Origin of the sequence: Corynebacterium sp. (assembly GCF_030152825.1) — a bacterium.
In the GTDB taxonomy this organism is placed as follows: domain Bacteria; phylum Actinomycetota; class Actinomycetes; order Mycobacteriales; family Mycobacteriaceae; genus Corynebacterium.
The window spans coordinates 1-56,671 of the sequence record NZ_JASLIP010000028.1; the positions used below are offsets into that span (position 1 = coordinate 1).

The window sequence follows — 56,671 nt, forward strand, 5'->3', positions numbered from 1 at the left end:
GTGACCGGGGACGGCGCCACCGGATTCGCAGACGCGTCCTCGATCCCACGGCCCTTCAGCCAGGAACGGTGCAGCTCTGCCTCGCCCTCGATGCAGCCGGCCGCGGAGTTCGCCCACATCACCTGGCCCGCGGAATCCGGGGCCTTGGTGGATAGCTCCGCCAGCGCGCGCGAGTAGCGGTTCAGATAGAGGGCATCCTGGGCGAGGTAGAAGTTGAAATCATCCTCCGCCAGCCGCCCGGAAGCCAGGCCACGAATGAACGGCAGCTCCATGATCTCCTGCCACACCTGGCCCGTCAGGTCCCACAGGCGGCGGGTGTGCGGGCCCGCGGGTGCCAGGTGCGGGGTCGGGGCGGCGGCGTAGCCCTGACCTTCCGGCAGCTCGCCGCGCAGGTGCGGCCAGATCTCGCTGCTGGCGGCCTGCTCCAGCCGGCGGGTACGGTGGCTGTGGTCGACCGGGCCGAAGCCGGTGCCGTCGCCGACCTGTAGCTTCTCGCCGTTCTCGATCGCCTCGTGCAGCCAGCGGGTGGACCAGCGCACCGCGGTCCCGGCGTCCTCGCCGAGCCCCATGCGGGTGGCCAGCGCCGAGGAGAGGCTGCAGCCAGTGCCGTGGGTATTACGCGTATCGATGCGGTAGGTCGACACGCGCTCGACCCGCCCGTCCGGGTGCACGACGGCGTTGTCCGCCCGCTCCCCGCTCAAGTGGCCGCCCTTGACGATGACGATGGTGTCGTTCTCCCGCGCGAGCGGCTGCGCCTGGGCGACGGCGGCGTCGTAGTCGGTCGCGGCGTCATTCCCAGTCAGGACGGCGAGCTCGGGGACGTTCGGGGTGATGACGTCCACGTCCGCGACCAGGCCGCGCACCGCGTCCTCCGCGTCCTCCTCCAGCAGGCGGTGCCCCGAGCTGGAGACCATGACCGGGTCGAGGACAACGACGGGCGCGGGGTTGTCGCGCAGCGCCTCGCGGACGAGGGCGACGGTCGCGGCGTCGCCGAGCATGCCGATCTTGATGGCGTCGACGGTGACGTCCCCGAAGACGGAGTCGAACTGCTTGCGGACGAAGCCGTGGTCGATCTCCTCGATGGCCTGCACGCCCTGGGTGTTCTGGGAGACGAGGGCGGTGATGACGGACATGCCGTAGCCGCCGGCCGCCGCAATGGACTTCAGGTCCGCGGTCTGGCCCGCACCACCTGAGGGGTCGGTGCCCGCGATGGAGAGCACGCGCGGGATCGCGGGGGTTGGGTTGGTTTCGGGCAGATTCGAGTTGTGCATTGTGCAAGCATCCCTTCGCTAGTACGAACTAGATCAGGTTCTTAGGGTGTGTTCTCAGCGGCCTCGTGGCTGGTGGTGAGTATCTGCCACCTGCTCATTTGCGCGGATTGCGCGCGGTCGGGCCGCACCCCTTGCGTTATTTTTGACCTGTGGCTCCACAGCCTAGCAACTGCCAGGCAGCGGTTGGGCTACGGCCAAGCCGGATTGCTCCTCCACCCCGGGCTGGCTCCCGCCTCCGCCCGCAACCGTGCCCCATCGCCACCGCAACGACAACCGCAACCGCTCCCCCCCCAGAAACGCCGAAACCCCGCTCGGCCGAAAGCCGATGCGGGGGTTTGGGGCAATAAAACCGGTGAAGGTTTAGCGCTTGGAGTACTGCGGGGCACGACGTGCACCGTGCAGACCTGCCTTCTTACGCTCGACAGCACGAGCGTCGCGGGTCAGGAAGCCAGCCTTCTTCAGCTGGGTGCGCTCCTCCGGGTTGTACTTGTTCAGGGCGCGGGCGATAGCCAGACGCATCGCACCAGCCTGGCCGGACGGGCCACCGCCGGTCAGGGTTGCCTGGATGTCGAACTGGTTCTCGCGCTCCAGCAGGACCAGCGGGTCCTTGATGAGCTGCTCGTGGAGCTTGTTCGGGAAGTAGTCCTCCAGTGCGCGGCCGTTGCAGGTGATCTGGCCGGAGCCCTCAACCATGCGGACGCGGACGATGGCGCGCTTACGGCGACCAACGGTCTGGATCGGCCCCTCGTACAGCGGAGCAGCCGGTGCGACCTCTTCGGCCTCCTGGCCCTCAACGTTGAGGGAGTCACCGATGGATGCCACGAACTCCTCGTTGGCAGCGTCGGTGGAGGTGTACTGTGCGGCCTCGTTCTCGAAGGCCTCGGTGTTGTCGAAGTTCTCAGCCATTACTGTGCCACCTGCTTGATCTCGTAGGTCTCTGGCTTCTGAGCAGCGTACGGGTGCTCGGAGCCGGCGAAGACGCGAAGCTTCTTAACGGAAGCGTTGGACAGCTTGTTCTGCGGCATCATGCCACGAACAGCCTCTTCGATGACGCGCTCTGGGTTCAGCTCCAGGGAACGGCCCAGGGTCATGGACTTCAGGCCACCTGGGTAGCCAGAGTGGCGGTAGCGCATCTCGCGGTCACGCTTGTTGGAGGAGATGTGAACCTTGTCGGCGTTGATGATGATGACGTTGTCGCCGCAGTCAACGTTCGGTGCGAAGGTCGGCTTGCCCTTGCCGCGCAGCAGGTCAGCTGCGGTGACGGCCAGGCGACCCAGCACCACGTCAGTGGCGTCGATGACGTACCACTTACGGGTAATGTCACCGCTCTTCGGGTGGAAAGTAGTCACGTTGGACTCCTGTAGGTCGAATCGGAACTGCCAGCCAGAGCTGCGCTCGAGCGGGGAAGGCACTGCTCAGGGGCAGTTTCTTCCGCTGCTCAAGGATCCTCGGCGGCCGGTGGAGACCCGAGGACACGTTATGCAACCTTTAACACCCTAGCTATCCGCAGCTCATCCGCCAAATTTTAGGACGTCGCTACGCCCGCCTCCTGGCTCGCCGGCGGAGCGCTTCATGACCACGCACGGTGCGATTCGTGGGGACACTGGGCACGGCGACGTCTTCCTCTTGAACGACCCTTGCCCGGGAAACGGTGGCGTCCTACCCCTTGCCCACGCGCTCTTCACTGCACCCCACGCACGGCAACACCCCGCGGGGAGTTCCCCACGGGGTGTTGCGTTCGACCGTTCAGGCTCTCAAGCTATTCGGTCCGTTCAGGTGATTGGACCTCTAGTCCGCTACGCCCAGCTGCGGGCCGCCGAGGTGTTGATCTGGCTCATGCGATCGTTGGCCTGGCGAACCGTGACGCTGATCTGGCCGAGCACCTCGTTGAGCTCAGCGGCCGCGCGATCCCAGCGCAGCTGCGCCTGCTGGTAGGCCTCCGAGGACTCGCCTTCCCAGTCCGCGACGAGCGGCTGCAGCTGCTGTTTGAGGTCCTCCAGATTGCCGTTGATCCGCCCCCGGGTCTGGTTAATATCGTCGGCTGTCTGCGCGATCATGCCAAAGTTGTACTTGATCATTGTGTTTCAATCCCCCCTGGATTTTCTGTGTGCCGCGCGGCCCCTGTTGTGGCGGCCGCATCAAGCGCTGGTTTAGCGGAATGCCTGCATGTTCTCGAGCTCGGTGTCGTCGAAGGAGCGCGCGTTGGCCCGGATGTTCTCAGAGATGCTGTTCAGCGCTTCGCTGAGCTCCCGGGCGCTGGTGTTCCAGCGCTCCATCAGGTTCTGGAATGCTCCCTGCGCCTGGCCGCGCCACACGCCGGAGGTCTCCGCGACGATGCCCTGCAGTCGGGACAGCTCCCCCTGGATGCTTGCGTTGACCTGGTCAACGTTGCTGGCCGCCCCGGTCATCGTTGCGACATCTGTCCTAAAACTCATGTTCCCTCCCCATGTTTTCGCGAACCGGTTATCGGTCCGTCAGAAGTATTAGACAACTAACGGGCCCAGAAGGTTCCCGGTTTCCCAAAATTCCTTCAAACTCAGCGCTTCCCCGTGCCCCCCTCCGCGTTTTGCAGAGTTTGATGTCGCTTTTGGCCCGATTTCCGACATCAAACTCTGCAAAACACAAAGGTGGGGTGCGAAACGTGCCGGGTGGGGTGGAAAACTTACGGATGGCGCGCGAAACACAGCGGGTGCGGGCCGAACGCAAGGGGTGGCGCAACGTATACGGGGGTTGAATGCACAGCGCGGGCACAGGGAGCGCTCGACCGACACGGGGCGGGATGGCCCGCAACTCCCCGTACCTGTCGCTGGTCTTTTCAGGACGTCCGGCTAAACTGCAGTTCATGACGCCTTCCCCACCCCTGGATGCGCCACCGGCAGCCCCCGCCACACCCCTGCGAACGGGCATCGCCGAGTTCCTCGTAGACCGCCCTTCCGGCGCGGACGAGGACGTCCACATGTGCACCGCGATCGTGGACCACGTGATCCGTGCTTATTCCGCCCCTGGCGACCTGGTTTTTGACCCCTTCGCGGGTTTCGGGACCACGCTTGCCCGTGCCGTGCGACTCGGCCGGCGGGCCGGGGGCATCGAGCTGCTGCCGGAACGGGTCGCTCAGATTCGCGTGGCGGCACCGGGGGCGAGCGTGGTCGCTGGGGACGCGCGCCGGATCCTGCCGATGTTGGCGTCGTCGTCGGAAAGAACGGACGAAGACGAGCCGCAACCTGCGGTGGACCTGGTGCTCACGTCCCCGCCATACATGGCCGCGACGGAGGACGAGGCCGATCCGCTGGAGGCTTATGAGTGCGGCGGCGGGGACTATCGGCGTTACCTCACGGAGCTGGGCGGGGTGGCGGCCGAGTGCGCGCGGCTAGTGGTCCCCGGTGGGCACGTGGTGTGGAATGTGGGCGATATTCAGCCTGCCGGAGTGCTGACCCCGCTGATCGCAGACTGCGCCGGGTTGCTGGCCGAGCACCTGGAGCAGGTCGCCGTGGTGGAGATCGAGTGGGATGAATATCCGCACGACATCGTCCGCGACGCGCTGCTCGTCTTCCGGCGCAGGGCGTAGCTGGGCGCCGGGGGGCTGGCTGGAGGGACGGAGCTGGGATCACCGGGCGGGCTGGGCTGCGTGGCCGAACCCGTGTTGGTGGTCCCCCAGCTTCTAGCGCCCACGCTGTCGAGGTCGGTCTACTGGGCCGACGAAAAGCGGAAGAACTGGTCCGTGCTCGGCACCCGGAGACCGGCTTCGGCCGCGGTGAGCTGGCGAAGTTCCGGCGGGCTGAGCTCGTCGAGTGCACGGATGTAGTCCGGGACGATGGCCCGGGGAAGGCGCAGCCCCATCGTCAGGTGCGGGATCCAGCGCGGGCCGCGCCCCTCCGGGTTGGCGGTGCTGATCGCGCGCGCCGCGGTTTCGAGCTCGTCGCTGGCTTCCAGCAGCCACGCGACGGTCTGCTTGCGCCGGGTGCCGAACACGACCGTGCCCATCCGCTGAAGGGTGGCGGGCATGAGGGGCGCGAGGAGTTCTTCGGCCAGGTCCACGACGGGCTGTTCCATGCGCGGGGCGAAGGTGATGGTGATGTGCGGGGTTTGGTGCTGGGTGGGAAAGCCCCGCTGTTCGAGCGCGGCGAAGATCTCCCGGACCTGCGCTTCTTGTTCTTCCGCGAGGTGCAGCAGGATGTTTTCCGGGGACGTCACCGCGTTCACCTCCGCTCTTCCCAGCCGTTCCTGTGGCGCTGTAACTGCGCACCACTTCTGCCTGCACCCTACCGAAGCCACTGCGCGCCCCGAAGCGGCCCGCGCGTGGCGTCGGCCCGGCGCCGACTCGGCTATGGCATCGTTCCGGCGTGGCGAATTGGTCGAGGCGGATTGGGCGCGAGCACCTCACCCCGGCATGGCGCCGGCACCACAGCACCTACTTCTCCGGCCGGGCCGAGTCCACCACCTGCTCACACACCCGGGAACGCACCGGGTTGGGCTCCCGGTATTGGCAGCCGATAGACACCTGGTGGCCATCCACGAGCCGGACGTACCAGAGCGTTTCGGAGTCCGGGTACTTCTCCCGGTAGCTGACCGGGGATTCGCTGGCGACCTTCGTGCCCGGCGCGTCCCGCAGTGCCTTGAGCACGGCTATATCCAATTCCGCCTGACTCTTCAGCGGAGCGGGTTTTGCGGCCAGCAGCACGCGCATGCCGGCGTCCTTCTCAGACTGGTAGGTCTCCCGCTGCGGGGTGGCTTCGGCGAGGTTCCACCCCTTCGGCCAGTCCGCCGTCACGGGGACGTCAGCACGGTCGGCGGCGCGGTGGTCTGCATCTTTGCCGTTGATCTTCGGTTCCTGCATGCCCGGCCTGTTCGGCGGCGGGGTGAATGGTGGCGGGGTCTCTGGCTGGCGGTTGCGATCCGCGTCCTCCTTCCCGGGGCCTTCCCCGTCTCCGCTCTCCCCAGCACCGGGCCCGACCTGCCCGGCAGCACCGTCACCATCCTCGGCGTTCGCAACTGCCTGGGTGTCTTCCCCGGCACCACCTGCAGCGTCGAGCGCGAGCCCGGCTGCCATTGCTCCGGCAACGATGATGATCGCGACAAAGGCCGCAGCCACCGGGCTGGCTCCCAGCGGGAGCTTCCGCGGCGCCACAGCACCCGCTCCCCCACTGTTCACCGCAGACCGTGCTGGCTCGGCCTTGTCCCGTGAGCCCGAAAGATCCCCCGATAGAACCCGGTTGGGTCTCGTCCGGGCCTCCTCCACAGAAGGCACACCCGGCGCGGAAGCACCCTGCCCAGCACCTGCCGTATGCGTGAGGTTCCCGGCATCCACTCCACCTCGGGCGCTGCCCCTGGCCCCGGCACCAGCACTCACCGGCCCCTCCGGGCTCAGGGCCAGCAGCTCCTGTTGTGCGACCGCGAGGCTGCTGGCTAGCGTCATCGCGTACTGGGTGTCTACCACCCGCGCTCGGAACCCAGCGGCGCGCAGGTAGGTGGCGATCGGGGCAGCCTGCCCACCAGTGACCAGCACGTCCGGCTCGGATTCGCCTACTCCGTAGGGAAAGTGGTCCCGCGGGATTCCGGAGTCCAAGCCCGCGGCGTGTGGGCTGTTCATCCGCTGCTGCATCACCTGGGTAACCAGTTCGGCGAGGTCATCCAGCTCCTGCAGGTCAATCCCGCTGCCGCGGAACGCAAGTGTGCTGGCCGTGTCGGGCCCGGTGATGGGAGGCATCGTGAGGCTGAACCCGGTCAGCAGGTCCGTGACCTGATCACCGTGGACCAGCAGTCCTGACTCGTAGCGGGCCACAGCCTCCGCGAGCAGCCCCATCGCGGGAATCGGGGGTTTGGTTGCGCTCGGATTCATCGCTTCTCCTCCGTCTGTTCCTTCTTGGACGCACCCGTGGCGCCGGCACTGGTTTGTTGACGCGCTTCGGCGGGTTCAGATGATGCCGATTGGTCCGTCTCTGCGACCTGGACCAGCCAGGATTCCGCGTGGACGTACACTCCGCGCCCGGGTTGGCGTCGGCACAGTTTCTGGCCCGCGATCGGCCCGTCCTCACGCGGCGCGGAGAGCAGCAACCACGCGCTGTGGTCGCGCATGGCCTGCATGAGCGGTTGGAAGGCAGAGCGGGCGAACTGCCCCGAACGCCGGGCGAGCACCAGGTGCAGGCCAATGTCCGCCGCGTAGGGCAGCAACGGCACCAGCGCGTCGAGGCCAGGGTCGTTGTCTGAATCGTCGACGATCACGAACAACTCCGGGCCGGACCACCAGGAACGGTCCCGTAGTTGCTCGACGGAGACGTCTTTCGGCACGCGGGCCTGCAGCACCTCGACCCATTCAGCGAGCCGCTGACGGAACTGCTCTGCGCCCAGGTAGCCGGGGCTGCCGAGCAGGCCGCGGCGGGTGTCGGTGGCCAACACTTTCGCGCGCCCCTCGGGCAGCTGGTCGATGCTGGCAGCCACCGTGCGCAGCGTGCTGGTCGCACCCGCCCCGGCCTGGCCGATGACGACCAGGTGCGGGAACTCCCCGCTGTCCCAGGTCACCGCATCCAGGCGCGGCCCACCCAGCGCGAAGGGCACCACCGGGGCCTGCGCGAACGCTTGCCCGTGCGTCGATGCTCCCACCGTTTCGGACCCCACACCCGGCATGCCGTCCAGCAGCTCCGCCAGCCCGATCCGGTCCGGCAGCACCCGCATCGCAACGTCCTTCTCACCCCGGGCCACGCTGACTTTGCGCACGTGCTCCACGTCCTGGGCTGCACAAAACGCCACCTGGATGTGCTTGCCGTTATGCGACACGCCCCGCCCCGGAACGTCCGGCAGGGACTTCTGCGCGTCCCGAAACTCAGCATCCAGCGCGGTCATCTTCATCTCCACGTGCCCGGTGAGCACGTCACGCAGCGAGGGGCGGAAATTCCAGCGCAGCGCGGTGACCACCACGTGCAGGCCACGCTCCAGCCCGCTGGTCGCCAGCTGGATGAGCCGCTGCTCCTCCTCCCCAATCGCGGTGAGCTGGTCCAGCCCATCCACGATCAGCACGCGCGGGCCTTCCACCAGGTCCACCTCATCCAGCAGGCGCCCCGCGTGCTCCTGGCCAACCACCGCCGCGACCTGTGGCAGCCGTGCTAGGTCTCGCAGCGAGCCACCGGGATCGAAGATATAGATCGGCACGCCCGGACTGCTCAGCCCGAGTGCGAGCACGAGCGCACGCACCGTCATCGTCTTACCCGTCCGTGGTTGGCCGACGATCGCCCAGTGCCGCCGGTTCAGGCCCATCCGGTAGGTCCGCTGCACCCCTTCGAACGGCAGGTCCTCCAGCCCGATCGCTGCCGTCAGCGGTTCCATCTTTACCGACGACGACGTCGTTGCCGCCTTGCTCGTCGCGGTAGCTGCACCGTTGTTGTTAGTTCCAGCCTCCGGTGTGCCAACACCGGCATCCGCCAGCACCTCGTGCGCCGGCAACATCGTGGGCAGCGGCGGCAGCCAGATCGGGTTCTTATTCGGCCCCTGCAGCCGGTCCACCACCAGCTGCAGGGTGGTGGTCGTGGACTCCACCTCGCTGCCGAGCTCCTGGATCAGCCGCTGGTCACGGGGCAGCTCCGGGCCGGAGACATAGGCGCTGTGGAAACGCACCGTGTCATGGGCAGAAAGGATGGCTGCGCCCGGGTTCGCGGGTAGCTCAAACGCCGCGGTGGAGCCGATCAGCGCCCGCGACTCCGCCGCCGAAAATGTCCGCAGCGCAATCCGGTAACTCAGGTGGGATTCCAGGCCCCGCAACCTGCCCTCCTCAAAGCGCTGGCTGGCCAGCAGCAGGTGCATCCGCAGGCTGCGGCCCAAACGCCCGATCGCGGCGAAGACCTCCGCGAACTCCGGCCGGTTCTGCAGCAGCTCGGAGAACTCATCCACGACGATGAACAGCGCCGGCATCTGGCCCGGGAAGGCCTCGTTGAACTCCAGGGCCGTGGACATGCCAGCCGCCCGCAGCCGCTCCTGCCTCCGGTGCATCTCACCGAGCAGCGAGTCCTGCATGCGATCCACCAGGCCTGCCTCGTCCACCAGGTTGGTGATCACCGCGGAGGTGTGCGGCAGCTTGTCCAACCCCAGGAACGCCGCGCCACCCTTGAAGTCCACCAGGATGAAGTTCAGCTCCTCCGGGCTGTGGTTATGCGCGAAGCTGACCACCACGGACTTCAGCAGCTCAGATTTACCCGAGCCCGTCGCCCCGATGCACAACCCGTGCGGGCCGATCCCGCCCAGCGCGGATTCCTTGATGTCCAGGTACACCGGCGCGCCAGAGAACCCAATCGGGGCGCGCAGGTCCCCACCCGGCAGCTCCAGCAGGCTCGTCCCCGAAGTCACTTGGGAGCGCGCCCGGCACACCATCGCCAGCTCCACGTCGCTGAGCTGGTCCGCCAGCCCGAACGGCGCCCAGCCGTCCACGGTCCACGCGCTCATCGCGAAGCCTTCCTCGGCCCCGGCGACGTACAGATACAACCCCTGGCTCTGCGCGGCATCCACCCACTCGCTGCTGGGCTCCACCACCACCGAGTTCAACGTCACCGGGTCCGCGCCCGTGCAGAAATTCACCCGCACCGACCCATCGTGGGGCAGCCACTGATCATGCGGCCCGCGCACGCCGACGTCCTCCGAGGGCTGGGCGACCAGCTGCGCCTGCATCGCGCGCGCCAACCCCGCCGCCCCCTCGCCAACGATCGCGACATACGGGAATGCACGCACGTCCACCGCCACCGGCGCCTCGATCGTCGCGGTGCGCAACGCCAGGTCACGCAAGCTCATCGCGCTCACCGGCTCTAGGTCTTCCGGTGGGGCGTTGACCGGGATCTCCAGCGGATCATCCGGCGCCTGCACCGCCACCCCGATGCGCACCACCCCGGGTGCTGCGCTCGGCAGCTCGCCAGCATGGATGTGATTCCACAGCGTGCCCGGATGCGGATGCTCCCGGTTCATACGAACCAGCTGCTCGCGCCGGGCTTTCTTGACCGAATCGGACAGCGCGTCCAGATGCCGGTGGAACCCCCTACGGACCTCGTTGACGTCCGTGCTGGACTGGAACATCATCGCCATCGAACCCAGCATCATGAGCGGAAAGATGAACGTCATGGGCGAACGCCCTGCCCCGGACATCACCATCGCCGCGACCATCCCCAGCACCGCGACCAGCATGATCGCGGGCATGAGTATGCGGACGAAGGGCTGTTTTTCCTTCGGCAAAGTTGGTGGTGATTGCGCTTTCACCGCGGTTTTCCCCCTTGTGTTGAACCCCTCAACCGGCCAATCGCGCCCCTGCCCCCGCAGGTTGCTGGCACTCCCCCTACCCCGTGTGCCCAGCGCGAATGCGCCGCACGAGGTAGCTCAATGGCCGTGTGCGCCTAAACATAGACCCCGGTGGAGACATCGCGTGGCGAAATCCCCCAATTTTCTACCCCCGTGTCCGCCCTACCCGCTATTGTTCTGTTCAGTCCCGGCTGGGGTACACGGGTCGGGGCGAAAAATTGGGGGAAAATTTGAGGGGGATTTCTTGATTGCCATCAGCATTTTTGTGCCCAGCACGGGCAAGGTGATTAACGCCGCGGTGGCGGATCACGTGCCGGTCGCTGAGCTGATTCCGCATCTCGTGGACCCGGAACCGGGCCAGTTGTGGGAGCTGCGCCGCGCGGTCGGGGTGGTCGCGCCGGAGCAGTCGCTCGCAGAGGCCGGCATCCACGCGGGCGAGGCCTTGGCTTTGCACTGTCGCAAACCCGCCGAGCCACCCGCCCCGCCGCTGGAGGCGGCGGATGAGTTATCCGGGGACGTCGGCACCAATTACGCGGCCTGGATCGTCGCTGCTGCCGTGGTGTTTCTCGCCTTCCGCGCGGCCCCGTTGTGGCATCCGTTGGATTTCCACGGTGCGTCCCATTTTGGTTTTTCCGACGCCGCCGCGGGCGGTGGGGTCGACCTCTCGGTGTTGTTGCCGTTGGTGTTTAGTGCTTTCGCTGCGGTGGCGGTGGCCGCGTTGAGCTTGTTTGATCGGCGCTTTGCGCCCGTGGCAGCGGCCCTGGGTTTTGCTGCCGGGTTGAATGTGAACGTGCTGGTTGGCTGCGTGGTCGCGGCGCTGTTGGTGTGGCGGCCAGGCCCGGTGCGGGTCGGCACGATCGCGGCTGCGGTATTGGCGGCGATCAACTTCTGGCCGCCGATCACTGCGCTGGCCGCGGTGGTGCTGCTGATCTATTCCGGCCAGGTGGCGCTGGCGATCGCAAAGGTCGTGATCCCGCGCGTTCCGGCTGCGGGTGTGTTCCGCGATCCGGTGGCCAACGAGGCCGGCCCGGTGGTGCAGGTGCACTCCGCCCTGGTGGCGGCGGCGTGCGCTTGGTTGTTCGCCTCCGTGGTTCAGCTGGTGCCGTGGGGTGGGCCCGCGCCGTCAGTGTGGACGGTGCTGCTGGTGGTCTCGCTGGTCGTGGCCGCGCTGTCTGCCCGTGGTACTCGCCCCTTCCACGCCAATGCGCTGGCCGTGATGGCGGGTTGTTCGATCGTGTGGCTGGGCCATCAGGTGCCGTGGGGCGTGCTCGCATTGGTGCTGGTCGCCCTGCCGCTGGTGCAGATCTCCTCGCCCCGGGTGGGCCGGATCGTCGACGCCCTGGAGGCCGTGGCATTCTGCGCCGCAGTGCCGCTAACCCTGCATGGGGCGGGCGTGTTTGAGCTGATCAGGGGGCTCGGATGACTCCCCCACCAGCAGCTCCCGCACGCGGGAATATCAACCTCAACTGCCAAGAGCAGTCCCGCGACCCGGATGTGCATCTGCCTGCACCGGCATACCCGCACGACCTGGCCACCGGCCACGGCAGCACCATCATCGTGGTGGACACCGGCGTGGTCCTGCCGGGGGCGACCGGGGAACGGGATTCGTGCATTCTGCACGGCACCGCGGTGGCCACGACCGCCGCGCAGGCCGCGCCCGGCGCGCACATCCACAGCCTCCGGCACGCCTCTAGGCCCGACGCGGTGGAGGGCACCGTCGCGGAGCTGGTCACGGCTCTCGAGCAGGCGCGGAAGGTCAAGGCCAACCACAAGATCGTCAACGTTTCGATGGTCACCTGCGAACCCGCCCCGGCGCTGAAGAAGGCGGTGCGCGAGCTCGTCGCCGACAACGCTCTGGTGGTCGCTCCCATCGGAAACATTGGGCAGTGCGACGCCGGGACCCCAACGTTCCCGGCCTCCCTGCCAGGGGTGCTGTCCGTCGGGGCCGTGGAGAGCGAGACCGCGATGGGCGGTGGTGCGGGATCTGCCGGAGGCCCCACGGGGACGAGCACCGCTGGAGCCGGTACAGGACACGCTGCCGCGGGCGGGGGTTCTCCGGGCGACCAGCCTGCTCCGGCCGTGCTCAACAGCGGCCGGGTGCCTGCCGCCTACGGGCTGGCCGGGGTGCCCGCGGACATCTACGCGCCGGGAGGTCCGGTGGTCGCGCAGGTCGGCGATGCCCCGCCGGTGGTGGGCTCGCCGGAGCCCTTTATCGGCACGAGTTTCGCCGCCCCCGTGGTCAGCGGGGTGGCGGCGATGGTCTGGCAGCTGCGCCCGGAGCTCACCGCGGCAGAGGTGATGGGACTGCTGCAAAATACCGCCCAGCCGGGTGGTGCCGTCGAGGGCGCGGAGGGGCTGCAGACCGCGCAGGTCGTGGATCCTTCCGCTGCCCTGAGCCTGGCTCGTGAGCAGCAACGGGACCTCGCGGCACGCACAGAGGGGCAGAACGAGCATGGCGGCGCCGTGGAGCGCGCCCAGGTAGGCCTCCCCGGTAATCCCCATGCCAAAGGCCCCGGCCACGAGGCCGGGGCCCACGACGCGGCCGCTTCCGGCGCCCTCAATGCACCCGGCGGCGCCGCAGCCGACGTTCCCGTGGCCGTCACCGCCGCGCCCGTCGCCGAGCAGGTGACGGACTACAGGGTGCCGTTGGTGCTTTCTGCGGTGTTGGCGGTCGCGTTGGTGCTCGTGCTGGTCGCACGGGCATTCGCCTCGGAGAGCACCCCGCCCTCCGGCAGCCCGGAGATCACCCGCCAGGGCACCTGAGTGTGCTCGGTGAAGCCGAGGGCCGTGAGGTCCTCGGCTTTGCCCACCGTGAAGCGGGTGCCGGTGGCGTCGACAAGGAAGAAGCCACGCTCGGTGAGCAGGGCGCTGGTGCCCGCAGGTCCCGCGTAAGCCGCCCGGGGGCCCTGCGCCGCGGCCTCATTCGCGCCATCACCCGCGCCTTCATCCTTGCCGTCAGCACCGGTCCCATCAGCAGAACCGTCACCCGCTCCATCACCGGCCCCGGCATGCTTCCCATCGCCTGCCCCGTCGCCGTCACCCGCCGGCTCCGCCAAGCCTTTCTCCCCCAGGCAGGTCTGTGCCGGGTGCGCCCAGGAGGCCTCCCGATCCGGCACGTTCGGCAGCAGGTCAATCGTCGGTTGCGCCATGACCGCGCCCAGCTCCGCGTCGAAGCTACCACCCGGCGCCAGGGCCTCCACGTACTCCCGGCGCGGGCCGGTCACCTCCGAGACCCCTCCGCGCCCGACCAGGAACGCCCGGTCGCCGGCGTGCGCCACCGTCCCCGCCCGGTGGAAGGGCTCCTGCAACCCGGAAAGCCCACGCGGGATCAAGCTATCGGCCTGCTCATCGAAGCGGTTCAGCAGCTCCGGGGCCATCGGGATCTCCACCGCCCCGAGGGCACGCGCGGCCCCACCCTCAGCGAGGCTGCGCTTCGTGCCATCAATCAGCCACACCGCCTTGCCGGAGCGCACTACGCCCCGCTGGTAACTCTCCGCCTCACCGACGGCCCTGACCTGCAGCGTATCCGGCTTCCCCGCAGCCTCCGAGGTATCGCACACCAGCCACTGGCGCACCGGCGCCGGGTTCAGCCCCGGCACGTGCCCAATACCTACCGCGGGGCCCATCGGCGCTCCCCCATTGCCCTCCTGGATCAGCGCCGCGGTGGAGTTCTTCACTTCCACCGGCTGGCGCAAGACCAGCCGCGCGCTCGCCACGTTGCTGACCGGGTGGAAACCGTCCTCCAGACGAACATGAAGGCTGCCCTGCTCGTCGGCGACGAGGGCGGCGTCGTCAATGGAAGGAGCCGGCCGCAACAGCGAGAGCATCACCGCACCACCCGCGATCAGCGCGCTGAGCAGCAGCCCGACCCCGATGCTGCGGCGTTGGGCCCGCAGCGGGTCGTGGGCCATGCGCGGGTCGCCGATGACCAGCGCGAGCTCCAGCCTCCGGAGCAGAAAACGGTAGCCCGATACTTGCAGACTTGTGGTGCGCACGATGTCCCCCTGAATTCTGTGCGTTGTCCCTGGTGTGCGGTGCCTAACGTGCGTTCCCCGCAGTCCTGCCACAGGAGCCACACCGCTGCCCTCCCCCGAGGGCGATTTCTTCAATCTAATGCGCGCGCGTATCCGCTGTGACAGAATTCGGGAGAATCAACAAGGGATGTGGGGCATCCCGGGGGATACGCAGGGGGAATTCGCGTGTTTGTGGTGCATGTTTTGCTCATCGGGATCGTCGCCGCGCTGGCTACCGCGGGTGGTTGGTGGCTGTGGCGCGCTCGGGTCCGTCCGGAGGATCAGGCGCGGCAGGTGTGGCGGATCGCGCCCGCCCCGCACGACTTCTTCACCGCCCCGGAGCCGGTCACCGTGGGTGCTTCGCGCCTGGTCGCTGGCATGGGCGCGTCCGGCTCCGAGGTTTCTGGGGACGGCGCCAACGCCGCCCGCTTCGGCACCGTTTCTCACGCTTCCTCTTCTTCCATTGGGGACGTCAGCACGAGCGCCAGCGCGGTGGCCGGCCCACCGCTGCTGGTACACCAGCAGGACCTGGGCGGGGAGCTGCCCGCCCTGCTCACCGGGAATGTGGGCGCGACCTTCGCCTCGATCCCGGCGGAGTTCAGCGGGCGGGTGCCGTTCGCGGCTGCCGGCGCCGGGGTGGTGGCCTGGCCGGTCGATAGTGCCGCACCGTCCAGCACATCAGGGCCCGAAGACGGTGCGCATTCCCTCAGCAGGGGCAGCGGTGCCAGCGATACCAACGCACAGCAGGAGTTCACCGACCCGGGGCCAACGTTCCGGGCGCTGCCTGCGCCCGGCTGGCTGCTGGGACTGAGTTCTTCGGGTAATCCGGTGCAGATTCAGCTCGTGCCGGGGTCCACCGTTCTTCTGCACGGGGCTGGCTCCGCCGAGCGCCTGCTGGAACGCCTGCCCGCCGACCTGCCCTGGGTTCAGGTTCTGCGCGCCGAGCTGCTCGACGCTCCGAACGGCAAAGCAGAGGCCACAAACACTCAGACCGCTGCCGGGGCTATGCACTCGGCGAAGGGGTCCCAAGGTCAGCCAACTACCGACACCCAGGGGCTCGGCGAGCGCTGGCGGGAGGCCTGGTCGCCGACCGTCTGCCGGGTGGTGTTGGCTTCCTCCACCGAGGAGGCCACTCGCCACGGCATCATCGCGGATCTGGTGATTGATTCCCGTGGCACCGTGAGCCACCGTGGGCGCGAGGTCCGCTTCGATCCGATGCACCTGCCGAGCACCACCTCGCTCGAGCACGCGGAAGCTCCCCGCTAGCGACTCTGGAAAACGCGCCGCGCTATGCCACTATCAGCAAAAGCAATCCGCTAACCGCGAACAATCTTGGATTCGTTTCCCGGAGGGCACTCCCAGCCCACGGGGCTAGGCATACCGAGCTCATCCACCAAAACTCGAAGAGCAGGGTCGGGACAATCCCGCACAGCCGCAGCTGTCTGAGTCTTCCGCCACTTCAGCCGCGCCTCAACCAGCCGATCTTCCCAATCTTTTTTCCTCGGAACTTTCAGCTTGAATTCTTGCCTCAGGGCTTCCAATACGTCTTCCAGGCTTGGGCGGAACCGGTGACCACCCGTAGGAAAGTGAAACCTCGACAAGGCGGGGTACGTCGAGATGAAGTTTTTAACCTTTTTATCGTTACTGGGATTGAGCTTCCTATGCAGCCCCAGAAGATGAGTCATCTCATCCCGATGGGCATGCACGTGGATATGAGAACTGGGGTAGCTCGACTTCCGTCGGTCGTCAACAAACTCATGTACCAGAGCGTCGAGCTTTTCGATTGTTTCCCCTCCCTCGAAGCAACCCCTGCTTCGTCTTTTCCGCGTGCGCTACTCCAGGCCCAACAGCCACCGCAGCTCGGTGATACGCTCCCACTTCGCGAACTCTCGCGGGGTCAGGTTGTAGCTATAGGCTCGGCTTTCGAACTCTGCGAGGTCTCCGCCCACAGAACTCTCCAGCTCGGCCAGCTCCTTCTCAGCAGCAGCCTTAGAGATTGGTTCCAACAGTGGTGCAGACATCATGCCCTCCCTTCAATACTGATAGCCTTCACCGCCAGTATGCCCTCATGTGTGCGAAAAGACAGACAGTTCGCTGCTAGAATCAGCCCGCTAATCTGCTCAGCACGACGCATCCCCAGCCCCACGCCGTCCGAGCCCCCTACAGCTCGCGCACCGCCCGGGTCTCCGCGGCCCGCGCCGCCAGTTCCGAGGCGTCCGGGTAGTCCACGCCCACCAGGTTCAACCCCTCCGCCGGAGCCACCGGCACCTGCGAACTACGCTCATCCATCTCCAGCAGCTCGGCGGTGAAACCCTCCGGGCGCTTGCCCTCCCCCACCGTCAGGCAGGCCCCCACAATCGAGCGCACCATCGACCAGCAAAACGCATCCGCCACCACGTGCGCCTCATAAGTCTGCGGCTCCGAGGGCGTCGACACATCCTTCCAGGTGAACTCCTGCAGCTCACGGATCGTCGTCGCCCCCTCACGAGCCTTGCAGTAGGCCGCGAAGTTATTCAGCCCCACCAGGGCATCCGCCGCGATCTGCACCTTCTCCAGGTCCACCGGCCGGCGCCATCGAGCGGTGTCCCGCACGCGCCGTGGCAGCGGCCCGCCCGGGGCCGTGCACACCCGATACACGTAGTGCCGCCGCAATGCAGAAAACCGTGCGTCGAAGCCTTCCGGAGCAGCCACCGCCGCGTTCAGGCGAATATCCTCCGGCAGCATCCGGCAGAGCCGCCGCACCAGATCCTCCGGCCGGGCCAGGCTGCGCTGCGTAAACGCCTCCGCCGGAATATCCGCGTGGCAGACCTGCCCATCGGCGTGCACGCCGGCATCCGTCCGCCCCGCCACGGTCAACTCCACAGGCGTGCGGCACACCAGCGAGAGCTTTTCCTCCAGCTCCCCCTGCACGGTCCGCAAGCCCCCCTTCTGCGCTGCCCATCCGTGGAAATCCGTCCCGTCGTAGGAGACGTCCATCCGCACCCGAACGGTCTCCCCGCCAGCGTCCGCGGCGTCGTTGACGACGTCACCCACCGCACCGTTAGCAGCGACGTCGACGTCCGCCCCCGTCACCTTCGTCCCAGTGCCAGTCGTCCCAGCCCCAGTCGTCGCGCCCCCCGCTGCCCCAGTTTCCGTTGAACTCATGCCCCAAACCTACCCGGCGGGATACGTGCCTCCGAAACCCCGCCACCCACGCCTGCTCCCCGGCCGCGCCTGCTCCCCAAACCCGGCTAACCGCACCAGCCAGGCAATCCACGCCAGCCAAGCAACCCCGCCAATAGCAAAAGCCGGGCACCACGCTCGTGCGTAGTACCCGGCTCCCCGGCAGGCCCTCACGGAACCCACCGGCTGGAGAGATCGAAGGATCACCTCAGCGGAGAATTACTTCTCCTCTGCGGCCTCGTCCTTCTCCTCAGCAGCCTTCTTCTCCTCGGCCTTCTTGGATGCAGCAGCGCGGGTTGCACGCTCTGCCTCCTTGGAAGCCAGCTCCTCGGTCACCAGGGAGATCTGGGACATCGGAGCGTTGTCGCCCTTACGGTTCTCCAGCTTGATGATGCGGGTGTAACCGCCCTCACGGCCTTCGAACTTCGGGGCCAGCTCGGTGAACAGGTGGGACACGACGTCCTTGTTCGGGATGAGCTTCAGAACGTTGCGACGATCAGCCAGGGTGCCGTTCTTGGCCTTGGTGATGATCTTCTCAGCGTAGGGACGCAGGAGCTTCGCCTTGGCGTCCGTGGTTTTGATTGCGCCGTTCTCGAACAGCTGGGCTGCGAGATTGGACAGGATCTTCTTCTGGTGGGAAGCAGATCCGCCCAGACGGGCGCCCTTCTTAGGGGTTGGCATGTCTTCTCCTCGAGTGGGTTAAAAGCTTTGAGCGCTTAAGTGCGATTTACTCCGCGATGTCTTCGCCCTCGGTCTCGACCCACTCACCGGTCTCGGCGTCGTAGCCTTCGATGTCGGAGAGGTCGAAACCTTCTGGGGAGTCCTTGAGTGCCAGGCCCAAGCCAGCCAGCTTGACCTTGACCTCGTTGATGGACTTCTGGCCGAAGTTCCGGATGTCCAGCAGATCGGACTCGGTGCGAGCAGCCAGCTCACCAACGGTGTGGATCTCTTCCCGCTTCAGGCAGTTGTAGCTGCGCACGGAGAAGTCCAGGTCCTCAATCGGCATGTTGTATGCGGCGATGTGCTCGGATTCCTGGGGGGACGGGCCGATTTCGATGCCCTCCGCCTCGATGTTGAGCTCCTGTGCCAGGCCGAAGAGCTCGACCAGGGTCTTGCCGGCGGACGCCATGGCGTCGCGCGCGGACATGGAGCTCTTGGTCTCCACGTCGAGGATCAGCTTGTCGAAGTCCGTGCGCTGCTCGACACGGGTTGCCTCGACCTTGTAGCTGACCTTCAGGACCGGGGAGTAGATCTGGTCGACAGGGATGCGACCGATCTCATCGGTGGAGGTGGCGGCTGGGACGTAGCCACGGCCGCGCTCAACGACCAGCTCGATATCCAGCTTGCCCTGCTCGTTGAGGGTGGCGATGTGCAGGTCCTTGTTGTGGACCTCCACGCCAGCTGGGGTCTCGATGTCTGCGCCGGTGACCGCTCCTGGGCCTTCCTTGCGCAAGTACATGGTGACCGGCTCATCGAAGTCGCTCGACAGGACGAGGGCCTTGATGTTCAGGATGATGTCGGAGACATCCTCCTTCACACCCGGGACGGTGGTGAACTCGTGGAGCACACCATCGATCCGCAGGGAGGTCACGGCTGCACCTGGGATGGAGGACAGCAGGGTGCGGCGCAGGGAGTTGCCGAGGGTGTAGCCGAAGCCCGGCTCAAGCGGCTCGATGACGAACCGGGAGCGGGAGTCGTCGATAAACTCCTCGGACAGCTCTGGACGCTGGGAAATCAGCATGTGTTACTTCTCCTTGTCGGCGACCGCTATTTGACGCCGGTAGCAGGATTGCCGTGCACCGTGGTGGTAGACGGCGGGGAGTAAATGTCTGTTTTTCAGATCGATGTCGCGGACTACTTGGAGTAGTACTCGACGATGAGCTGCTCCTGCAGCGGGATGTCGATCTGAGCGCGCTCGGGCAGCTGGTGCACGAGGATGCGCAGGGTGGACGGAACGACCTGCAGCCACGCCGGAACGTTGGCGTCGACCAGGTTGTCCTGTGCCTCATCGAACCACAGCATGGAGCGGGAACGATCGCGGACATCGATGATGTCGTACTGGGAGACACGGAAGGACGGAACGTTGATCTTCTTACCGTTGACGGTGAAGTGACCGTGGGAGACCAGCTGACGTGCCTGGCGGCGGGTGCGTGCCAGACCAGCGCGGTAGATCACGTTGTCGAGGCGAGCCTCCAGCAGGATGACCAGGTTGTCACCGGTCTTGCCCGGCATTGCGTTGGCCTCTGCGTAGTAACGGCGGAACTGCTTCTCCATGACGCCGTAGGTGAAGCGAGCCTTCTGCTTCTCCTGCAGCTGGATCAGGTACTCCGACTCCTTGATGCGAGCGCGGCCAGCCTGACCCGGTGGGTACGGGCGGCGCTCGAAGGAACGGTCGCCACCGACGAGGTCGACGCGGAGGCGACGGGACTTACGGGTAACTGGGCCGGTATAACGAGCCATTGTTTATCCCTTAACCTTTCTTTTCTTAGACGCGACGACGCTTCGGTGGGCGGCAGCCGTTGTGCGGCTGTGGGGTGACGTCGGCGATGGTGCCGACCTCAAGCCCAGCGGTGGACAGGGAGCGGATTGCGGTCTCGCGACCAGAGCCCGGTCCCTTGACGAAAACGTCGACCTTCTTCATGCCGTGCTCCATTGCCTTGCGGGCAGCGGACTCGGCAGCCATCTGTGCGGCGAAAGGCGTGGACTTGCGGGAGCCCTTGAAGCCAACCTGGCCGGAGGATGCCCACGAGATGACGTGGCCCTTCGGGTCCGTGATGGACACGATGGTGTTGTTGAAGGTGGACTTGATGTATGCGTGACCCTGGGTCACGTTCTTCTTGACTACGCGACGGCCGCGGCGGGCGCGCGTAGCGGTGCTCTTCGGTGCAGCCATTACTTCTTCTTTCCTGCGATCGTCTTCTTCGGGCCCTTACGGGTACGAGCGTTGGTCTTGGTGCGCTGGCCACGGACTGGCAGGCCACGGCGGTGGCGCAGTCCCTGGTAGGAACCAATCTCGATCTTGCGACGGATGTCGGCCTGGATTTCGCGGCGGAGGTCACCCTCAACCTTCCAGTTGTTTTCGATCACGTCACGCAGAGCTGCGAGCTGCTCGTCGCTCAGGTCCTTGGAACGCAGGTCCGGGGAGATGCCGGTCTTTTCCAGCAGCTTCTTGGATCGGGCTGGGCCGATTCCGAAGATGTAGGTCAGTGCGACCTCCATGCGCTTTTCGCGTGGCAGGTCTACACCAGCAAGGCGTGCCATATGGCATTATCCTTCCGGTTTTACGGCGGTTTTCTCCGTACTCATCCCGGTGGTCTGCTTCCTTCTTTTGACGACGTCACCCGCAATCGGGCGGGTCGTTGTTCAAGAGGTTCAGCAGCGGGCTCCGGCCGCCGCGGCCAGAGGTAGGCAACCTCACCCACATGGCCACGTGTTGCGCGGCCGTGCCGCATGTGACCATGGGCGGGTGAGATTTGGATGTACGAAGGCTGACAGAGTTTTTTACTTGTAGCGGTAAACGATACGACCGCGAGAGAGGTCGTATGGAGAAAGCTCGACTACAACGCGGTCCTCAGGAAGGATGCGGATGTAGTGCTGGCGCATCTTGCCAGAGATGTGTGCGAGCACCTTGTGCCCGTTATCCAGCTCGACTCGGAACATTGCATTCGGCAGGGGCTCGACGATGCGGCCCTCAACCTCAATGGCACCTTCTTTGGCCATATCCTCCACATTTCCCCGATGAACATGCTGGTCATCGGCTATTTGTGCGTGTATCGCTACGATGGTGCGGCCTTCTTGGCTCCCCATTTTTGGGGTGCGTCACCTGCACCATCGGTCTATCGTACACGTGACCTGGGGCTTTAACAACTGCAGGCCAGGGGCGGAGGAGCCCGGTGGATTAGTGGCGCGGGGTGAGGATGCGCGGGCCGCCGGCGGTGGCGGCGACGGTGTGCTCCCAGTGGGAGGAGTAGCTGCCGTCAACGGTGACCACTCCCCAATCGTCGTCGAGGACGGCGGTGTCGATGGTGCCGAGGGAAAGCATCGGCTCGATCGCGAGCACGGAACCTTCCTGGATGACCGGGCCGCGGCCCGGGCGGCCCTCGTTGGCGAGGTACGGATCCTCGTGCATGCTGCGGCCAATACCGTGGCCACCGTAGCCGTCGATGATGTGCAGCGGCACGCCGAACTTATCCTCGGCCTTGCGGGTCGCGACTTCGAGGGCGTGGGAGACGTCGGTGAGGTGATTGCCCGGGCGCATTGCCTTGAGCCCCTCCATGAGGACCCACTCGGTGGCCTGGTTGAGCAGCTCGTGTTCGCGGGCGAGCTCGCCGATGCCGAAGGTCCAGGCGGAGTCCCCCACCCAGCCGTCGAGGGTGGCGCCGCAGTCGATGGAGACGAGGTCGCCTTCCTTGAGGACCACGTCTGCCGCCGGGATGCCGTGGACGACCATGTCGTTGACGGAGCTGCAGATGGAGCCCGGGAAGCCCTGGTAGCCGAGGAAGGCTGGCGTGGCGCCGGCCTCGCGGATAGTGGCCTCAGCAACCTCGTCGAGGTCGAGGGTGCTCACCCCGGGCTTTGCGGCGGCCTTCACGGCCTGCAGGGTCCGGCCCACGACCTCGCCTGCGGCCTGCATGGCGTCCAGTTCCGCGGGTGTCTTCGCGGCGATCTTCTTGCTCTTCTTTCGGAAAGCCACCGAAAGCCTCCTTCTTCTTGTGTTGTCGCAGCCCACATTGGTGAGCCAAAAGTTAAACCCGCCCACCGGTGACGTCCGGAAGATGGGCGGGAAAAACGGGCCACTGGGCCCTACCGTCAGCGGTCACCGCGCGTTGTGGCGGCGACGCTTCCTGGCGTTTACTTGTCCAGGGCGCAGAGGGTGGCCTCGGAGATGTCCTCCACGGAGCCCTCGGCGTCGATGTTGAGGATGCGGCCCTGGTAGTAGTCGATCAGCGGTGCGGTCTCCTCGCGGTAGACCTGCAGGCGGGTGCGGATCGTGGACTCGTTGTCGTCGTTACGGCCACGGGAGAGCATGCGCTCCACCACGACGTCCTCGGAGACCTGGTAGTTGATGACCGCGTCCAGCTTTAGGTCCTTCTCCTTGAGCATCTCCTCGAGCAGGTCGGCCTGCTCGATGGTGCGCGGGAAGCCGTCCAGCAGGAAGCCGTTGGCGGCGTCGCTCTCGTCGAGGCGGGCGCGGACCATGTTCGCGGTGACCTCGGTCGGGACCAGCTTGCCGGCGTCCATGTACTCCTGAGCCTGCTTGCCAAGCTCGGTGCCCTGGGAAATGTTCGCGCGGAACAGGTCGCCCGTGGAGATGTGCGGGATGTTCAGTGCGTCGGAGAGCAGCTGGGCCTGGGTGCCCTTGCCGGCACCGGGAGGGCCGAGGAGAACTAGTCTCATTTGAGGAATCCTTCGTAGTTAGCTTGCATCATTTGCGATTCGATCTGCTTGACCGTGGTCAGGGCCACGGACACGAGAATCAGAACCGCGGTACCACCGAACGGCATGCCGCCGCCGGAGGCCTGGGACGTGTCCACTCCCAAGTTAATGAGAATGTTGGGCAGCACCGCAATGATACCCAAGTACAGGGAGCCCACGACCAGAAGGCGGTTCATCACGTAGCCGAGGTACTCGGCGGTCGGGCGGCCCGGACGGATGCCCGGGATGAAGCCACCGTACTTCTTCATGTTGTCCGCCTGGTCGTACGGGTCGTACTGGACGGAGACGTAGAAGAAGGAGAAGAAGATGATCAGCGCGAGGTAAACCAGGATGTACTGCCATGCCGCTGGGTTCTGCAGGACGGTCATGACGTTGCGGTTCCACCAGTTGTTCGCGACGTCCTCGCCGGCTGCGGCACCGGACTGGATGATCTGGGTGATCAGGATCGGGACGGTCAGCAGGGAGGACGCGAAGATCACCGGGATCACGCCGGCCTGGTTGACCTTGAGCGGCAGGTAGGTGGAGGTCTCGCCGTACTGGCGGCGGCCGATCATGCGCTTGGCGTACTGCACCGGGATGCGGCGCTGGCCCTGCTCGACGAAGACCACGCCGACGATGAGCAGCAGCAGCCCGAAGACCACAGCACCAAAGACGAATCCACCGGAGTTGGAGAGGATGGACACACCCTCCCCCGGCAGGGTGGTTGCGATACCCGCCATGATGAGCAGGGACATGCCGTTGCCCACGCCGCGGTCGGTGATCAGCTCGCCGAGCCACATCACGAGCACCGCACCGGAGGTCATGACGAGGACCATGACGATCAGACCGAAGATGCCGACATCATCCTTGAGGACCGGGATGCCCTCGCCAAGCAGCTGCTCGCGATCCGCCAGGGCGACGATACCTGCGGACTGCAGCAGGGCCAGCGCGACGGTGAGATAACGGGTATATTCCGTCATCTTCGCCTGCCCGGTTTGACCCTCCTTCTTGAGCTGCTCGAACTTCGGGATCACGACGGTGAGCAGCTGCACGATAATCGACGCCGTAATGTACGGCATGATGCCGATCGCGAAGATCGAGAGTTGCAGCAGCGCACCGCCGGAGAAAAGGTTGATCAGCGAGTAGACCGCGGAGGACTCGGTGAGCTCCGAGATCTGCTTGGTGATGCTTGCGTAGTCGACGCCCGGCGTTGGGATCTGCGAGCCGATGCGGTACAGGATGATCATCGCAAGAGTGAAAAGGATCTTCTTGCGGAGATCAACGTTTTTGAACGCCCCGGTGATGGCGGACAAACTGGCCTCCTGTGTTGGTGGGCCCGCACTGTGGTGGCCGCGCGAAGACTCGCGGGGCCGGTGCCGCAGGGCGTGCGCCGTGGGATTGAAGTCTTTAGTAGCAAAGTAGCAGCCGGTGCGGACACGGGGTTCTGTGGCCGTGCTGCCGGTTGCTTATTATGCCACCCCTAAGCGTTTCCGGATGAGGCTCGCCTAGGCAGATAACCAAACCAGAGTAACAGTTTGGCTGGTGGTTTAGAAAGTTTCCGGCCTACTACCCGCGCAGGTCATGGAAAGCAGAAAACCCCGCCGGTGCGGGATGCACCATGCGGGGTCTTGTTATGCCGCTACCGGGCGAGGAAAGCCCCCCGCTGGGTTGCGTTATTCAGGTTTAAGCCTCCGTGACGGAGCCGCCTGCCTTCTCGATCTTCTCCTTAGCGGAGCCCGAGAACTTCTGTGCGGTGACGTTCAGCTTGACGCTGATCTCGCCGTTGCCCAGCACCTTGACCGGCTGCTTAGCGCGGACCAGGCCAGCTGCGACGAGGTCGGCAACTGCGACGTCGCCGCCGTTCGGGAAGGCCTTCTCGAGGTCGGAGACGTTCACGACCTGGAAGATGACCTTGTTGTTGTTCTTGAATCCCTTGAGCTTCGGCAGACGCATCTGCAGTGGCATCTGGCCACCCTCAAAGTATGCAGGAACCTTGTTGCGGGCCTTGGTGCCCTTCGTACCACGACCAGCGGTCTTACCCTTGGATGCTTCACCACGACCGACGCGGGTCTTGGCCTTGTTTGCACCCTTGGCCGGACGGAGGTCGTGGAGCTTGATTGGATCGCTCATTTTTACTCCCCTGCCACTTCTTCGACCTCGACCAGGTGGCGAACGGTGTGGACCATGCCGCGGGTGACAGAGTTGTCCTCGCGGATGACCTCCTGACCGATGCGCTTCAGGCCGAGGGAACGCAGCGTGTCACGCTGGTTCTGTTTCTTACCAACAGTGCCCTTGATCTGACGGATCTTCAGTGCCATGGGTTATGCCCCCTGTCCTGCAGCACGGGCGCGCAGCATGGCTGCCGGAGCAACCTCTTCGAGGCTCTTGCCACGCCGTGCGGCGACCTCTTCTGGGCGCACGAGCTCCTTGAGGCCGGCCACCGTTGCGTGAACAACGTTGATGGCGTTCGGCGAGCCGAGCGACTTGCAGAGAATGTCCTGGATGCCAGCGGCCTCCAGCACCGGACGGGCTGCGCCACCGGCGATAACACCGGTACCTGGTGCAGCCGGACGCAGCATGACGACGCCTGCTGCGGCCTCGCCCTGCACCGGGTGGGTGATGGTGCCGTTGATCATCGGGACGCGGAAGAAGTTCTTGCGAGCTTCCTCGGCACCCTTCTGGATAGCAGCCGGGACTTCCTTGGCCTTGCCGTAGCCGACACCGACCATGCCCTGGCCGTCACCCACGATCACCAGAGCGGTGAAGCTGAAGCGACGACCACCCTTGACGACCTTGGACACACGGTTGATGGTGACGACGCGCTCGATGTACTGGTTGCGCTCGTCCTGCTGGTTGTTGCGACGATCGTTACGGCCACCGCGCTCGTTGCGGCCGCCGCGCTCGTTGCGATCGTTGCGGGTGTTATCGGCGGAGCGTCCGCCGTTACGGTCACGTTCCGACATCACGCGTTCCTTCCGTTGGAGTTCATGGTGTTGGTGGTCATTAGAACTTCAGACCACCTTCGCGGGCGGCGTCTGCCAGAGCGGCGACGCGGCCGTGGTACTGGTAGCCAGCGCGGTCGAAGACGACTGCCTCGATGCCAGCTTCCTTCGCACGCTGTGCGATCAGTTCGCCAACCTTGGCGCCACGTGCCTTCTTGTCGCCCTCGACTCCACGGACCTCTGCTTCGAGGGTGGACGCAGCGCACAGGGTGTGACCGACGGTGTCGTCGATGATCTGTGCGTGCATGTGGCGAGAAGAACGGTGCACGACGAGACGCGGGGTCTCTGGGGTGCCCTGGATGGTCTTGCGGATGCGGTTGTGACGGCGGGAGCGCGCAACGCGACGGCGAGTGGAGATGTCCTTGCCCAGCGGGAGGCGCTTGCCAGCCTTGTTGGAATCGTTGTTGCTCATTACTTACCCGTCTTTCCGACCTTGCGACGGACCTGCTCGCCCTCGTAGCGGATGCCCTTACCCTTGTATGGGTCATCCTTGCGCAGGCCACGAATGTTGGCGGCGATCTGTCCGACCTTCTGCTTGTCGATGCCAGAGATGGAGAACTTGGTGTTTCCGTCCACGGCGAAGGTGATACCTTCGTCAGCCTTGATCAGGATTGGGTGGGAGTAGCCCAGGGAGAACTCGAGGTCCTTGCCTTTGAGCTGCACACGGTAACCAACGCCGAAGATCTCCATCTTCGTGGTGTACCCCTCGGTCACGCCAACAACCATGTTGTTGACGAGGGAGCGGGAAAGGCCGTGCAGGGAGCGGTTCTTGCGGTGATCGTCCGGGCGGGAGATGACGATCTCGTCGCCTTCCTGTGCCACTGCGATCGGTGCTGGGATGTCAGAGCTGAGGGTGCCCTTCGGGCCCTTGACCTCAACGTTCTGACCGTTGATGGTGACGGTGACGCCAGAAGGGACGGACACCGGAGCGAAGCCGATACGAGACATGCTTGGTTCCTCCTTCTATTACCAGACGTAGGCGAGCACTTCGCCGCCGACGCCCTTGTTCGAGGCCTCACGGTCAGTCAGCAGGCCGTGGGACGTGGAGATGATTGCCACGCCCAGGCCACCGAGAACCTTTGGCAGATTGGTGGACTTGGTGTACACACGCAGGCCTGGCTTGGAGACGCGGCGGACACCGGCGAGAGAGCGCTCGCGGGTCGGGCCGTACTTGAGGGTGATCTCAAGCTCCTTGCCTGCCTTGCCATCCTTGCGGTCGTTGACGGCAAAGTCTTCGATGTAACCTTCCTGCTTCAGGATCTCAGCAATGTGAGCCTTGAGCTTGGAGGAAGGCATCGTGACGCTGTCGTGGAACGCGTTGGAAGCGTTCCGCACGCGGGACAACATGTCCGCGATCGGGTCAGTCATGGTCATGGTTTAGGTGACCTTTACCTTTCTCGTTGCGGTTCCCGTTCCCACCCTTTTCGCGTGCACCGCGACTCGCTGGCGACTAACGCACTTCCAAGCCCAATAGCTTGGGGCGCTCGCTACCAAGATGTGTCCGCGGCCGCTATGGGCAGGGGGCCTACAACAAAGTGGATGTTTTCTTACTAGCTCTTGTTGACTGTGTGAGCAGATCTGCGCACGTCAAGTGTGCTGTGGGCACACTTTTCCCGCAACAAGACTCAACAAGCTTAGCAACCTGCGCATTTATTGCCAAGCCGGTGCCTGTTGGTCCCGCTAGCATCCATTCCGACCGTCATGTTCCAGGAATGGAAAACTGACGCCAAACCCGCGGCGCCGGTATACCAGTCGCCGCGGCCATCCCCCCTCGGCTTTTCCGCCGGACCCCTTTCTGCGGGGCTCGGTCCGCTGGGCCCTTTCTGTTGGGCTCGTTTCGCTAGATCTTTTCCGCTAGGCCTCGATACCGATCTTCTTGCCGTCGCGGCGCCACACCACCGCCACGGCCGGGCGCGGCACCGAGTTACCGCCATCGGGCCAGTGGGAGGCGGGCTTTTCGAAGGTGGCGTCGTCGTCCTCGCCTGGGTGCTGGACGTTCACCATGACGCGCTCGTCCGTAACAATCGGGCCACAGGTCTCCGCAGCCACCGGGACGGTGAGGAAGCAGCGGGTCTCGCCGCGGTTCTCGCCCTTCAGCCCGACCGCGTAGAGGCCGTCGTTGCTGTCCAGGGCGTTGCCGTCGGTGGAGATCCACAGGTTGCCGTGGGAATCGAAGGCCAGGTTGTCCGGGCAGGAGATCGGGGAAACCTTGGACTTATCGAAGCCGCCGAAGTAGGTCTCTGCCTCTTCTGGGTCGCCACAGACCAGCAGCAGGTTCCAGGTGAACTTCTCCCCCGCGTGCTCGTCGTCGATCTCCATGACCAGGCCGTTCTTGTTTTCCCGGATCGGGGCGTACTCCGTCGGGTCCTCCTGGTTCTTCTCGGCGTTCTCGCCGGTGGCGCCGCGGTACTTGTTGTTGGTCAGGGCGACGTAGACCAGGCCGGTGTGCGGGTTGGCTTCGAAGTCCTCCGGGCGGTCCATCTTGGTCGCGCCGACCTTGTCCGCAGCCATGCGGGTGTAGACGGCGACCTCCTCCGGGGTGAAGCCCTCGACGTGGGACTTCGCGCCGTCCGCGGTGACGGTCAGCAGCTTCTTCCACTGGCCGGTGCCGTCGAACTTGCCGTCCTCTGGCAGCTCGCCGTCGCCGGTGATTTCCTTGTCTGGGGAGTTGCCCTTCAGGGTGGCGACGTAGAGGGTGCCCTCGTCGAGGATGGTCATGTTGTGCTTCATGTCCCCCTCCTTGATCTTCTTGGAGGAGACGAACTTATAGATGTATTCGAAGCGGGAGTCGTCGCCGGAGTAGCAGACGACGGTGCCGTCGTCGGTGACGTAGATGTTGCCGGCCTCGTGCTTGAAGCGGCCCATGGAGGTGTGCTTGACCGGGGTGGAGTACGGGTCGGTCGGGTCGACCTCGACCATCCAGCCGAAGCGGTGGAACTCGTTGGGCTCCTTGGAAAGGTCGAAGCGGTCGTGGAGGCGCTCCCACTTGCGCTCGGAGGCGCCCTCCGGGGGATCAAAGCGCTTGATGTCTTCCTTGGCCTTGCCCTCGACCTGTGCCTTGTCGGCGTTGGCCCAGTACTGCTCGAAGTTCTCCTCGCCGGAGAGGAAGGTGCCCCACGGGGTGATGCCGCCGGAGCAGTTGTTCAGGGTGCCGCGGACCTTTTTGCCGCTCGGATCGGCCTTGGTCTTGACCAGCTCGTGGCCGGCGGCCACGCCGCGCATCTCGAAGTTGGTCTCACCGGTGATGCGGCGGTTCAGCGGGCCGAACTCGCGCTTGAGCTCGCCCGTCTTGCCAACCTTGGAGACCTCGAGGATGGTGTGGCCGTGGTTGGCCAGGCCGATGTTGATCTGCTCATCGGTCGGGTTCTCGGCATCGTAGCGCGGGAACATGTGTGGCTCGGTGGTGTACTCGTGGGAGCACACGTACAGCAGGCGGTTCGGGTCCTTCGGGTGCTCCAGCAGGCCGGCGAAGTCGTTGTTGAAGCCGAACTGGCGCTCCGCGGCCTTGGCGGTCTGCTTGTACGGGTCGAACTTCGGGGCGTCCGGGAAGATTGGGTCACCCCAGGCGATCAGTACGCCGGAGGCGTAGCCTGCCGGGACCACGAGTTCGTCCTTCTCGTTGGCGGCCACTGGCTCGAATTGCATGCCCTTCAGCGGGCCGGGAGCCTTGCCACCTTCGGAAGAGCCGGAGGACTGGGCGGTGCTGCCGTCCGCGCAGGCCGCCAGCGCCGTTCCGCCGCCGATGGTCAGCGCTGCCAGGCCGGCACCGCGCAGAACGCTGCGGCGGGAGATGTCCCCGAAGTATGGGTTCGAGGAGGTGTTTCCGCACTCGCCGAAGCATGCGTTACCGCACTTGTAGGTACAGGTGCGGGATGAGCGACGAGATTGGAACAGCAGGTTCATACCCTTGATAGCCACGTAATTGTCCTTCTTGTTGTGGGTCTTGCGAGCAACAAGATAGGCAATCGAAGTGACCTTCAAGGGAGGCGAGGGTGAACCCGCCGTGAATTGTCTCCAGCTCCAGGCGCGAGCCCTCCCCTACGGGATGGAGTGCGCCCTGGTTGATCCACGCCGGAGCCTACGCAGCCTTAGTTTTCAGCCTTGAGCGCCCGCTTTTCTGCGCGCTTCTCAGCCTTCTTGATCTTCCGCTTCGTGTTCAGCTTGCTTGCACCGTCGGAGGCGTCCATGGCGACGAGTCCGGCGCCGATCGCCACGAGGAAGACGTTCGGGGAGAGCTGCAGGCCCTCCTCGGTCGGGCGGATCCCGTCCTCCTGGGTCATGTTCGGGTTGCGGAAGTACATCGTGAGCAGCCCGGCACCGAAGGTGGTCAGGGCAGCGCCCGCGAGCTTGTTGGAGACGAAGGGCGCGAGCAGTGCCCCGCCGACGGCGAGCTCTGCGCCACCGAGGATATTGGCAAACTGGTCGCTGGGCAGCTTCTTCAGGGCAGGGACGCCAGTGGCGGCGAACTGCTGGAGGCCAGCGGACTTAGCTGGCTCAGCGCCGAACTTCTCGATGGCAGAGTTGACGATGTAGGCGCCCGGGACGGAACGCAGGATCGCGCTAGGCAGGAAAGACATATTTTCTCCTTTGTTTCTTCTCCGCACCTCCGGCACGCAAGCACCGGGATGCCAATAAATGCAGAATGATCCCCAGCCTAGCGACGAACCAAACCGCTGTCGATGATGTATCACCTTATTTCCCGCGCCCTCGCCCCTCACCCGCTCCCCTACATGGCAAAAGCGCCCCACCGTAACCGGTGGGGCGCTGTCACAGAGCTACAGAAGACTAGACACTAGTCAGCCTGCTGCATCTTGCCGTCCTTGTCCTTGAACGGGAAGCCGAGGCGACGCAACAGTGCGCGACCCTCTTCGTCGTTCGTAGCAGTGGTGACGACGGTGATGTTCATACCGCGCGGACGGTCCATCTTGTCCACGTCGATCTCGTAGAACATGGTCTGCTCGGAGAGGCCGAAGGTGTAGTTGCCGTGGCCGTCGAACTGGCGGTCGGAGAGGCCGCGGAAGTCACGAATACGCGGCAGCGCGATCGTAAGCAGGCGGTCCAGGAACTCCCACATGCGGTCGCCACGCAGGGTGACGCGGGCGCCGATTGGCATGCCCTCGCGCAGCTTGAAGTTAGCGATTGCCTTCTTCGCGGTGCGGACCTGCGGCTTCTGACCGGTGATTGCGGTCAGGTCAGCGATTGCGCCGTTGATCATCTTGGAGTCACGTGCAGCGTCGCCGACGCCCATGTTGACGACAACCTTGGTCACGCCTGGGATCTGCATGACGTTATCGAAGTTGAACTCAGCCTGCAGCTTTTCCCGGATTTCCTCACGGTACTGAGCCTTCAGACGAGGAGTGTAGTTGTCGCTCATCCTTAGATGTCCTTCCCGTTGCGCTTGGATACGCGGATCTTCTTGCCGTCTTCGAAGCGGTAACCAATGCGGGTCGGGTTGCCGTCGGAGTCGATGACCATCACGTTGGAGACGTGGATCGGTGCCTCCTGGGTCACGATGCCGCCGGACTCTGCGCCACGCTCAGGGGCGGAGTTGGCTACGTGCTTCTTGATGCGGTTGACGCCCTCGACGAGAACCTTGTCGCGCTTCGGGTAGGCCTCGATGACCTTGCCCTTAGCGCCCTTGTCCGGGCCGGAGATAACAATGACGGTATCGCCCTTGCGGATCTTCATTTACAGCACCTCCGGAGCAAGAGAAACGATCTTCATGAACTTCTTCTCGCGAAGCTCACGAGCGACTGGGCCGAAGATACGGGTACCACGTGGGTCGTTATCGTTGGCCTTGATGATGACGGCTGCGTTCTCATCGAAAGAGATGTAGGAACCGTCTGGGCGGCGGGTTGGCTTCTTGGCGCGGACGATGACTGCACGCACGATTTCGTTTTCCTTGACGGTGCCGCCTGGGGCTGCTTCCTTGACGGTTGCAACCACGACATCGCCAATGCCAGCGCTGCGCTTGACGGAGCCGCCGAGCACGCGGATGACCAGGATTTCCCGGGCACCCGAGTTGTCAGCTACTCGCACGCGCGATTCTTGCTGAAGCACTTTAGAGTCTCCTAGAACCTAGTAGTTGGTGTGCGCGGGATTTCCGACCCTCACGCACGCGGTCCTTGCCTCGGTTATTGCGCGCACGACAAAGCGTGCCCGCGCGAGGCAACCTGCACATTATGGCACAGGCTGGCTGGCCTCCCAAATCCTGGGAAGCGAGATGCTATGGGCTACTTGATTCTGGCGGCCATGGACTGTGATTTACAGCACTTTGAAGCGCCATTTTCGGGGAGATTCTCAAGCGCATGCTGAAGTTTTACCAACGAACTGCACGGAGCGTCGAAAGGACCTAAAAGTAGAGATGCTTTTTATCATCTTTCGCTTATACCTTCCTGCGTACGCGCTGGACGTGGTCGAAAATTCTTCGCCCGGGTTCGTGATGGCACCGGGGAACCGGTGAAACATGAGAATTCAGCGCCGGATCGCTTTCAAACTTCATTGACACAATCGGTCCTGGAAATCAGGGGCCGGGAAGGATTCTTCATGAAGAAGACCATCATCGCGCTCGCAGCTGCTTCCCCCGTCGCTCTGTCCCACGGCGTCGCCGTCGCTGAGGAGGGCAACACCAACCAGTCTTCCGTCGAGCAGAACACTAACGGCTCCTCCGAGCTGAAGAACCAGCTGACCGGCTCCTCCGAGAAGAGCAAGGAGGAGAACAAGGACCAGAACCAGGAGACCGAGGGCGACAAGGACGGGAACACCACCAACCCAGACGAGAAGGAAGCTACGGGCTCTTCCAAGTTCTTCGGCTGGGACGAGACCACCAAGGGCCTCGACAAGCTGATCGCGGTTGGCGCTGCTGTTGCGGCTGTCGTGTCCCTGCTGGGCTCCATCTCCGCTCTCTTCGCGAACATCGAGAAGCTCGCCAAGCGGTTCACCAAGTAAATGCTGGCGCTCTGCCCGGCTAAGCGCCCGGCCTGAACCCCAGCGGAGCCCGAGGATCACCCTCGGGCCCCGCTTTTTCTTGCCTGTGTTTCAGCCACACCGCGCACCTCTCCCCCGCACAGCTATCGCGAGGAGCAGATCTGCCCGCCCCCCTTTCGAACTGAAGGTAGGTAAGGGTAAGCTAATTCCCACCATGAATACTGCCGCCCCGTCGCCCACGAAGCTCACGCCCAGCTCCCGCCAGCAGGCCGCGTTCTCCGATCACAGCCTGCTCACCCCGCCGCAGTTCGGAGGGCACGAGCTCTTCCGCGCCACCGTCCGCGCAGTGTTCGCACCGTCGCCCCGGCTGCGCCGCATCACACTGCACTCTCCCGCCTTTGCGACGCACCAACTCTCCGGCCCGGATGAGTTCTTCGGGCTGCTCATGCCACAACCCGGCGCGCCACTGCACCTCCCGCAGCACCCAGGCGGCGAAAATCTGCGCGCCGCCGTCGCCGCGATACCCAAACAGATCCGGCCAAACCTGCGCTGGTACACCGTGCGCCGTTTCGACCCTCAGGAGGGCGAGCTCACCTTCGACATCGTGACCCACGGCATCACTCAACAGAACCTCGACACCGATGGGCAAGTGGGCCCGGGCCTGCGGTGGTGCCTCTCCGCCCAGCCAGGTTCGGAAGTAGGCATCTGGACCGCCCAGGGGCTATGGCACCGCGCTAACTCGGCACAGACTCTCATTGCGGACCCCTCCGCGCTGCCGTCCCTGCGCGCGATCCTGGAGTACACAGCAGCCTTCGCACCAGAACAGCTACAGGAGATGCACGTGATTGCGGTCGCGGAAAACTCCGAGGACATTGAGCCGAAGTTATTCTCGGAATGGCAGGGCAGGCTCGGCAGCCTTGAGCTCCTATTTTCCCCGGCCACCGAATTCGCCACGCACACCGCGCGCCTACTCGAGCGCATAGATTCTCTCGAGCACCCCGCCCGCCTCGCCCACTACGTCTGGGTTGCCGGCGAAGGCAGTCTCTGCAAGCAGGTGCGCCGCCACTGCGTGAACACGTGGCAGCTCAGCCCCGCCGAGGTGCAGTGGTGCCCGTATTGGTTCCTCGGCAAAGCCCGCCCTTAGGGGCCGCTACTGATCGGCAGCGATCGGAGCGCGCGGCCGCCGCATACTTTGAGCCCCCGGCAGGCGTCGAGGCCTTCTTAGTGCGTCGATGCGCAATCCATGCACTCCACCGACACCGTTGATCGACTCGAATTCGTAGGATAACTTCAATCCTTTATCAGGTAAGGTTAGCCTAGCCTTGCTACGGTGTCCCGCATGTTCAATTCGATCAACGAGTCCACCCACGCAAGGGTCGAGCCCGGCAGCCCCCGGTTCACGACGCTCCCTCCCCGAATCGACTTCGACGATGATCTCGTCGGACACTCACCCACTCGCCTGGCTGATGTATTCTCTGCCGCCTCCCACGCGGCGACGGACTATTTCACAGGGGAGCACGCCCCGTGCAGCGCCACGCCCGCAGAGCAGCTGGGCGCCGCAGTCGATGGCGTCGATCTCAAAAATCCCCTCGGTTCCCTGCGGAAGAGCCTGAGCGAACTGCGCCGGCTATGGCTCGACCACGCCGTCTGGTACCACCATCCCCACTACATTGCCCACCTGAACTGCCCGATCTCAGCTACAGCCGTAGCTGGAGACGCCATCGCCAGCGCTGTGAACACTGCCGTCGAATCGTGGGACCAGGCGTCCTCCGCTGCGCTCATCGAGCAAAAGCTCCTGCACTGGCTCTGCGAAAAACTCCAGTGGCCTGCCGCGGGATCCCACGGTGCCTTCACTTCCGGCGGAACCCAGTCCAACCTTCAAGCATTGCTCATCGCCCGAAACAAAACCCTCGCGATTCACGGATACGACGCACTTCCCCGCCTGTGCATCCTGCATACGGCAGACACTCACTACTCAGTAGCCCGGGCAAGCAATACCCTCGGCCTCCACCCGACCACCGGCTCACGCGTGGTCGAAACCGATGCCCACCACCGAATGTCACCCACGGCGCTTGACGAGGCGTTGGCCGAATGTACCCGCGACGGTCTGATCCCCATGGCTATTGTCGCCACCTCGGGCACCACGGATCTCGGAGCGATCGACCCCTTGGCGAGCATCGCTCCCATCGCGCACAAGCACCGCGTTCATCTGCATGTGGACGCGGCCTACGGCGGCGCCATGTTGGTATCCCCCACGCAGAGACACCGGCTCCAGGGCATCGAGTCCGCAGATAGCGTCACCGTGGATTTTCACAAAACCTACTTCCAACCCGTGGCGTGCTCCGCTGTCGTGCTGCGGAACCCGGCGGATCTCGCACACATTTCCTGGCACGCGGACTATTTGAACCCCGAGGACACGAAAGAACTCAACCTCGCGGACTTTTCCCTCCAGACCACCCGCCGTTTCGACGCCCTCAAGCTATGGCTCACCCTGCGTGCCCACGGCGCCGACGCAATCGGCAAGGCTTTCGACGCCTGCCGCAACATCACCCAGATCTCGGCCGCCCTGATCACTGACCACCCGCACCTGGAGCTGTTCGAGCAGCCGCAACTGACCACTTTGCTCTTCCGCCCCACCACCCCGGACGAACCCTCACCGCAGGAGATCAAACGCACGCTGCACGCCCGGGGCGAGGCGGTCGTCGCCACCACCGTCATCGAGGGCGAAAGCTGGCTGAAATTCACCATCCTGGACCCCACGCTTTCCACCGTCGACATCCAACACGTCCTCGACCTCGTCGTCGACCAGGCAACCGCCACCCGGAATAACCCCGCAAAGGAGATCGCCGACCATGACTAACCACCCCGCTAGCCCCACCGACACGCCGACGCAAGTGGACGTCCTCGCCATCGGCGCCGGCCCATTCAACCTCGGTTTCGCCGCCCTTGCCCAGCCCCTGGTGGACAGCGGTGAGCTCAGCCTCGCCGTATTAGACAAGAGGGACGGGTTTTGCTGGCATCCCGGCATGATGCTGCCCACCGCGACAACCCAAGTCCCCTTCATCGCAGACCTGGTGACGATGGCCGACCCCACCAGCCCCTACAGCTTCCTCAACTACTGCAAACAGCAGGGCCGCATGCACCACTTCTTCATCAAGGAGGACTTCTACCCCCTCCGCGCGGAGTACTCGGACTACTGCGTGTGGGTGGCTGGGCAGCTGGACACCCTGCACTGGAACCACAACGTCACCCGCATCGAGCAGCACGCAGACGGCACTTTCACCGCCCATTATTCCCACCCCACTGGCACAGACCAGATTCAGGCCCGCCACCTAGTTATCGGCGTGGGCACGGAGCCCTTCGTCCCCGAGGACCTCGCGGGTGCCCTCGACGCGCCGAAAGTTCTGCACTCCGCAGACTATCTGCACCGCAAGGAAGAAATTTTGCCGGCCAACTCCATCACGATCATCGGTTCCGGCCAATCCGCCGCCGAGATCTACCTGGACCTCATCGAACAGCGAGCTACTCAGGGCAAGCGCCTCGACTGGTTCACCCGCTCGCCACGTTTCTTCCCCATGGAATACACCAAGCTCACCCTCGAGATGACCAGCCCGGATTACGCACGCTACTTCCGCTCACTGCCGGAGGCGACCCGCGATCGCACAAACCGCGAACAGCGCAACCTCTACAAAGGCATTTCCGGCGATACGGTCAACGAGATCTACGACGCTCTCTACCGCTTCTCCCGCACCAGCGAGCTGCGATCAACGCTGCGCGCCGGGTGCGCGGTGTCCTGGGCGCCCGGCGCGCAGCCCACGGATGGCACCACGGGGACCCACCGCCTGCGGGTCGAGCACGCGGAATCCGGCGCCACCGGTGTTCATGCCACCAATGTGCTCATCCTCGCCACCGGGTACCGCGCCCCCACTATCCCCGCCTTCCTCGAGCCACTGCGCGGATCCTTCAACGTCGACGCCGCAGGCCGTTATGCGGTCGCCCCGGATTTCTCCATTAACGACGACGCCACGATCCACGTGCAGAACGCCGAAGAGCACACGCACTCGCTGATCTCCCCAGACCTAGGCATGGGGCCGTGGCGTAACTCCACGATCTTGGCCAGCATCACCGGCCGAGAGGTGTATCCGCTCGAGAGGGACATCGCCTTCCAGACGTTCGGAGGTGAGGGCCTGTGATGCAGGGAATCCTCACACCACATGGTCGGGTCACGATTTCCCCCGTCCAACCGCGACGGGACGCCCCTCTGCTTCACGGCTGGCTCACCTCCCCGCACGCCTTCTACTGGCAATCCCTCGATGCAAGCGTTGAGGAGGTGGAACGCGAGTACCTTCGCATCACGGATGCAGCGCATGAGGCAGCCTGGCTGCTGCGCATAGACGACCACCCCGCAGCGCTGGTGGAAACCTACGACCCCAGCGAGATCCTGCTGGATGGCGTCCCCAGCCTGGAACATGCCCCCGGGGACGTGGGCATGCACATCCTCGTATCCCCGCCACGGGAGAACCCTCGCCCCGGGTTCACGAACTCCATATTCGCGGCGACGATGCGCTGGCTGTGCGATCACCGCGGAGCGCGACGGGTCGTAGTGGAGCCGGACGCGGGAAACCAGAAGATCCTCGCCAAGAACGCACTGGCCGGATTCCGAGGCGTCCCCGGCCCGGGCCTCACCCAGTTGACACTCGGTAGCGCGGAGAAAACGGCCAGGGTCCAGCGCTGCACTGCCGAGCGCTTCCGGGCATCCGCGTTAGCAGGTCATGCCGCCACCGAACAGGCAGTGGCAGCGGCACCAGCGCCCCACCTCAGCTCCCCTGCGATGACGGAAGCCAACAGGCAGCTCATGGCCAAGGCAATCCGCGAGTTCGTCCACGAACGTCTCCTCACCGCAACTCGGGTGGACACGAACGCGAACGCACCCGATACATCCACCCACGCTGTCCAATTCGGCCCGAGAACAATCGAGTTTCGCGCCACGCCCCACCGGCTGGAACATCTCAGCATCGACCCGTCCAGCCTGCGCTGCACGGATTCCCCCGTGCTGCCGATGCTCTCCGAGCTCATCGCCGAGGCCAGCGACGAGCTGCGAATTTCGCCAGGTTTCCTCCATACGTACCTCGAGGAAATTCAGGCCACACTGGCGGCACGCGCACGGGCGCTGCACCGCGGCCGCCCGTCGGCCCGCCAACTCAGCGGTCGCGACCTGCCGGAGCGCTTGAGCCCGCAGGCCCAGGCCGATCAGCTGCAGTTCGTGGAGGCTTCCATGGTGGAGGGACACCCTAGCTTCATCGCCAACTCCGGAAGAGGTGGAATGAGCGAGGGCGACCTCAACGCGTGGGCCCCGGAACTTTCAGCCGCCGGCCCCCTCGTGTGGCTCGCGGCCAGCACATCCTCCTGCGTACACGCCGTGAGCCACGACCTCCCCGGGCAGTCCCCTGGTGGATCACACTTTTGGGCGCAGCAGCTCGGCCAGGACCTGTGGGAGACTTTCACCCGGGCGGTGGAGCAGGCCGATGGGGACCCCAAGGACTATGTACCGATCCCCGTCCACCCGTGGCAGTGGGATCACCGCTTGACCACTACCTTCGCCAGTGATATCGCCAGCGGAAAACTCCTATACGTGGGCACGAGTCAGGACCTGTACCGGCCACAGCAGTCCCTGCGCACCTTTTTCAACCACTCTCGTCCCTCAAACCCATATGTGAAAACCGCGGTAGCGGTACGGAACATGGGGTTCCTGCGCGGTTTATCAGCTACCTACATGGAGTCCACACCGGCGATCAACGACTGGTTGCAGCACACGATCGGCGAAAGCCCAGAGTTTGTTGACCACGGTGTGCAGCTGCTTCGAGAGATCGCCACCGTCGGCTACGTCGCGGACGTCTATCATCGCAGCCTGCCACGAACAGGTTCGACGTCCAGCGAGCATGTCAAGATGCTGGCAGGCCTTTGGCGCGAATCACCTATTGGTTTCCTCGAGCCGACGGAACTCGCGGTGACGCTGGCGTCCACCCTGCACGTCGATGGGGAAGGAAATACCGTCATCGGCGAGTGGATTGAGCAATCCGGGCTGACCGCCGAGGCCTGGCTGCGCGAACTAATGAATGTCTACCTGTGGCCTGTCATCCACGCCATGGCCAGCCACAGTATCGCCTTCATGCCACACGGCGAGAATGTCATCCTGCGGTTGCGCCGTGGCGTTCCGGTGGGAGCATTCTTCAAGGACCTCGGCGAGGAAGTCGCCGTGGTTCACCGGGATCAGCCTGTCCCAGAGGAAATCTCCCGGATTCAAGCCGATCACGGTGAATTCGACGCCGCGCAACGGGCGTTGTCCATCCATACGGACGTCCTCGACGGGGTCCTACGCCATCTCGCGGCACTAATGGCGGACCACAGTCTTCTGAGCGACGCAGACTTTTGGAAGGTTGTTCGGGACTGCGTGGAAGATTACGAAGCTAGTCACCCGGGCACTTTGGAGCAGCTGCCGTTACTCAGCGAGACATTTCGGCACTCGTGCCTAAACCGCCTGCAGCTGCGAAACCCGCTAACGATGGTGGAGCTCGGGGAACAGAATGGTTCGCTCATCTACGCGGGCGATATCGCCAACCCACTGGCGGAGTAACTCCTGGCACCGGCCCCGCTGGTCCGCTGCTCCGCGCAAAACCGCGCGAGCACACTCAGGCTCCGTGTCGCGGGCAGTGCGTTGCTAGACCACTGACCGCGGCACGATGAAGGACCTTTGGCCTGCGGTTCCGCTCATGTCTCGGTGTGCGACCCGTAAACGTCTGCACGTAGCGCAATAGCCTCGGGGCAGTAAAGTTGAGCAAATTTAAGCCAGGTGAGGCTTAGCCAACGAGAGTCCTCCCGACCTCAATGTCGGTAATTTTCACTGGCGCCCCCACGCGCTAAAGCTTCTCCACCGCGTTCGGGTTGCGCAGTGTCTCTCGGCCGAAGCACCACGCCACCACCGCGAGCCCCGCAACCACCCCGCAGGCCAGGAAGCCCGCGCGAAAGCCGGCCCACTGGATCAGCAGTCCCACGATGATCGGCCCCAGGATCGAGCCGGTGTCCTGCGCCATCTGGAAGTTCGCGAGCACCCTGCCACCCGAGCGCTCCGCCCCGATCACATCCGCGAGCACCGCCTGCTGGGCCGGGTTGAACAGACCGGCACCCGCACCAGCCAGCACGCTGAGCAACAGCAACGACCACACCCGGTCAGAGAATCCCAGCGCCGCGGTGAACGCACCATTGGCCAGCAGACCCACGAGGATCAACGGCTTGCGGCCAACCCGGTCGGCGGCCCGCCCGCTGAATTGCTGCACCACCGCATTCCCCGCGGCGAAGGCGGCCATCGCCAGCCCCGCGTAGGCCGCGCCGGATTCGAAAATCGCCGCGGCCAGCAGCGGCAGGGTCGCCACGCGCACCCCGAAGTTCAGCCAACCATTGGCGAAGCCACCAACCAGGGCGCTGCGGTACGCGGAGTCCGCGAAGGCCTCCCGGAAGCGCATCGGGGTGGTCTGCCGTCCGCCCTCGGTCTGCTGCACCCCGACAGAGGCCGGCATGCGCCGCCACACCACAACTGCCGCAAGGAACACCGCCGCGCCATAGATCGCGAAGGGTGCGCGCATGCCCAGCACCGACAGCATCGCGCCCAGCACCGGCCCCAGCACATTACCCAGCAGGAAGGCCGTGGCGTACAGGCTGGAGCAGCGCCCGCGGATCGCCGGTGGGGAGAGCCGCACGATCAGTCCCATCGCGGAGACCGTGAACATCGTGGAACCGATACCCGCGACCGCACGCAACAGCAGGATGTGCCAGTACTCCCCCACAAACGCGACCAGGCCAGTCGTCAACGCCACGATAAGCAGGCCCGAAAGGTAGACGCGCCGCGAGCCCAGCCGATCCACCAGCCGCCCAGAGACCGGGGCGAAGGCCAAGCGAGAGAAGGCGAAAATACTGACCACCGCGCCAGCCGCGGCCACGCCCACGTTGAAGGACTGCGCGAACTGCGGCAACACCGGCGCGATCAGTCCATAGCCCAGGGCGATGATGAAGGCCGCGGCGACCAGCACCCAGATGGACTGAGGTACCGCTGGTTTCTCGGCCTTCGCCGAGTCAGGCTTCTTGGCAGCCGCCGAGCCCGGCTTTACGCCAGCTCCCGCATCGGGCTTCTGTCCAGCCACCGAGCTCGACTTCCCAGCAGCCACCAGCGCTTGCTCCCCGCCGACCTCCCCGGCGCACTCCTCTCGTGCTCCTGCCCCCTGCGTTAACTCCTCACCATCACGTGCCATATCAACTAACGCTAGCCCACCGGGGTCAACAGCCTAAGCGTCGGCATAGCCCTGCTTGGCCTGCGGCCGCCGCCCATGGACGAAGAAGTAGAACACCCCAGCCACCGCGACCAAACCGGCAAGCAGCAGGTACATCGCCGAGTAGCCGGTCGCACTGATGAGTGTTCCCAGGAAGATCGGCCCCAAGGCCACGCCCACGTCAACCAGCAGCATCAAGGTGGAAATACCGGTACCCAGCCGGGAGGCGTCCACCAACCGCACCGCAATCGCCTGCGAGGCGGGCATCAGCGTCCCGTAACCCAGACCGCTCAACACACCGGCCACGATGACCAGGGCGTCATTCCCCGCCAGCGCCAGAACCACGAGCGCAGCGATGAACATGACCACGCCGAAGTACACCACGGCGTTATCGCCCCGCTCGTCCTGAATGCGCCCCAGGAAGAAGCGGGAGATGAACATCGCGGCGGCATAAGCCAGGAAGAACACCGAGGCCCCCGTCTGCGTGCCCCGCTCCTCCGAGTAGCTCATCAGGAAGGTGATCACGCCCGAGTAGCTCACGCCCACGATCAGCATGAACACACCGATCGGCACCACCCGGCCATCCGCGATATCCGAGGCGTGGAAGCTCGGACGTTGCCCACCACGTACCTCTTCCGCCGCGGCGCGCTCCCCCGCCGTCAATCCCAGCAGGACGCCGAGAACCAGGCTGACCACCGCAACCGCGATCGTCGTCGTGGACAATGCGCGGTAGCTGAACTGACCGACCAGGAACAGCCCGAACGCCGGGCCCAGCGCCGTGGAGAGCGTATTACCCAGCGCGAAGAAGCCGGTGCCCTCCGCACGGCGGGCCGGCGGGATCACGCGCTGGGCGGTGGTCATCACCGCCGTGGAGGCGATCGCATAGCTCAGGCCGTGCAGCATGCGCACGAGGATCAAGACCCAGAAGGAGCCCTCCAGCAGGTAGCCGAAGCTGCTGACCGCAACCACAGCCAGGGAGATCCACAGCACCCGCCGCCGGCCGAAAGCGTCCACAAGGTAGCCGGAGAACAGGCGCGCCACCGTGGCACCGACGACGAAGGAGCTAGAGGCGAAACCGGCCGCCGCATCCGAGGCGGCGAACTGTTTCACCGCGTAGAGGGCCATCGTCGTGACCAGGATGTAGAAGGCCAGATACTGGGTGAAGTTAATGACCCACGCGAGGGCGAATGCGGGGGTAATCAGCTTACCTTCTGCTGGTGGTTGGGGTGCGGCGGCGGTGTTCTCCTTCAATTCCTTTAAGGCCTCCTTCGGCGGTTGGGCACCGTGATGCATCAAATAAAAAGACGGTTTTCCACGCTACGCCTGTTGCATTGCATGCGAAAACCCCCGTGCTCGGTATATCGAACACGGGGGTGTTTCAGGGTGCGCCCTAGCCCCGGGGTGGCGGGGCTAGGACTATCCCCCTACTCAAGGATACTACTTAGCCTTCTCCACGATTTCGTGAAGACGGAAGTGCTTGTCCTTGGACAGCGGGCGGCACTCGATAATGCGGACGCGGTCGCCCACGCCTGCGGTTTCGTTCTCGTCGTGTGCCTTCACGCGCGAGTTGGTGCGCATGATCTTGCCGTACAGGGCGTGCTGCTTACGGTCCTCCAGCTCGACGACGATGGTCTTAGCCATCTTGTCGGAGACCACGTAGCCGGTGCGGACCTTCTGCTGGCCCTTTTCCTTCTTGTTCACGTTAGCCTCACTCATGCTGCGTCACCACCAGGGTTGGTCGACAGCCCGAGCTCGCGCTCGCGCAGGACCGTGTAGATGCGAGCGATGTCCTTCTTGACAACGCCCAGACGACGGTTGTTGGTCAGCTGGCCGGTCGCCATCTGGAAGCGAAGGTTGAACAGCTCTTCCTTGCTCTCCTTCAGGCGGGTGGTCAGCTCCTCGTTGCTGAGCTCGCGGAGCTCAGAGGCTGGGATACCAGTAGCCATTAGAACTGATCCTCCTTCTTCACGATGCGCACCTTGCATGGCAGCTTCGCGCCAGCGCGGCGCAGAGCCTCCAAAGCGGTCTGCTCATCTGGGTACGACATCTCGAACAGGATGCGGCCTGGCTTCACGTTGGCGACCCACTTCTCGACCGGGCCCTTACCGGAACCCATACGCACGCCGAGCGGCTTCTGGGTCAGCGGACGGTCCGGGAAGATGTTGATCCACACCTTGCCACCACGCTTAATGTGGCGGTTGATGGCAATACGTGCAGCCTCGATCTGGCGGTTCGTGATGTAGGTCGGCTCCAGGGCCTGCAGGCCGTAGTCGCCAAAGGTCACACGGTTGCCGCCCTTGGACATACCGCTACGGTTCGGGCGGTGCTGGCGGCGGAACTTAACGCGCTTGGGGATAAGCATTTGTTCTTAGCCCTCCTGCTTCTTCTCGGCGCGCTGGCGGCGTGCACCACCGCGGCGCGGGCGCTCACGGCGACCACCGCGGGACGGGCGCTCGTCGCGAGCGTTCATCAAGGACTCGCGGCGACCGCCGACGACGTCACCCTTGTAGATCCACACCTTGACGCCGATGCGGCCGAAGGTGGTGTGGGCCTCGTGGGTGCCGTAGTCGATCTCGGCACGGAGGGTGTGCAGCGGAACGCGACCCTCGTGGTAGCGCTCGGTGCGACCCATCTCCGCGCCGCCCAGGCGACCGGAGCAAACAACCTTGATGCCCTTGACCTGTGGCTGACGCATTGCACCCTGGATTGCCTTGCGCATAGCGCGGCGGAATGCAACACGGTTGACCAGCTGCTCGGCGATGGACTGAGCCACCAGCTGAGCGTTGGCATCAACGTTCTTGACTTCGAGGATGTTGAGCTGGACCTGCTTGCCGGTGAGCTTCTCGAGCTTGCCGCGGATGCGGTCAGCCTCGGAACCACGACGGCCGATCACGATGCCCGGACGTGCGGTGTGGATGTCGACGCGCACACGGTCGTGCGTGCGCTCGATGACCACGTTCGCGATGCCGGCGCGCTCGAGGCCCTCGGAGAGGAACTCGCGGATCTTGATGTCTTCGGCAAGGTAGTCAGCGTACTGCTTGTCGGCGTACCAGCGGGACCGCCAATCGGAGGTGATACCCAGCCGGAGGCCGTGGGGTTGAATCTTCTGGCCCACTACTGAGCACTTCCCTTCTGGCTCTCGACTACCACGGTGATGTGGCTGCTGCGCTTACGGATGTGGAAAGCACGACCCTGAGCGCGCGGACGGAAACGACGCATGGTCGGGCCCTCGTCGGCGTATGCCTCGGAGATGACCAGGGTGCGCGGATCCAGACCAAAGTTGTTCTCTGCGTTAGCCGCTGCGGAGGCAACAACCTTGGCGACGTCCTCGGAAGCAGCCTGCGGGGCGTACTTCAGGATTGCCAGGGCGTCCTCGACGGACTTACCGCGGACCAGGTCGATCACGCGGCGTGCCTTCATCGGGCTGACGCGCACGAAACGCGCGGTGGCGCGTGCGGAATTCACAGTTTCAGTCATGATTATCGACGACCCTTCATGTCGTCCTTGACGTGACCCTTGAAGGTCTTCGTCGGTGCGAACTCGCCCAGCTTGTGACCAACCATCGAGTCATCGATGAACACCGGCACGTGCTTGCGACCGTCGTGGACGGCGAAGGTGTGACCGATGAAGTCGGGCAAGATAGTCGAGCGGCGGGACCAGGTCTTGATGACCTGCTTGGTGCCCTTCTCGTTCTGAGCATCCACCTTGTTGAGGAGGTGCTCGTCAACGAATGGGCCCTTCTTAAGGCTGCGTGGCATTCTCTGCTACCTCCTCTTAGCGCTTCTTGTTGGGACGGCGACGGCGGACAATCATCTTGTCGCTCGGACGGTTCGGTCGGCGGGTGCGGCCCTCCAGCTGACCCCATGGGGACACTGGGTGGCGGCCACCGGACGTGCGGCCCTCACCACCACCGTGCGGGTGGTCGACCGGGTTCATAGCAGCACCGCGGACGGTCGGGCGCCAGCCCTTCCAGCGCATACGGCCGGCCTTGCCCCAGCGGATGTTGATCTGCTCCTGGTTACCGACCTCGCCGACGGTTGCACGGCAACGGATGTCGACGCGGCGGATCTCGGAGGACGGCATACGCAGGACTGCGTACTTGCCTTCCTTACCCAGCAGCTGGATCGAGGCACCAGCGGAACGGGCCAACTTGGCGCCGCCGCCTGGCTTCAGCTCGACGTTGTGGATGGTGGTACCGGCCGGGATGTTACGCAGCGGCAGGTTGTTGCCAACCTTGATGTCTGCGTTCGGGCCGGACTCAACCAGTGCGCCCTGCTTCAGGCCACGCGGAGCGATGATGTAGCGCTTCTCGCCGTCGCGGTAGTGCAGCAGTGCGATATTTGCGGTGCGGTTCGGGTCGTACTCGATGTGAGCGACCTTTGCGACCACGCCGTCCTTGTCGTTACGACGGAAGTCGATCACGCGGTAGCGACGCTTGTGGCCGCCACCCTTGTGACGGGTGGTGATGTGGCCGTGAACGTTGCGGCCACCGGTCTTCGACAGCGGGCGCAGCAGAGACTTCTCTGGAGTGGAGCGAGTGATCTCGCTGAACTCGGAGACGGAGCTCGCGCGGCGACCCGGCGTAGTCGGCTTGTACTTACGAATAGCCATACTTTTGCTTCCTCTTTACCTGTCGGTTTGCCGACGCTTACGCGACGGTGCCACCGAAGATGTCGATCGGATCGCTGCCGGCGACCAGGGTCACCATGGCGCGCTTGGTGGCCTTGCGACGACCGTAACCGTAGCGGGTGCGCTTGAGCTTGCCCTCACGGTTTGCGGTGTTGACGCTGGCGACCTTCACGCCGAAGATCTGCTCGACGGCAATCTTGATCTGGGTCTTGTTGGACGTTGGTGCGACGAGGAACGTGTAAACGTTCTGCTCCATCAGGGCGTAAGACTTTTCAGACACGACCGGAGCGATGATGACGTCGCGAGGATCTACAACCTTGTTGCTCACTTAGCCTCCTCCTTCGTGTTCTGGTCCTCGGCCTTGTTGGCGCCGCTTGCTGCCTTGATGAAGGCGTCCAGTGCCTCGACAGAGAACACGACGTCGTCTGCGTGCAGAACGTCGTAGGTGTTCAGCTGGTCTGCCGGCAGCGCGTGCACGTTCGGCAGGTTGGCGACGGACTTGCGAGCGGTCAGGTCCTCACGGGTGAGGACGACCAGGATCTGCTTGCGCTCGGTCAGACGCTCCAGGAAGGAACGTGCAGACTTGGTGGATGGGATCTGGCCCGGCACGAGCTCCTCGATCACGTGGATGCGGGAGTGGCGTGCGCGGTCAGACAGGGCGCCGCGCAGTGCGGCGGCCTTCATCTTCTTCGGGGTGCGCTGGGAGTAGTCGCGCGGCTGCGGGCCGTGGACCGTGCCACCACCGGTGAAGTGTGGTGCGCGGATGGAGCCCTGGCGTGCACGGCCGGTGCCCTTCTGGCGGAATGGCTTGCGGCCACCGCCACGGACCTCCCCGCGACCCTTGGTTGCGTGCGTGCCCTGGCGCTTCGCTGCGAGCTGAGCGGTAACGACCTGGTGCATCAGCGCGACGGACGCCTCAACATCGAAGATGGATGCTGGGAGCTCTACGCTGCCGTTGGTCTTACCATCAGCGGTATGTACATCAAGCTTCAGATTGCTCATGCTTTAGCACCGCCCTTCACTGCGGTCTTGACAACGACGATGCCGCCGTTGATACCCGGAACTGCGCCCTTGATGAGCAGCAGGTTGGAATCGGTATCGACCTTGGCAACCTTCAGGTTCTGCATGGTCACGCGGTTGTTGCCCATGCGACCTGCCATGCGCTTGCCCTTGAAGACGCGACCCGGGGTAGCGGCTCCGCCGATACCACCGACGCGACGGTGCGCTGCCTGGTTACCGTGTGCTGCACCCTGGCCAGCAAAGCCGTGGCGCTTCATGCCGCCGGCGAAGCCGTGACCCTTGGAGGTGCCGGTGACGTCCACGAAGTCGACCTCGTTGAAGATCTCGACGGTTACGTCCTGGCCAACCTCGTAGCCGGAAGCATCCGCAACACGGATCTCGGCGACGTGGCGACGAGGGGTAACGCCGGCCTTCTTGAAGTGGCCAGACTCAGGCTTGTTGACCTTACGTGGGTCGATCTCACCGAATGCGATCTGGACGGCCTCGTAGCCGTCGATGTCCTTGGTGCGCACCTGGGTTACGACACAAGGCCCAGCCTCGACGACGGTGACCGGTACGACGCGGTTCTCGTCATCGAAGATCTGGGTCATGCCGAGCTTCTTGCCCAGGATGCCCTTGATCTCAATATCACTCATAGTTTTGTTCTCCGCTGCCTTTAAGCTGCTGTATTCAGACTCGACTCAGGCTTACTGAATGTTGACGTCGACGCTTGCCGGAAGGTCGATGCGCATGAGGGCATCAACGGTCTTCGGGGTTGGGTCGAGAATGTCGATCAGGCGCTTGTGAGTACGCATCTCGAAGTGCTCGCGCGAGTCCTTGTACTTGTGCGGCGAACGGATGACGCAGTAAACGTTCTTTTCAGTTGGCAACGGCACCGGGCCGACTACACGGGCGCCGGTACGAGTGACCGTCTCAACAATCTTCTTGGCAGAAGCGTCGATTGCCTCGTGATCGTAGGCCTTGAGCCTGATGCGGATCTTCTGTCCCGCCACGCTTGTCCTCTTCCTCAGCGTGCCCACGTTCTCGACCTGCTGTCGAGCTTGTGAGCGAACACGCTTCTTTTCTTGTCTTAACGCTGTCCGGCCGTGGGGCCTGGTCCAGACGCCAGTTTGCTCAGTGTCTTCTCTGTTCACTTCGTTGCACCGGTTGGGGTGATAAACGATCGCGTTTGCGTTGTTAACAAAGCACACACTGTGTGTTGGAAGAGACCCTCCCCGCGTGGGGACTAGTGCTCATGCGCTTAAACACTGCTGGTTACCTGCAGTTTTGGGCGCAGAGGAGGCAAAAGGTTCTTTCCTTATGCTTACTGCCGCTGTTCATTTACCATGTCCCACTCCGGCACCCGCGGTCGGGCGTGTCGCCGTTCCCGCGCGAAGTACCGCACAGCAGAGTTATCCCCCACTGTGTTGGTTCATGCTCGCTTCACCATCAGCACCTTCTTGGCTGGGCGTTTGATCCTGATCAGTTCCGGTTAGGCTTAATCAAGCACGCATGGCCTCATGTGCCGTGTCAAAGCAACGTCAAGTATTCAACCACATAGAACGCGTGAGGCCAAATTAATTTTTCTGGCGCCCTTGGCGGCTCGGTGAACGGACGCGGCCCAATAGATCTGGTCTCCTCGACATGCCTCACCCTTGGACGGGTTCATTAAGGAAATCCGAAAGCGAAAACGGCTAATACAATAGGCTGAAAGGCATTCCGCGCACCGGCCGAGATACAACGGCAGCGCCAGAGCCAGCCCGGCAGCGCCAGCACGCGACCACAGGACCCCAAACCGCCCAACCAAGGCGCCCGACCACCGAGGAGAGGCTTCCATGGCCAACCAGGCCCGCAACACCGGCGGCAACCAGAGCTTCCGCAAGAACCCGGAGTACGTCAAGGCCCGCCGCGCCATCGTCCGCGAACACCACCCAGACCACGGCGGCTGTAACGAGGCCCTCATCACAGAGCTCAAGAATCTCGACGAGCGCTGGGACCGCAAGACCGCATTCAGCGCAGCTTTGCGGGAACAGTTCCAGGAGCACCGCCCCTCATTTATCGACCCCAAGGCCGCGGAGCAGGCCATCCAGTTCGCGGAGCGCTACGCGGATCCCGTCGTCGCCACCGCGGATTACCTCGTCGAGCGCGGGGAGAAGGGCAGCAAGTGGATCAAGGAGAAGGGCCAGGGCCTCTACGAGTCCAAGGTCCCGCCGAAGGTGAAACAGAAGGTCGAGAAGACCGCCCAGGACGTCCTCAACCGTGCCAGCAAGCGCTTCAACACGGGCAAGTAGCTCCTCGCCACCGGCACCGCTCCGGGCGCCGCACCCCCTACGCGGTCGCATAGCCAGCTCAAGCGCCCCACCCCGGCCGCGTACCCCTCTAAGGCACGCTACCCCGCTAGCTGCACACCCCCAATAGACCCAAGAAACCCCCGGTAGCTCGCTGAGTAGCGAAGCTCCGGGGGTTTAAGCTTTCCGCCCGCCCCTAGGGCTAGCGGCAAGCCAACCGCTTAAAGAAGCAGTATTACTTGTTGATCTTGGTCACACGACCAGCACCAACGGTGCGGCCACCCTCACGGATAGCGAAGCGCAGGCCCTCGTCCATTGCGACCGGCTGGATCAGCTTGACGCTCATCTCAACGTTGTCGCCCGGCATGACCATGTCGGTGCCCTCTGGCAGGGTAACGACACCGGTAACGTCGGTGGTACGGAAGTAGAACTGCGGACGGTAGTTGTCGAAGAACGGGGTGTGACGGCCGCCCTCGTCCTTGGACAGGACGTAGACGGAGCCCTCGAACTCGGTGTGCGGGGTGTAAGCGCCCGGCTTAGCGATGATCTGGCCGCGCTCGACGTCCTCACGCTTCAGACCACGCAGCAGCAGTGCAGCGTTGTCGCCAGCCTCTGCGGTGTCCAGCAGCTTGTTGAACATCTCGATGGAGGTGACGGTGGTCTTGGTGGACTTCTCGCGGATGCCCAGGATCTCGACCTCGTCGTTCAGGTTCAGGACGCCACGTTCAACACGGCCGGTAACGACGGTGCCGCGGCCGGTAATGGTGAAGATGTCCTCAACCGGCATCAGGAACGGCTTATCGGTCTCGCGCTCCGGGTCCGGGATGGACTCGTCGCAAGCCTTCATCAGCTCGAGGACGGAGTCGACCCACTTCTGCTCGCCCTCCAGGGCGCCCAGTGCGGAGATCGGGACGACCGGAGCCTCCTCGTCGTAGTCCTGCTCAGCCAGAAGCTCGCGGACCTCCATCTCGACGAGCTCGAGGAGCTCCTCATCGTCAACCATGTCGCACTTGTTCAGTGCAACGAGGATGTACGGAACGCCAACCTGGCGAGCCAGCAGAACGTGCTCACGGGTCTGCGGCATCGGGCCATCGGTTGCAGCAACAACCAGGATGGCGCCGTCCATCTGAGCAGCACCGGTGATCATGTTCTTGATGTAGTCAGCGTGGCCCGGGGCATCGACGTGTGCGTAGTGACGCTTCTCAGTCTCGTACTCGACGTGAGAAATGTTAATCGTGATGCCGCGCTCCTTCTCCTCCGGCGCCTTATCGATGGCGTCGTAGGCGAAGGCCTGGTTCTGCTCTGGGTAGGTGTCGTGCAGAACCTTGGTGATCGCAGCAGTCGTGGTGGTCTTACCGTGGTCAACGTGACCGATGGTACCGATGTTTACGTGCGGCTTTGTGCGCTCGAACTTTGCCTTCGCCACTTAGTGTCCTCCTGGACTTCTCGGTGGCTACGACTCTCGCAGCCACATTGATTTACTTCTCCGGTTCACCATTTTACCTCTTAAAGGCAGGTAGCTGACAAACCGAAATTTATTATGCCGATTACAAACTGTCCTGAAACCAGCAACCAGACTCGCTGGCGCTTAATCTCAGCCACCCTGAAGAACTCTTAAGGCTCTCCAAGTGGGTAACGGCCAGCACACCGCATCATACTCAACTGTGAAGTACTTTAAAAACTTCGATGGTGCGACGTGCAAGCCCCTACCCCACCCCGCAGGTGCGGGGTTGGTGTTTGCCCAGGTTTCGCGCGGCTCCACTGGTGTGGACCGCCACCCGGGCGGGCTTAAAGGTGCAGAACCTCTCCGCTGGGAGACTAGCTAGCAATACCAGCTAGCCCACCCGCTTCGGGACCTACTTGCCGGTGCGCTCGGCGATGATCTCCTCAGCCACGTTCTGAGGAACCTCAGCGTAGGAGTCGAAGATCATGGAGTAGTTAGCGCGGCCCTGGGTCTTGGAACGCAGGTCGCCAACGTAGCCGAACATCTGGGACAGTGGGACGCGGGCCTTAACAACCTTCGCGCCGGAGCGGTCCTCCATGGAGGACACGGAGCCACGGCGGGAGTTGACGTCACCGATGACCTCACCCATGTACTCCTCAGGGGTGATGATCTCAACGGCCATCATCGGCTCCAGCAGAACCGGCTTAGCCTTCGCCACGGCCTCCTTGAGAGCCATGGAACCAGCCAGCTTGAAGGCCATCTCGGAGGAGTCAACCTCGTGGTAAGCGCCGTCCAGCAGGGTGGCCTTGATGTTCACCAGCGGGAAGCCAGCGAGGTAGCCGTACTGCATGGCGTCCTGGATACCCTGGTCGACCGACGGGATGTACTCCTTCGGAATACGGCCACCGGTGACCTCGTCGATGAACTCGTAGGTCTCCTCGGAGCCCTCCTCCGGCTCCAGCGGCTCGAGAGCGATGATGACGCGAGCGAACTGACCGGAACCACCGGTCTGCTTTTTGTGCGTGTACTCGAGCTTCTCGACCGGCTTCTTGATGGTCTCGCGGTAAGCAACCTGCGGTGCACCAACGTTTGCCTCGACCTTGAACTCGCGCTTCATGCGGTCCACCAGGACGTCGAGGTGCAGCTCGCCCATACCGCCGATGACGGTCTGGCCGGTCTCCTCGTCCAGCTTCACGGTGAAGGTCGGGTCCTCTTCCGCCAGCTTCTGGATAGCGGTACCCAGCTTCTCCTGGTCAGACTTGGTCTTCGGCTCGATGGCCACCTCGATGACCGGGTCCGGGAAGTCCATGTCCTCGAGGACGACCGGGTTAGCGGAATCGGACAGGGTGTCACCGGTTGCGGTGTCCTTCAGGCCGATGAAGGCGTAGATGTGACCAGCGGATGCACGGTCAACCGGCTGCTCCTTGTTGGAGTGCATCTGGAACAGCTTGCCGACGCGCTCCGGCTTGTTCTTGGTGGAGTTGACGATCTTGTCGCCGGTCTCCACGGAGCCGGAGTAGACGCGGACGTAGGTCAGCTTGCCGAAGAACGGGTGAACAGCGACCTTGAACGCCAGAGCGGAGAACGGCTCGTCGCGGGACGGCTTGCGGTTGCGCTCAACCTCGCGGTCCTTCGGGTCGAAGCCCTTGATCGAGCCGACGTCCATCGGGTTCGGCAGGTAGTCGATGATGGCGTCCAGGATCGGCTGGATGCCCTTGTTCTTGTAGGCAGTACCACAGAAGACCGGGTATGCCTCGCCGTTGATGGTCAGCTGACGGATCTGCTTCTTGATCTCGTCGACGGTGATCTCCTCACCGGCGAAGTAGCGCTCCATGAGCTCTTCGTCGGACTCCGCGACAGCCTCGATCAGCTTCTCGCGGTACTCCTCGGCCTTCTCCTGCAGGTCGGCCGGGATCTCCTCGATGGTCGGCTCGGTGCCAGCGGCGACGACGCCTGGCCACATCAGGGCCTTCATCTGCAGCAGGTCGACAACACCCTCGAAGTTGTCCTCAGCGCCGATCGGCAGCTCCATGACCAGCGGCTTTGCGCCGAGACGGTCGATGATGGTCTGCACGGTGTGGTAGAAGTCCGCACCCAGCTTGTCCATCTTGTTGACGAAGCAGATGCGCGGGACGTCGTACTTATCAGCCTGGCGCCAGACCTGCTCAGACTGCGGCTCAACGCCTTCCTTCGCGTCGAAGACAGCGACAGCGCCGTCCAGGACACGCAGGGAACGCTCGACCTCAACGGTGAAGTCGACGTGACCCGGGGTATCGATCAGGTTGATCTGGTTGTCGTTCCAGAAGCAGGTCGTCGCGGCGGACGTAATCGTGATGCCGCGCTCCTTCTCCTGCTCCATCCAGTCCATGGTAGATGCACCGTCGTGGGTCTCGCCCACCTTACGGTTGATACCCGTGTAGAAGAGGATGCGTTCGGTGGTGGTGGTCTTACCGGCATCGATGTGGGCCATGATGCCGATGTTGCGGACCTTCTTCAGGTCGGTCAGTGCTTCGAGTGCCACTGGTTATAAACTCCGCTCAATCGTTGTCGAGCGGCCCGGACCTTAAGGTTGTTGGTCGCATAAGGCCTAGCGAGCCGCATTGGTCTGTTCAGGTTCTATTTTGCCATTTTTATGGCCGTCTGGAGTAGGGGGAATTTTCCCTCCCCCACTACTCCCGCCTGGGCTGGCCGCAGCGACCGCGGCCAGCCGGTCAAGCGACTACCAGCGGTAGTGAGCGAAGGCGCGGTTGGCCTCAGCCATCTTGTGGATGTCCTCGCGACGCTTCACAGAAGCGCCCAGACCGTTGGAGGCATCGAGGATCTCGTTGGCGAGACGCTCAACCATGGAGTTCTCGCGACGCTGGCGGCTGAAGGTGACGAGCCAACGCAGTGCCAGGGTGGTGGAGCGACCCGGACGGACGTCGACCGGAACCTGGTAGGTCGCGCCACCGACGCGGCGGGAGCGAACTTCGAGGGCCGGCTTGACGTTGTCGAGAGCCTTCTTCAGGGTCAGGACCGGGTCGGTGCCGGTCTTCTCGCGGCACTGCTCGAGCGCACCGTAGACGATGCGCTCAGCGGTGGACTTCTTGCCGTCGATCAGGATCTTGTTGACCAGCTGAGAGACGAGGACGTCGCCGTACACCGGGTCCTTGACGAGTGGGCGCTGTGCTACTGGACCTTTACGTGGCATGGCTTACTTCTCCTTCTTGACGCCGTAGCGGGAACGTGCCTGCTTACGGTCCTTGACACCCTGGGTATCCAGAGCGCCACGGACGATCTTGTAGCGAACACCCGGGAGGTCCTTCACACGACCACCGCGGACGAGCACCATGGAGTGCTCCTGGAGGTTGTGACCCTCACCCGGGATGTATGCGGAGACCTCAATGCCGGAGGTCAGGCGGACACGGGCGACCTTACGCAGAGCCGAGTTCGGCTTCTTCGGGGTGGTGGTGTACACGCGGGTGCACACGCCACGACGCTGCGGGGAGCCCTTCAGGCCGGCGGTCGCAACCTTGCCCGGCTTATCGTGGCGACCCTTGCGGATCAGCTGCTGAATAGTTGGCATAGATAGACTTTCTTCTTTGGGTTTTAAACTTGCAGAAGCCTCGGTATGTCGTGAACCCCCTGGTGGGGCACCCACTTGCCGTTCGGGGCGCCAAAAACACCCTTGAACAGCAAAAAATGGGGGCTCTTTCCGGGGCCACTACCGTTTTGTATCACTCCGCGCACTCGGCGCGAAGATCCCTGTATTAAGCACCCTCTGCCGTTTCCCGTTCGGTACGCGCCATCGGAGCAATACAATCTACGCCGGTCAGAATACCGCAGTGGTCACTGGAAACCAAATGCGCCCGGAGGGGCTTTCGGGAGTGACTCCAGGCGCAGGTGCCGGCAGGCGGCTGCGGGGCCCTGGCTAGCACGAACATTCGGTACGCAGCCTCACATCCCCGCCGCGTTGCCGCCTTGCCTCCCCCAACCGCGAGCTAGTTGCTGCAGCTCTGTGGAATGTCTTTCTTTCCGCTCTTCCACTGCTTGAGCGCGTTTTCCACCGCACCGGCGTAGAGCTTCGCGCCCTTTTCGCCTGGGTGGATGCCGTCGACGAAGTCGTCGTTCTCCGCCGCTGCCTCGCACCAGTTCGCGAGGTAGACGTTCGGGGTCTTCTTCGCTTCGGCGATGAGCTCGTCGTTGGCGTGCGCCATCCAGTCGCGGTCGCCGTAGGGCATCACGTAGATAATGACGCGGTCCTTGCCCACGGCCTCCCGGATCTTCTTCAGCATCTCCGGGTCCCCTGCACCGTCGGAGGGACCGTTGGTCCCCAGACCAAGGACGACGAACTCGCGCAGCGTTCCGGCATCCGCCATCTGCTGCAGGATCGGCAGTGCTGCGATGTAGTGCCTGCTCTGTGCCGCGTCCACGGTCGCGCCCGGGAACTTCTCCTGCAGCGCGTCCACGGAGGCCAGCATCACGGAGTCACCGACCATGCTGATTTTCTTGCCGGAGGGCATCTTGCGATCTTCGACCGGGATCTTAATGCCGTCCTTCGGGACGGGCGGGGTGGTCTTCGCCGCTTCCTCGTTTTCCTTCTGCAGGCGTTCGGACTTTTCCTTCAGGTCCGTTTCCAGGCTTGACTCCGAAGGCGCGGTGGCCAGCCCGCAGGCGGTCAGCGCCCCCACGAGGACGAAGGCGAATCCGACACTCAGTTTGCGCATCACCCCACCACTAAACCAGCCCTTGATCGTCTTGCGGTAACCGTGACGTCGGAACGGCGTTTCGATGTGATTGAAGCTCCACTCGGAGATCACGGCTGTAAGCACCACGGCCACGATGCCGATGAGCCACTCGGGAGCCTTGGGCGCCAGCACCGGCAGGATCATCACGATCGGCCAGTGCCATAGGTAGATGGAGAAGGAGCGGTGCCCCAGCCAGCGGAGCACGCGGATATTCATCCACTCGTCGATCGCGTTATCGCCGCGCGCCAGCCCCATCACGACCAGGGAGGTCAGCAGGCTGGCGATGACCAGCCCGCCACGGTAGGTGAAAGCGCTTTCCGCGTGCACCGTCATCATCATCGCCACGAGCCCCACGAAGGCCAGCGCGGGGATCCAGTCCGCGAGCAGCTGGTGCTTAAACCAGTTGAGCCGGCGCGGGTGCGAATCCGCGACCCGGGAACGCACCGGAGAGGTCAGCAGGAGTGCGACGAGCGAGCCCAACAGCAGGCCGAAAGCGTGAGTATCCGTGCCGTAGTAGACCCGCGACGGGTCCTGCTGCGGGTCGAAAATCACCGCCATCGCGACCATGGAGGCGATGGCCAGCACCGCCGTCAACGCCGCCATGCGTGGCCGGAATCGGGCGGCATTGCGCCGAACGGCGAGCAACACCAACCAGACCAGAATTGGCCAGATCAGGTAGTACTGCTCCTCGATCGCCAGCGACCAATAGTGCGCCGTTACCTGGATGTCCGACTTCGCGAAATAGGACTCAGAGTTCGCGATCTGCACCCAGTTATTAACGAAGAACGCGGTACCGAAGAACTGGGTGCGCAGCTTCACCGCAAGATCGCCGCCGATCGTCCCCACCACGGCCGTCGTCATGATGAGGACGAACAGGGCCAACGGGGCGATGCGCCGTAGGCGCCGCTTCCAGAACACCCGGAAGCTCACGCCCTGGGTGAGTGCGACCTCGCGCAGCAGAATCGACGTGATGAGGAAGCCGGAGAGCACGAAGAAGACGTCCACGCCCATGAACCCGCCGGGCAGGATGTCGCCGAAGAAGTGGTACAGCACAACGGCTGCCACCGCGACCCCTCGCAGCCCATCGAGGCCTGCGATCTGACGAATACGGACGTGCACTTCTACTCCCTCCGGCTCGAATTGCCACCAAGTGAGATTAGCACCACAGGCGGACAACATTGCAGCCGAAGAGAGGGCTTTATGGCC

58 protein-coding genes, 1 pseudogene and 1 riboswitch are annotated in these 56,671 nt (G+C 64.1%); of the genes and pseudogenes, 10 read left to right on the forward strand and 49 right to left on the reverse strand.

The window, feature by feature from the left end; translation table 11 throughout:
• The 5 genes from Q1V78_RS03045 to Q1V78_RS03065 form a co-directional block, all read right to left on the reverse strand.
• A partial coding sequence (locus Q1V78_RS03045; RefSeq protein ID WP_300611490.1) for a bifunctional hydroxymethylpyrimidine kinase/phosphomethylpyrimidine kinase occupies nt 1-1,271 on the reverse strand: 1,271 nt, incomplete at its 3' end.
• A riboswitch (TPP riboswitch) is annotated at nt 1,265-1,413 on the reverse strand. Its footprint overlaps the gene before it by 7 nt.
• 218 nt (nt 1,414-1,631) lie before the next feature.
• A complete protein-coding gene (gene rpsI / locus Q1V78_RS03050) occupies nt 1,632-2,177 on the reverse strand; it encodes a 30S ribosomal protein S9 (RefSeq protein ID WP_300611492.1) in 546 nt (181 codons plus the stop codon).
• Nucleotides 2,177-2,620 (reverse strand): 50S ribosomal protein L13, encoded by a 444-nt coding sequence (rplM, locus tag Q1V78_RS03055; RefSeq protein WP_015381272.1) that lies wholly within the window; start codon nt 2,618-2,620, stop codon nt 2,177-2,179. Before rplM ends, rpsI begins: the two co-directional genes overlap by 1 nt.
• A gap of 447 nt (nt 2,621-3,067) precedes the next feature.
• Nucleotides 3,068-3,349 carry a WXG100 family type VII secretion target gene (locus Q1V78_RS03060; RefSeq protein ID WP_012359627.1) on the reverse strand — a complete coding sequence of 94 codons (282 nt, stop codon included), beginning with the start codon at nt 3,347-3,349 and terminating at the stop codon, nt 3,068-3,070.
• A 72-nt stretch (nt 3,350-3,421) separates the two neighbouring features.
• Nucleotides 3,422-3,706: a WXG100 family type VII secretion target gene (locus Q1V78_RS03065; protein ID WP_012359626.1), complete on the reverse strand. Its 285-nt coding sequence runs from the start codon at nt 3,704-3,706 to the stop codon at nt 3,422-3,424.
• A gap of 407 nt (nt 3,707-4,113) precedes the next feature.
• Between Q1V78_RS03065 and Q1V78_RS03070 the strand changes: the two genes are divergently transcribed.
• Nucleotides 4,114-4,836, forward strand: coding sequence for a DNA methyltransferase (locus Q1V78_RS03070; RefSeq protein ID WP_300611497.1), 723 nt, complete (start codon nt 4,114-4,116; stop codon nt 4,834-4,836).
• Nucleotides 4,837-4,955: 119 nt separating this feature from the next.
• Here the strand turns inward: Q1V78_RS03070 and Q1V78_RS03075 are convergent, their stop codons facing one another.
• From Q1V78_RS03075 to Q1V78_RS03085, 3 genes are all read right to left on the reverse strand, one after another.
• Nucleotides 4,956-5,462, reverse strand: coding sequence for a 2'-5' RNA ligase family protein (locus Q1V78_RS03075; protein ID WP_300611624.1), 507 nt, complete (start codon nt 5,460-5,462; stop codon nt 4,956-4,958).
• 217 nt (nt 5,463-5,679) lie between these two features.
• A complete protein-coding gene (locus Q1V78_RS03080) occupies nt 5,680-7,107 on the reverse strand; it encodes a type VII secretion-associated protein (protein ID WP_300611499.1) in 1,428 nt (475 codons plus the stop codon).
• Nucleotides 7,104-10,499, reverse strand: coding sequence for an FtsK/SpoIIIE domain-containing protein (locus Q1V78_RS03085; protein ID WP_300611501.1), 3,396 nt, complete (start codon nt 10,497-10,499; stop codon nt 7,104-7,106). The genes Q1V78_RS03080 and Q1V78_RS03085 overlap by 4 nt, the downstream gene beginning before the upstream one ends.
• A 283-nt stretch (nt 10,500-10,782) precedes the next feature.
• Here Q1V78_RS03085 and Q1V78_RS03090 point away from each other — a divergent pair, with 283 nt between their 5' ends.
• Together Q1V78_RS03090 and Q1V78_RS03095 are read left to right on the forward strand one after the other, a co-directional pair.
• Complete coding sequence (locus Q1V78_RS03090; RefSeq protein WP_300611503.1) at nt 10,783-11,961, forward strand: EsaB/YukD family protein; 1,179 nt, start codon at nt 10,783-10,785, stop codon at nt 11,959-11,961.
• Nucleotides 11,958-12,857, forward strand: a pseudogene (locus Q1V78_RS03095) (S8 family serine peptidase); the annotation flags it as partial. The gene Q1V78_RS03090 and the pseudogene Q1V78_RS03095, both read left to right, overlap by 4 nt.
• A gap of 314 nt (nt 12,858-13,171) precedes the next feature.
• On the opposite strand, the gene eccB reads toward Q1V78_RS03095, so the two are convergent.
• The gene (gene eccB, locus Q1V78_RS03100; RefSeq protein ID WP_300611505.1) at nt 13,172-14,533 is read right to left on the reverse strand and encodes a type VII secretion protein EccB; all 1,362 of its coding nucleotides are present in this window, start codon (nt 14,531-14,533) and stop codon (nt 13,172-13,174) included.
• 210 nt (nt 14,534-14,743) lie between these two features.
• On the opposite strand from eccB, the gene Q1V78_RS03105 reads away from it, so the two are divergent.
• Entirely contained in the window at nt 14,744-15,817 is a 1,074-nt protein-coding gene (locus tag Q1V78_RS03105; RefSeq protein ID WP_300611507.1) for a hypothetical protein, read from the forward strand.
• A 566-nt stretch (nt 15,818-16,383) separates the two neighbouring features.
• Here the strand turns inward: Q1V78_RS03105 and Q1V78_RS03110 are convergent.
• The 22 genes from Q1V78_RS03110 to rplN form a co-directional block, all read right to left on the reverse strand.
• Nucleotides 16,384-16,575 (reverse strand): hypothetical protein, encoded by a 192-nt coding sequence (locus Q1V78_RS03110; RefSeq protein WP_300611509.1) that lies wholly within the window; start codon nt 16,573-16,575, stop codon nt 16,384-16,386.
• A 136-nt stretch (nt 16,576-16,711) separates the two neighbouring features.
• Entirely contained in the window at nt 16,712-17,695 is a 984-nt protein-coding gene (gene truA, locus Q1V78_RS03115; protein WP_300611511.1) for a tRNA pseudouridine(38-40) synthase TruA, read from the reverse strand.
• 237 nt (nt 17,696-17,932) lie between these two features.
• The gene (rplQ, locus tag Q1V78_RS03120; RefSeq protein WP_300611513.1) at nt 17,933-18,394 is read right to left on the reverse strand and encodes a 50S ribosomal protein L17; all 462 of its coding nucleotides are present in this window, start codon (nt 18,392-18,394) and stop codon (nt 17,933-17,935) included.
• A gap of 46 nt (nt 18,395-18,440) precedes the next feature.
• Nucleotides 18,441-19,454, reverse strand: a complete 1,014-nt coding sequence (locus tag Q1V78_RS03125; RefSeq protein ID WP_300611515.1) for a DNA-directed RNA polymerase subunit alpha — start codon at nt 19,452-19,454, stop codon at nt 18,441-18,443.
• Between the two features lie 113 nt (nt 19,455-19,567).
• Complete coding sequence (gene rpsD, locus Q1V78_RS03130) at nt 19,568-20,173, reverse strand: 30S ribosomal protein S4 (RefSeq protein ID WP_012359613.1); 606 nt, start codon at nt 20,171-20,173, stop codon at nt 19,568-19,570.
• A 25-nt stretch (nt 20,174-20,198) separates the two neighbouring features.
• Nucleotides 20,199-20,606: a 30S ribosomal protein S11 gene (gene rpsK, locus Q1V78_RS03135; protein ID WP_070761542.1), complete on the reverse strand. Its 408-nt coding sequence runs from the start codon at nt 20,604-20,606 to the stop codon at nt 20,199-20,201.
• Nucleotides 20,606-20,974: a 30S ribosomal protein S13 gene (gene rpsM / locus Q1V78_RS03140; RefSeq protein ID WP_300611520.1), complete on the reverse strand. Its 369-nt coding sequence runs from the start codon at nt 20,972-20,974 to the stop codon at nt 20,606-20,608. The genes rpsK and rpsM overlap by 1 nt, the downstream gene beginning before the upstream one ends.
• 240 nt (nt 20,975-21,214) lie before the next feature.
• On the reverse strand, nt 21,215-21,433 hold the full coding sequence (gene infA / locus Q1V78_RS03145) for a translation initiation factor IF-1 (protein WP_018018723.1): 219 nt from the start codon (nt 21,431-21,433) through the stop codon (nt 21,215-21,217).
• 178 nt (nt 21,434-21,611) lie between these two features.
• Entirely contained in the window at nt 21,612-22,406 is a 795-nt protein-coding gene (map, locus tag Q1V78_RS03150; protein ID WP_300611526.1) for a type I methionyl aminopeptidase, read from the reverse strand.
• A 158-nt stretch (nt 22,407-22,564) separates the two neighbouring features.
• Nucleotides 22,565-23,110, reverse strand: a complete 546-nt coding sequence (locus Q1V78_RS03155) for an adenylate kinase (RefSeq protein WP_300611528.1) — start codon at nt 23,108-23,110, stop codon at nt 22,565-22,567.
• Complete coding sequence (secY, locus tag Q1V78_RS03160; protein ID WP_300611530.1) at nt 23,107-24,441, reverse strand: preprotein translocase subunit SecY; 1,335 nt, start codon at nt 24,439-24,441, stop codon at nt 23,107-23,109. The genes Q1V78_RS03155 and secY overlap by 4 nt, the downstream gene beginning before the upstream one ends.
• Before the next feature lie 370 nt (nt 24,442-24,811).
• Nucleotides 24,812-25,258 carry a 50S ribosomal protein L15 gene (rplO, locus tag Q1V78_RS03165; RefSeq protein WP_012359606.1) on the reverse strand — a complete coding sequence of 149 codons (447 nt, stop codon included), beginning with the start codon at nt 25,256-25,258 and terminating at the stop codon, nt 24,812-24,814.
• 2 nt (nt 25,259-25,260) lie between these two features.
• Nucleotides 25,261-25,446 carry a 50S ribosomal protein L30 gene (gene rpmD, locus Q1V78_RS03170; RefSeq protein ID WP_070644714.1) on the reverse strand — a complete coding sequence of 62 codons (186 nt, stop codon included), beginning with the start codon at nt 25,444-25,446 and terminating at the stop codon, nt 25,261-25,263.
• A 3-nt stretch (nt 25,447-25,449) separates the two neighbouring features.
• Nucleotides 25,450-26,091 (reverse strand): 30S ribosomal protein S5, encoded by a 642-nt coding sequence (gene rpsE / locus Q1V78_RS03175; protein WP_300611535.1) that lies wholly within the window; start codon nt 26,089-26,091, stop codon nt 25,450-25,452.
• 40 nt (nt 26,092-26,131) lie between these two features.
• Nucleotides 26,132-26,542 carry a 50S ribosomal protein L18 gene (rplR, locus tag Q1V78_RS03180; protein WP_012359603.1) on the reverse strand — a complete coding sequence of 137 codons (411 nt, stop codon included), beginning with the start codon at nt 26,540-26,542 and terminating at the stop codon, nt 26,132-26,134.
• Entirely contained in the window at nt 26,542-27,078 is a 537-nt protein-coding gene (gene rplF, locus Q1V78_RS03185) for a 50S ribosomal protein L6 (protein ID WP_300611539.1), read from the reverse strand. Before rplF ends, rplR begins: the two co-directional genes overlap by 1 nt.
• Nucleotides 27,079-27,096: 18 nt before the next feature.
• Nucleotides 27,097-27,504 carry a 30S ribosomal protein S8 gene (gene rpsH, locus Q1V78_RS03190; protein WP_300611541.1) on the reverse strand — a complete coding sequence of 136 codons (408 nt, stop codon included), beginning with the start codon at nt 27,502-27,504 and terminating at the stop codon, nt 27,097-27,099.
• A 480-nt stretch (nt 27,505-27,984) separates the two neighbouring features.
• Nucleotides 27,985-30,048 (reverse strand): PhoX family phosphatase, encoded by a 2,064-nt coding sequence (locus Q1V78_RS03195; RefSeq protein ID WP_300611626.1) that lies wholly within the window; start codon nt 30,046-30,048, stop codon nt 27,985-27,987.
• 170 nt (nt 30,049-30,218) lie between these two features.
• Nucleotides 30,219-30,707, reverse strand: a complete 489-nt coding sequence (locus tag Q1V78_RS03200) for a hypothetical protein (protein ID WP_300611544.1) — start codon at nt 30,705-30,707, stop codon at nt 30,219-30,221.
• A gap of 215 nt (nt 30,708-30,922) precedes the next feature.
• On the reverse strand, nt 30,923-31,504 hold the full coding sequence (gene rplE / locus Q1V78_RS03205; RefSeq protein WP_012359598.1) for a 50S ribosomal protein L5: 582 nt from the start codon (nt 31,502-31,504) through the stop codon (nt 30,923-30,925).
• 2 nt (nt 31,505-31,506) lie between these two features.
• Nucleotides 31,507-31,818 carry a 50S ribosomal protein L24 gene (gene rplX / locus Q1V78_RS03210; RefSeq protein ID WP_012359597.1) on the reverse strand — a complete coding sequence of 104 codons (312 nt, stop codon included), beginning with the start codon at nt 31,816-31,818 and terminating at the stop codon, nt 31,507-31,509.
• On the reverse strand, nt 31,819-32,190 hold the full coding sequence (gene rplN, locus Q1V78_RS03215) for a 50S ribosomal protein L14 (RefSeq protein WP_300611548.1): 372 nt from the start codon (nt 32,188-32,190) through the stop codon (nt 31,819-31,821).
• 486 nt (nt 32,191-32,676) lie between these two features.
• Between rplN and Q1V78_RS03220 the strand changes: the two genes are divergently transcribed.
• The 5 genes from Q1V78_RS03220 (at nt 32,677) to Q1V78_RS03240 (ending at nt 39,691) form a co-directional block, all read left to right on the forward strand.
• On the forward strand, nt 32,677-33,078 hold the full coding sequence (locus Q1V78_RS03220) for a hypothetical protein (protein WP_300611550.1): 402 nt from the start codon (nt 32,677-32,679) through the stop codon (nt 33,076-33,078).
• Nucleotides 33,079-33,271: 193 nt separating this feature from the next.
• Nucleotides 33,272-34,201 carry a siderophore-interacting protein gene (locus Q1V78_RS03225; protein ID WP_300611552.1) on the forward strand — a complete coding sequence of 310 codons (930 nt, stop codon included), beginning with the start codon at nt 33,272-33,274 and terminating at the stop codon, nt 34,199-34,201.
• 195 nt (nt 34,202-34,396) lie between these two features.
• Nucleotides 34,397-35,917 carry a pyridoxal-dependent decarboxylase gene (locus tag Q1V78_RS03230; protein WP_300611554.1) on the forward strand — a complete coding sequence of 507 codons (1,521 nt, stop codon included), beginning with the start codon at nt 34,397-34,399 and terminating at the stop codon, nt 35,915-35,917.
• Nucleotides 35,910-37,250 (forward strand): SidA/IucD/PvdA family monooxygenase, encoded by a 1,341-nt coding sequence (locus Q1V78_RS03235; protein WP_300611556.1) that lies wholly within the window; start codon nt 35,910-35,912, stop codon nt 37,248-37,250. Before Q1V78_RS03230 ends, Q1V78_RS03235 begins: the two co-directional genes overlap by 8 nt.
• Nucleotides 37,250-39,691, forward strand: a complete 2,442-nt coding sequence (locus Q1V78_RS03240; protein ID WP_300611628.1) for a GNAT family N-acetyltransferase — start codon at nt 37,250-37,252, stop codon at nt 39,689-39,691. Before Q1V78_RS03235 ends, Q1V78_RS03240 begins: the two co-directional genes overlap by 1 nt.
• A 283-nt stretch (nt 39,692-39,974) precedes the next feature.
• On the opposite strand, the gene Q1V78_RS03245 is transcribed toward Q1V78_RS03240, so the two are convergent.
• From Q1V78_RS03245 to rpsJ, 13 genes are all read right to left on the reverse strand, one after another.
• Entirely contained in the window at nt 39,975-41,252 is a 1,278-nt protein-coding gene (locus Q1V78_RS03245; RefSeq protein ID WP_300611631.1) for an MFS transporter, read from the reverse strand.
• 141 nt (nt 41,253-41,393) lie between these two features.
• Entirely contained in the window at nt 41,394-42,629 is a 1,236-nt protein-coding gene (locus tag Q1V78_RS03250; RefSeq protein ID WP_300611558.1) for an MFS transporter, read from the reverse strand.
• Between the two features lie 186 nt (nt 42,630-42,815).
• Nucleotides 42,816-43,094, reverse strand: a complete 279-nt coding sequence (gene rpsQ / locus Q1V78_RS03255; RefSeq protein WP_300611561.1) for a 30S ribosomal protein S17 — start codon at nt 43,092-43,094, stop codon at nt 42,816-42,818.
• The gene (rpmC, locus tag Q1V78_RS03260) at nt 43,091-43,324 is read right to left on the reverse strand and encodes a 50S ribosomal protein L29 (protein WP_015381236.1); all 234 of its coding nucleotides are present in this window, start codon (nt 43,322-43,324) and stop codon (nt 43,091-43,093) included. Before rpmC ends, rpsQ begins: the two co-directional genes overlap by 4 nt.
• Complete coding sequence (gene rplP / locus Q1V78_RS03265; RefSeq protein ID WP_070758467.1) at nt 43,324-43,740, reverse strand: 50S ribosomal protein L16; 417 nt, start codon at nt 43,738-43,740, stop codon at nt 43,324-43,326. Before rplP ends, rpmC begins: the two co-directional genes overlap by 1 nt.
• Nucleotides 43,741-43,746: 6 nt before the next feature.
• Nucleotides 43,747-44,493 (reverse strand): 30S ribosomal protein S3, encoded by a 747-nt coding sequence (gene rpsC / locus Q1V78_RS03270; protein ID WP_012359581.1) that lies wholly within the window; start codon nt 44,491-44,493, stop codon nt 43,747-43,749.
• Nucleotides 44,493-44,855, reverse strand: a complete 363-nt coding sequence (gene rplV, locus Q1V78_RS03275; RefSeq protein ID WP_012359580.1) for a 50S ribosomal protein L22 — start codon at nt 44,853-44,855, stop codon at nt 44,493-44,495. Before rplV ends, rpsC begins: the two co-directional genes overlap by 1 nt.
• A gap of 2 nt (nt 44,856-44,857) precedes the next feature.
• The gene (gene rpsS, locus Q1V78_RS03280) at nt 44,858-45,136 is read right to left on the reverse strand and encodes a 30S ribosomal protein S19 (protein ID WP_012359579.1); all 279 of its coding nucleotides are present in this window, start codon (nt 45,134-45,136) and stop codon (nt 44,858-44,860) included.
• 16 nt (nt 45,137-45,152) lie between these two features.
• Nucleotides 45,153-45,989, reverse strand: coding sequence for a 50S ribosomal protein L2 (rplB, locus tag Q1V78_RS03285; protein WP_300611579.1), 837 nt, complete (start codon nt 45,987-45,989; stop codon nt 45,153-45,155).
• Between the two features lie 37 nt (nt 45,990-46,026).
• The gene (gene rplW / locus Q1V78_RS03290) at nt 46,027-46,335 is read right to left on the reverse strand and encodes a 50S ribosomal protein L23 (RefSeq protein ID WP_070758468.1); all 309 of its coding nucleotides are present in this window, start codon (nt 46,333-46,335) and stop codon (nt 46,027-46,029) included.
• Nucleotides 46,332-47,009, reverse strand: a complete 678-nt coding sequence (gene rplD, locus Q1V78_RS03295; RefSeq protein ID WP_012359576.1) for a 50S ribosomal protein L4 — start codon at nt 47,007-47,009, stop codon at nt 46,332-46,334. Before rplD ends, rplW begins: the two co-directional genes overlap by 4 nt.
• Nucleotides 47,006-47,662, reverse strand: a complete 657-nt coding sequence (gene rplC, locus Q1V78_RS03300) for a 50S ribosomal protein L3 (protein ID WP_012359575.1) — start codon at nt 47,660-47,662, stop codon at nt 47,006-47,008. The genes rplD and rplC overlap by 4 nt, the downstream gene beginning before the upstream one ends.
• A gap of 51 nt (nt 47,663-47,713) precedes the next feature.
• On the reverse strand, nt 47,714-48,019 hold the full coding sequence (rpsJ, locus tag Q1V78_RS03305) for a 30S ribosomal protein S10 (protein WP_010120790.1): 306 nt from the start codon (nt 48,017-48,019) through the stop codon (nt 47,714-47,716).
• Between the two features lie 822 nt (nt 48,020-48,841).
• Between rpsJ and Q1V78_RS03310 the strand changes: the two genes are divergently transcribed.
• Entirely contained in the window at nt 48,842-49,297 is a 456-nt protein-coding gene (locus tag Q1V78_RS03310; RefSeq protein WP_300611586.1) for a hypothetical protein, read from the forward strand.
• A gap of 232 nt (nt 49,298-49,529) precedes the next feature.
• On the opposite strand, the gene tuf is transcribed toward Q1V78_RS03310, so the two are convergent.
• From tuf to Q1V78_RS03335, 5 genes are all read right to left on the reverse strand, one after another.
• Complete coding sequence (gene tuf / locus Q1V78_RS03315) at nt 49,530-50,720, reverse strand: elongation factor Tu (RefSeq protein ID WP_300611588.1); 1,191 nt, start codon at nt 50,718-50,720, stop codon at nt 49,530-49,532.
• A 430-nt stretch (nt 50,721-51,150) separates the two neighbouring features.
• Nucleotides 51,151-53,259 (reverse strand): elongation factor G, encoded by a 2,109-nt coding sequence (gene fusA, locus Q1V78_RS03320; protein WP_300611590.1) that lies wholly within the window; start codon nt 53,257-53,259, stop codon nt 51,151-51,153.
• 198 nt (nt 53,260-53,457) lie between these two features.
• Nucleotides 53,458-53,928 (reverse strand): 30S ribosomal protein S7, encoded by a 471-nt coding sequence (rpsG, locus tag Q1V78_RS03325; protein ID WP_070758475.1) that lies wholly within the window; start codon nt 53,926-53,928, stop codon nt 53,458-53,460.
• 3 nt (nt 53,929-53,931) lie between these two features.
• Complete coding sequence (rpsL, locus tag Q1V78_RS03330; RefSeq protein ID WP_070758476.1) at nt 53,932-54,303, reverse strand: 30S ribosomal protein S12; 372 nt, start codon at nt 54,301-54,303, stop codon at nt 53,932-53,934.
• Between the two features lie 415 nt (nt 54,304-54,718).
• Complete coding sequence (locus tag Q1V78_RS03335; RefSeq protein ID WP_300611594.1) at nt 54,719-56,584, reverse strand: acyltransferase family protein; 1,866 nt, start codon at nt 56,582-56,584, stop codon at nt 54,719-54,721.
• Between the last annotated feature and the right edge of the window lie 87 nt (nt 56,585-56,671).

Coding starts and splice junctions, on each gene's coding strand:
- rpsI (WP_300611492.1), bottom strand. CDS start 2,177: ATGGCTGAGAACTTCGACAACACCGAGGCCTTCGAGAACGAGGCCGCA.
- Q1V78_RS03060 (WP_012359627.1), bottom strand. CDS start 3,349: ATGATCAAGTACAACTTTGGCATGATCGCGCAGACAGCCGACGATATT.
- Q1V78_RS03065 (WP_012359626.1), bottom strand. CDS start 3,706: ATGAGTTTTAGGACAGATGTCGCAACGATGACCGGGGCGGCCAGCAAC.
- Q1V78_RS03070 (WP_300611497.1), top strand. CDS start 4,114: ATGACGCCTTCCCCACCCCTGGATGCGCCACCGGCAGCCCCCGCCACA.
- Q1V78_RS03080 (WP_300611499.1), bottom strand. CDS start 7,107: ATGAATCCGAGCGCAACCAAACCCCCGATTCCCGCGATGGGGCTGCTC.
- Q1V78_RS03110 (WP_300611509.1), bottom strand. CDS start 16,575: ATGATGTCTGCACCACTGTTGGAACCAATCTCTAAGGCTGCTGCTGAG.
- truA (WP_300611511.1), bottom strand. CDS start 17,695: ATGAGTTCAACGGAAACTGGGGCAGCGGGGGGCGCGACGACTGGGGCT.
- rplQ (WP_300611513.1), bottom strand. CDS start 18,394: ATGCCAACCCCTAAGAAGGGCGCCCGTCTGGGCGGATCTGCTTCCCAC.
- Q1V78_RS03125 (WP_300611515.1), bottom strand. CDS start 19,454: ATGCTGATTTCCCAGCGTCCAGAGCTGTCCGAGGAGTTTATCGACGAC.
- rpsD (WP_012359613.1), bottom strand. CDS start 20,173: ATGGCTCGTTATACCGGCCCAGTTACCCGTAAGTCCCGTCGCCTCCGC.
- rpsK (WP_070761542.1), bottom strand. CDS start 20,606: ATGGCTGCACCGAAGAGCACCGCTACGCGCGCCCGCCGCGGCCGTCGC.
- rpsM (WP_300611520.1), bottom strand. CDS start 20,974: ATGGCACGCCTTGCTGGTGTAGACCTGCCACGCGAAAAGCGCATGGAG.
- infA (WP_018018723.1), bottom strand. CDS start 21,433: ATGGCCAAAGAAGGTGCCATTGAGGTTGAGGGCCGCATCGTCGAGCCC.
- Q1V78_RS03155 (WP_300611528.1), bottom strand. CDS start 23,110: ATGAGACTAGTTCTCCTCGGCCCTCCCGGTGCCGGCAAGGGCACCCAG.
- rplO (WP_012359606.1), bottom strand. CDS start 25,258: ATGAGCGATCCAATCAAGCTCCACGACCTCCGTCCGGCCAAGGGTGCA.
- rpmD (WP_070644714.1), bottom strand. CDS start 25,446: ATGGCACTGAAGATCCGTCAGATCAAGGGCACTGTTGGTAAGAAACAG.
- rpsE (WP_300611535.1), bottom strand. CDS start 26,091: ATGTCGGAACGTGACCGTAACGGCGGACGCTCCGCCGATAACACCCGC.
- rplR (WP_012359603.1), bottom strand. CDS start 26,542: ATGAGCAACAACGATTCCAACAAGGCTGGCAAGCGCCTCCCGCTGGGC.
- rplF (WP_300611539.1), bottom strand. CDS start 27,078: ATGTCTCGTATCGGCTTCGCTCCGGTGTCCGTCCCTTCTGGCGTCACC.
- rpsH (WP_300611541.1), bottom strand. CDS start 27,504: ATGACCATGACTGACCCGATCGCGGACATGTTGTCCCGCGTGCGGAAC.
- Q1V78_RS03200 (WP_300611544.1), bottom strand. CDS start 30,707: ATGTCTTTCCTGCCTAGCGCGATCCTGCGTTCCGTCCCGGGCGCCTAC.
- rplE (WP_012359598.1), bottom strand. CDS start 31,504: ATGAGCGACAACTACACTCCTCGTCTGAAGGCTCAGTACCGTGAGGAA.
- rplX (WP_012359597.1), bottom strand. CDS start 31,818: ATGAAGATCCGCAAGGGCGATACCGTCATTGTTATCTCCGGCCCGGAC.
- Q1V78_RS03220 (WP_300611550.1), top strand. CDS start 32,677: ATGAAGAAGACCATCATCGCGCTCGCAGCTGCTTCCCCCGTCGCTCTG.
- Q1V78_RS03225 (WP_300611552.1), top strand. CDS start 33,272: ATGAATACTGCCGCCCCGTCGCCCACGAAGCTCACGCCCAGCTCCCGC.
- Q1V78_RS03230 (WP_300611554.1), top strand. CDS start 34,397: ATGTTCAATTCGATCAACGAGTCCACCCACGCAAGGGTCGAGCCCGGC.
- Q1V78_RS03235 (WP_300611556.1), top strand. CDS start 35,910: ATGACTAACCACCCCGCTAGCCCCACCGACACGCCGACGCAAGTGGAC.
- Q1V78_RS03240 (WP_300611628.1), top strand. CDS start 37,250: ATGCAGGGAATCCTCACACCACATGGTCGGGTCACGATTTCCCCCGTC.
- rpsQ (WP_300611561.1), bottom strand. CDS start 43,094: ATGAGTGAGGCTAACGTGAACAAGAAGGAAAAGGGCCAGCAGAAGGTC.
- rpmC (WP_015381236.1), bottom strand. CDS start 43,324: ATGGCTACTGGTATCCCAGCCTCTGAGCTCCGCGAGCTCAGCAACGAG.
- rplP (WP_070758467.1), bottom strand. CDS start 43,740: ATGCTTATCCCCAAGCGCGTTAAGTTCCGCCGCCAGCACCGCCCGAAC.
- rplV (WP_012359580.1), bottom strand. CDS start 44,855: ATGACTGAAACTGTGAATTCCGCACGCGCCACCGCGCGTTTCGTGCGC.
- rpsS (WP_012359579.1), bottom strand. CDS start 45,136: ATGCCACGCAGCCTTAAGAAGGGCCCATTCGTTGACGAGCACCTCCTC.
- rplB (WP_300611579.1), bottom strand. CDS start 45,989: ATGGCTATTCGTAAGTACAAGCCGACTACGCCGGGTCGCCGCGCGAGC.
- rplD (WP_012359576.1), bottom strand. CDS start 47,009: ATGAGCAATCTGAAGCTTGATGTACATACCGCTGATGGTAAGACCAAC.
- rplC (WP_012359575.1), bottom strand. CDS start 47,662: ATGAGTGATATTGAGATCAAGGGCATCCTGGGCAAGAAGCTCGGCATG.
- Q1V78_RS03310 (WP_300611586.1), top strand. CDS start 48,842: ATGGCCAACCAGGCCCGCAACACCGGCGGCAACCAGAGCTTCCGCAAG.
- rpsG (WP_070758475.1), bottom strand. CDS start 53,928: ATGCCACGTAAAGGTCCAGTAGCACAGCGCCCACTCGTCAAGGACCCG.
- rpsL (WP_070758476.1), bottom strand. CDS start 54,303: ATGCCAACTATTCAGCAGCTGATCCGCAAGGGTCGCCACGATAAGCCG.